Source organism: secondary endosymbiont of Heteropsylla cubana, assembly GCF_000287355.1.
In the GTDB taxonomy this organism is placed as follows: domain Bacteria; phylum Pseudomonadota; class Gammaproteobacteria; order Enterobacterales; family Enterobacteriaceae.
Genome location: NC_018420.1, coordinates 346029 through 403699, shown reverse-complemented (window position 1 = coordinate 403699; position 57671 = coordinate 346029). Strand labels below are relative to the sequence as shown.

The 57671-nt window shown below is 28.9% G+C and carries 37 protein-coding genes (2 of these 37 cut by a window edge); 24 read left to right on the top strand and 13 right to left on the bottom strand.

Features of this window, described 5'->3' with window-relative positions; genetic code table 11:
* The 3 genes in view from sufD to sufE are tightly spaced (at most 27 nt apart) and all read left to right on the top strand, a layout consistent with a single transcriptional unit that may run on beyond the window.
* Window positions 1-437: the final stretch of a Fe-S cluster assembly protein SufD gene (sufD, locus tag A35E_RS01015; RefSeq protein WP_014888818.1), read on the top strand. It extends 850 nt beyond the left edge of the window; only the last 437 of its 1287 coding nucleotides appear in the window; its start codon lies beyond the left edge, outside the window; its stop codon occupies window positions 435-437.
* Window positions 434-1660, top strand: a complete 1227-nt coding sequence (sufS, locus tag A35E_RS01010; RefSeq protein WP_014888817.1) for a cysteine desulfurase SufS — start codon at window positions 434-436, stop codon at window positions 1658-1660. Before sufD ends, sufS begins: the two co-directional genes overlap by 4 nt.
* A 27-nt stretch (window positions 1661-1687) precedes the next feature.
* Window positions 1688-2107 carry a cysteine desulfuration protein SufE gene (gene sufE, locus A35E_RS01005; protein ID WP_014888816.1) on the top strand — a complete coding sequence of 140 codons (420 nt, stop codon included), beginning with the start codon at window positions 1688-1690 and terminating at the stop codon, window positions 2105-2107.
* A gap of 1940 nt (window positions 2108-4047) precedes the next feature.
* On the opposite strand, the gene tmaR is transcribed toward sufE, so the two are convergent.
* Window positions 4048-4389: a PTS system regulator TmaR gene (tmaR, locus tag A35E_RS01000; protein WP_014888815.1), complete on the bottom strand. Its 342-nt coding sequence runs from the start codon at window positions 4387-4389 to the stop codon at window positions 4048-4050.
* 2133 nt (window positions 4390-6522) lie between these two features.
* On the opposite strand from tmaR, the gene A35E_RS03305 reads away from it, so the two are divergent.
* The 6 genes from A35E_RS03305 to A35E_RS03115 all read left to right on the top strand — a co-directional run bounded on the left by A35E_RS03305 (window position 6523) and on the right by A35E_RS03115 (window position 8346).
* On the top strand, window positions 6523-6630 hold the full coding sequence (locus tag A35E_RS03305; RefSeq protein ID WP_014888814.1) for a FeoB small GTPase domain-containing protein: 108 nt from the start codon (window positions 6523-6525) through the stop codon (window positions 6628-6630).
* Window positions 6631-6681: 51 nt separating this feature from the next.
* Window positions 6682-7023: a FeoB small GTPase domain-containing protein gene (locus A35E_RS03125; RefSeq protein ID WP_083835076.1), complete on the top strand. Its 342-nt coding sequence runs from the start codon at window positions 6682-6684 to the stop codon at window positions 7021-7023.
* A 32-nt stretch (window positions 7024-7055) separates the two neighbouring features.
* Window positions 7056-7340, top strand: a complete 285-nt coding sequence (locus A35E_RS03320; RefSeq protein ID WP_160142542.1) for a hypothetical protein — start codon at window positions 7056-7058, stop codon at window positions 7338-7340.
* A gap of 149 nt (window positions 7341-7489) precedes the next feature.
* On the top strand, window positions 7490-7666 hold the full coding sequence (locus tag A35E_RS03185; RefSeq protein ID WP_160142532.1) for a hypothetical protein: 177 nt from the start codon (window positions 7490-7492) through the stop codon (window positions 7664-7666).
* 190 nt (window positions 7667-7856) lie between these two features.
* On the top strand, window positions 7857-8018 hold the full coding sequence (locus tag A35E_RS03315) for a hypothetical protein (RefSeq protein WP_083835075.1): 162 nt from the start codon (window positions 7857-7859) through the stop codon (window positions 8016-8018).
* A gap of 175 nt (window positions 8019-8193) precedes the next feature.
* Window positions 8194-8346, top strand: coding sequence for a nucleoside recognition domain-containing protein (locus tag A35E_RS03115; protein WP_230197096.1), 153 nt, complete (start codon window positions 8194-8196; stop codon window positions 8344-8346).
* Between the two features lie 1837 nt (window positions 8347-10183).
* On the opposite strand, the gene rdgC is transcribed toward A35E_RS03115, so the two are convergent.
* Window positions 10184-11092, bottom strand: coding sequence for a recombination-associated protein RdgC (gene rdgC, locus A35E_RS00990; protein WP_014888813.1), 909 nt, complete (start codon window positions 11090-11092; stop codon window positions 10184-10186).
* Between the two features lie 925 nt (window positions 11093-12017).
* On the bottom strand, window positions 12018-13619 hold the full coding sequence (nadB, locus tag A35E_RS00985; RefSeq protein ID WP_014888812.1) for an L-aspartate oxidase: 1602 nt from the start codon (window positions 13617-13619) through the stop codon (window positions 12018-12020).
* Between the two features lie 861 nt (window positions 13620-14480).
* On the opposite strand from nadB, the gene pdxJ reads away from it, so the two are divergent.
* Together pdxJ and acpS are read left to right on the top strand one after the other, a co-directional pair.
* Entirely contained in the window at window positions 14481-15212 is a 732-nt protein-coding gene (gene pdxJ, locus A35E_RS00975) for a pyridoxine 5'-phosphate synthase (RefSeq protein WP_014888811.1), read from the top strand.
* Window positions 15212-15592, top strand: a complete 381-nt coding sequence (acpS, locus tag A35E_RS00970) for a holo-ACP synthase (protein WP_014888810.1) — start codon at window positions 15212-15214, stop codon at window positions 15590-15592. Before pdxJ ends, acpS begins: the two co-directional genes overlap by 1 nt.
* A gap of 152 nt (window positions 15593-15744) precedes the next feature.
* On the opposite strand, the gene lptB is transcribed toward acpS, so the two are convergent.
* From lptB to kdsC, 4 genes are read right to left on the bottom strand one after another with little or no spacing between them, the layout of a single operon-like run.
* Window positions 15745-16470, bottom strand: coding sequence for an LPS export ABC transporter ATP-binding protein (gene lptB / locus A35E_RS00965; protein ID WP_044105090.1), 726 nt, complete (start codon window positions 16468-16470; stop codon window positions 15745-15747).
* A 46-nt stretch (window positions 16471-16516) separates the two neighbouring features.
* Window positions 16517-17026, bottom strand: a complete 510-nt coding sequence (gene lptA / locus A35E_RS00960; protein WP_014888808.1) for a lipopolysaccharide transport periplasmic protein LptA — start codon at window positions 17024-17026, stop codon at window positions 16517-16519.
* Window positions 17007-17573, bottom strand: coding sequence for an LPS export ABC transporter periplasmic protein LptC (gene lptC, locus A35E_RS00955; protein WP_014888807.1), 567 nt, complete (start codon window positions 17571-17573; stop codon window positions 17007-17009). The genes lptA and lptC overlap by 20 nt, the downstream gene beginning before the upstream one ends.
* The gene (gene kdsC / locus A35E_RS00950; RefSeq protein WP_014888806.1) at window positions 17570-18133 is read right to left on the bottom strand and encodes a 3-deoxy-manno-octulosonate-8-phosphatase KdsC; all 564 of its coding nucleotides are present in this window, start codon (window positions 18131-18133) and stop codon (window positions 17570-17572) included. The genes lptC and kdsC overlap by 4 nt, the downstream gene beginning before the upstream one ends.
* A 294-nt stretch (window positions 18134-18427) precedes the next feature.
* Between kdsC and A35E_RS00945 the strand changes: the two genes are divergently transcribed.
* The 10 genes from A35E_RS00945 (at window position 18428) to tyrS (ending at window position 36728) form a co-directional block, all read left to right on the top strand.
* The gene (locus tag A35E_RS00945) at window positions 18428-18856 is read left to right on the top strand and encodes a DNA polymerase III subunit psi (protein ID WP_014888805.1); all 429 of its coding nucleotides are present in this window, start codon (window positions 18428-18430) and stop codon (window positions 18854-18856) included.
* A gap of 1611 nt (window positions 18857-20467) precedes the next feature.
* Window positions 20468-21598: a glycosyltransferase family 4 protein gene (locus A35E_RS00940; protein ID WP_014888804.1), complete on the top strand. Its 1131-nt coding sequence runs from the start codon at window positions 20468-20470 to the stop codon at window positions 21596-21598.
* A gap of 1128 nt (window positions 21599-22726) precedes the next feature.
* Window positions 22727-23989 (top strand): lipid IV(A) 3-deoxy-D-manno-octulosonic acid transferase, encoded by a 1263-nt coding sequence (waaA, locus tag A35E_RS00935; RefSeq protein WP_195909744.1) that lies wholly within the window; start codon window positions 22727-22729, stop codon window positions 23987-23989.
* A gap of 11 nt (window positions 23990-24000) precedes the next feature.
* Window positions 24001-24771 (top strand): glycosyltransferase family 2 protein, encoded by a 771-nt coding sequence (locus A35E_RS00930; protein WP_014888802.1) that lies wholly within the window; start codon window positions 24001-24003, stop codon window positions 24769-24771.
* A gap of 1883 nt (window positions 24772-26654) precedes the next feature.
* Window positions 26655-27635 carry an undecaprenyl-phosphate 4-deoxy-4-formamido-L-arabinose transferase gene (arnC, locus tag A35E_RS00925; RefSeq protein WP_014888800.1) on the top strand — a complete coding sequence of 327 codons (981 nt, stop codon included), beginning with the start codon at window positions 26655-26657 and terminating at the stop codon, window positions 27633-27635.
* A complete protein-coding gene (gene arnA, locus A35E_RS00920) occupies window positions 27632-29617 on the top strand; it encodes a bifunctional UDP-4-amino-4-deoxy-L-arabinose formyltransferase/UDP-glucuronic acid oxidase ArnA (RefSeq protein WP_014888799.1) in 1986 nt (661 codons plus the stop codon). Before arnC ends, arnA begins: the two co-directional genes overlap by 4 nt.
* Complete coding sequence (gene arnD, locus A35E_RS00915; protein WP_014888798.1) at window positions 29614-30519, top strand: 4-deoxy-4-formamido-L-arabinose-phosphoundecaprenol deformylase; 906 nt, start codon at window positions 29614-29616, stop codon at window positions 30517-30519. The genes arnA and arnD overlap by 4 nt, the downstream gene beginning before the upstream one ends.
* A complete protein-coding gene (arnT, locus tag A35E_RS00910) occupies window positions 30516-32159 on the top strand; it encodes a lipid IV(A) 4-amino-4-deoxy-L-arabinosyltransferase (RefSeq protein ID WP_044105186.1) in 1644 nt (547 codons plus the stop codon). The genes arnD and arnT overlap by 4 nt, the downstream gene beginning before the upstream one ends.
* Window positions 32160-34692: 2533 nt before the next feature.
* Window positions 34693-35343 carry a pyridoxamine 5'-phosphate oxidase gene (gene pdxH, locus A35E_RS00905; protein WP_014888796.1) on the top strand — a complete coding sequence of 217 codons (651 nt, stop codon included), beginning with the start codon at window positions 34693-34695 and terminating at the stop codon, window positions 35341-35343.
* A gap of 101 nt (window positions 35344-35444) precedes the next feature.
* Window positions 35445-36728, top strand: coding sequence for a tyrosine--tRNA ligase (tyrS, locus tag A35E_RS00900; RefSeq protein ID WP_014888795.1), 1284 nt, complete (start codon window positions 35445-35447; stop codon window positions 36726-36728).
* A gap of 599 nt (window positions 36729-37327) precedes the next feature.
* On the opposite strand, the gene bioA is transcribed toward tyrS, so the two are convergent.
* Window positions 37328-38617 (bottom strand): adenosylmethionine--8-amino-7-oxononanoate transaminase, encoded by a 1290-nt coding sequence (gene bioA / locus A35E_RS00895; protein ID WP_044105087.1) that lies wholly within the window; start codon window positions 38615-38617, stop codon window positions 37328-37330.
* Window positions 38618-39955: 1338 nt separating this feature from the next.
* On the opposite strand from bioA, the gene epmB reads away from it, so the two are divergent.
* Complete coding sequence (epmB, locus tag A35E_RS00890; RefSeq protein WP_014888793.1) at window positions 39956-40984, top strand: EF-P beta-lysylation protein EpmB; 1029 nt, start codon at window positions 39956-39958, stop codon at window positions 40982-40984.
* Window positions 40985-42472: 1488 nt separating this feature from the next.
* On the opposite strand, the gene prfC is transcribed toward epmB, so the two are convergent.
* Entirely contained in the window at window positions 42473-44077 is a 1605-nt protein-coding gene (gene prfC / locus A35E_RS00885) for a peptide chain release factor 3 (protein ID WP_014888792.1), read from the bottom strand.
* Between the two features lie 1492 nt (window positions 44078-45569).
* On the opposite strand from prfC, the gene A35E_RS00880 reads away from it, so the two are divergent.
* Both A35E_RS00880 and rluC read left to right on the top strand, forming a co-directional pair.
* Window positions 45570-47291 (top strand): proline--tRNA ligase, encoded by a 1722-nt coding sequence (locus A35E_RS00880; RefSeq protein WP_014888791.1) that lies wholly within the window; start codon window positions 45570-45572, stop codon window positions 47289-47291.
* Between the two features lie 594 nt (window positions 47292-47885).
* Window positions 47886-48836, top strand: a complete 951-nt coding sequence (rluC, locus tag A35E_RS00875; RefSeq protein ID WP_014888790.1) for a 23S rRNA pseudouridine(955/2504/2580) synthase RluC — start codon at window positions 47886-47888, stop codon at window positions 48834-48836.
* Window positions 48837-49170: 334 nt separating this feature from the next.
* On the opposite strand, the gene guaA is transcribed toward rluC, so the two are convergent.
* The 4 genes from guaA to pgi form a co-directional block, all read right to left on the bottom strand.
* Window positions 49171-50751, bottom strand: a complete 1581-nt coding sequence (gene guaA / locus A35E_RS00870) for a glutamine-hydrolyzing GMP synthase (protein ID WP_014888789.1) — start codon at window positions 50749-50751, stop codon at window positions 49171-49173.
* A 1650-nt stretch (window positions 50752-52401) separates the two neighbouring features.
* Window positions 52402-53046, bottom strand: coding sequence for an adenylate kinase (gene adk / locus A35E_RS00865; protein WP_014888788.1), 645 nt, complete (start codon window positions 53044-53046; stop codon window positions 52402-52404).
* Between the two features lie 283 nt (window positions 53047-53329).
* Window positions 53330-55222, bottom strand: a complete 1893-nt coding sequence (gene htpG / locus A35E_RS00860) for a molecular chaperone HtpG (protein ID WP_014888787.1) — start codon at window positions 55220-55222, stop codon at window positions 53330-53332.
* A 1768-nt stretch (window positions 55223-56990) separates the two neighbouring features.
* Window positions 56991-57671, bottom strand: the final stretch of a protein-coding gene (gene pgi, locus A35E_RS00855) for a glucose-6-phosphate isomerase (RefSeq protein WP_014888786.1). It continues 966 nt past the right edge of the window; 681 of the gene's 1647 nt are visible here — the last part of the coding sequence; its start codon lies beyond the right edge, outside the window — the gene reads right to left on this strand; the stop codon is at window positions 56991-56993.

The following is a 57671-nucleotide window of genomic DNA, read 5'->3' as shown; positions in this document are numbered from 1 at the left end:
ATGATATAAGCAACATTCGCACTTATCTTGAACACAATACAGGTTATTCAGTAAGTCGTCAGCTCCATAAAATAATCGCCAGTGATTATGGTAAAGGGATATTTAGTGGTCTAATTAAAGTTGCTCAACATGCCTTAAAAATAAATAGTAAAATGGCTAATCACAACCTTATTCTCGATCCTATGGCTGAAATATACACTAAACCTCAGTTGGAAATTTATGCTGATGACGTACAATGTACTCATGCAGCCACTCTATCACGTATCGAAACAGAGCAGATTTTTTACTTGCGTGCGCGCGGCATCCCTTATAAAGAAGCTAAAAAAATAATAATTTATGCTTTTGTAACTGAAATTACCGAAGCAATCAAATATAAAGAAATACGTGATATAGTATTAGAACATATCGCCAATACTTTTATGGAGATAGGAATATGACTTACCCTATTGAACGTATCCGATCTGATTTCCCTATTTTATCTAGAAGGATAAACGGTAAGCCATTAACTTATTTGGATAGTGCAGCCAGTGCACAAAAATTAAACGCAGTAATAGATCGTGAAAGAGACTTTTATCGACAGGAATATTCTGCAGTGCATCGAGGTATCTATACCTTAAGCAATGAAGCTACTAACAACATGGAAAAAATTCGTCAACAAGTAGCAAATTTTATCCATGCTCAATCAGCTAATGAGATTATTTTTGTCAAAGGAGCTACTGAAGGTATTAATTTAGTAGCAAATAGCTGGGGAAGAACTCAACTCCAGGCTGGAGATAATATTCTTATTACTGCAATGGAGCATCATGCTAATATCGTCCCATGGCAAATGTTGGCGCGGGAAAAAAAACTTTCGTTGCGATATATACCTCCATTGCCTGATGGAACACTAGACGTAGCTAAACTAACAACATTAATTGATGATCGCACACGCCTGTTTTCAATTACACATATTTCCAATCTACTTGGAACTCTTAATCCAATCCAAAGAATTGTAGCCAAAGTACGAAAAACCTGTAACGCAGCAATACTTGTCGATGGTGCACAAGCCATAATGCATCAAAAAGTAGATGTACAAGCGCTAGACTGCGATTTTTATGTTTTTTCAGGACATAAAATTTATGGACCAACAGGAATAGGTGTACTTTATGCTAAAAAATCACTACTTGATATCATGCCACCCTGGGAAGGAGGCGGGTCAATGATTCGCAGCGTTAATTTAATTTCAGGAACTATCTTTAATGATGCGCCATGGCGCTTTGAAGCAGGATCTCCGCATACTGCGGGTATTGTTGGACTGGGCGCTGCAATTACTTATATAGAAAATATAGGATTACATAACATTCAATCCTATGAAAAAAAAATAATGAACTATACGATAACATCGTTAAAAAGAGTAAAAAATCTTATTTTATATGGACCTAATGATCGTGTTGGTATAATTGCATTCAATTTAGGAAAAAATCATGCTTATGATGTTGGTAGTTTCCTCGATCAATATGGTATTGCTATTCGAACTGGCCATCATTGTGCCATGCCCTTGATGGCTTGTTTTAAAGTAGAAAGTATGTGCCGCGCATCAATTGCCATGTACACTAACTATGATGATATTGATCGGCTAGTAGCTGGTCTAATACGGATACAACATTTGCTTGACAATTGATATCTAAAAAAAGGAAAACAGATAATCATGATAAACCTACCTAATAAAGATCAATTTATTCGCTACTTTTCTCGCTGTTATAATTGGGAAGATAAATATCTTTATATAATTGAATTGGGAGAAAAACTTCTTCAGTTTCCGAAAGAGATGCGGACTCCACACAATCTAATAACTGGATGCCAAAACCAAGTATGGATATCACTATCAATCAAAACAGACAATAAAATCCAACTTTATGGCGATAGCGAAGCTGCTATTGTAAAAGGCCTTATTGCTATAACATTTATTATTTATCAAGGATTAACAGCAGAGGACATTATTTCTTATGATGCGATCTCTTTTTTTTCTGCGCTTTCTTTTACGCAACATTTAACACCATCCCGATCACACGGATTAAAAGCGATGATTCAACACATTCGGAGTCAAGCTACCACTTTCTTCCAATAATCTTTCTTTGTTCCATTACTGATAAGACTAGCAAATATTACTTAGTTAATATATTTTTAATTATTTAATGGATATATCTTTTCCTATAGAGTGATAATCTAATTTTTTAAAATTAGAGTAAGTTTTTTTAAAAAATATACTGTTCATTTTATCCACAAAGTAATTAGTTTCGTTTACAGAGGAATAATTTTAATTTGACTTCACTAGAACACACTTACTATTTTACATACATATTATTAATAATATGTTTATTACTTAAAATAATTTTATTATTAGTTAAGTTAAAACCATTTTAATTAAACAATCACCCAACTATTAACAATATAAAGAAAAACCTTGTTTTTAATCTTAATTTTTTTTAATAACTTTACTCTTCAACAAACCCTATCATGATTATAACATTAATCTAATTTAATTCCTTATAGCTCATTACACTAACAAAGATCGTTAATAAATACTGCGTAAACTGGTCATGAAGCTTTATTTTTTTTTAAATGAGTTGCATGGTTATTACAAAAATATAAATTAATATAACACACGATAGACCTTATTTTTTTTGCCTATTCTAATTAAAAATTATCTTTTTTTTTGATCTCTTAATATTCTTTGATTAGATTTTAATTTATCTACATCAAAATTAGTCTTCTTTTTGAGTTTATAAAAACCAAAATTTCTATTAGTAATTTTTACTTAACATTAATTATATATTATATATACCGAATATTTTCTTATCAAAAAAAATTTATAATCTGTATAAAAAAACACAAACTATAATCAAAATGTTGTTTGCAACCCTAACCACTTTTTAAAAAAGTGATTATAAACAAAAAAAATCTGATTATATTAATTAATTATACTTATATGTTTAAACATATTTTTCATAAATATACTAATAATTAGTATAAATGTTTAAAGTCATATTTACATGGAATGTATTTTAGTAAATAAAACAACCAATGTATTTGTACCACAATAGGTGATCAGTATTTATTTTAAATTCAATTTCCATTGAACTCCATTTAATAATACGATTGTTTAATTTTATTACTTTCTATATAAAATAGAAATAAAAATATATTGACGATATAAATTAAATTTCGAGTATTTTAATAAAATTATTATATTTTTAAATTTAAACCTTCTCATAAAGAATTAAAAAAATTAAATTTATTCAAAACTTATTGCTAAAACGTTTATTTTTTATAAATTTAATTTGCTTATTAGTAATATTAAGAATAAAAATTCTTAATTATATTAATTACTTAACTTTATATTATATAAACTATGAGCTTCACTCTTATCGAATGATGGAATATAAAAAATAGTTTTTCTATACTAGAATTTAAGAATCTTTTTTTAGTGCTGCTTTCCTTCACTCTTTTTGTTCTATAAAAAATATTTTTCTTTTCTCGATATAATTTTTCTCATTAACAAATAAGCCCTCATTTCGATAAAACATATATTTAACTATTTAAATAACAGTTGAAATTTATGCAAAATATAAAATCATGTATTGAAAAAAAGTATAGAATGGAAGACTTGTAGGATAAATTACTTATAAGATATAACTTTATTTACACTAAACGATTGGTGAGCAATAAAATGCTCAACAAGATGAGCACCTAATTTAGGATAAACCACATAGCAAAATCAAACGATTTTACTTACATTGATAATTATTATTAATAATTACTCATAAAAAAAACGTTTGAATCTATATTTTATGTTCAATTTTTCTATAATATATATTATAGATTGATATGTGTAATAAAACATTATATAATATACTTATTTAAAGTAAAAATTGTTTCTTTAAAATGACAATCTATTTAAAAAATACGTTAATAACTCTTTCTCGATAATTAAAGAGGCGAAAAAAAGAATACTCAACTAATTTAATTAATCTATCACTGCAAGTTATCTTACCTAAAAATACATTTTTAATTAATCTTATCTGAATCAGTCGGATTTTTAAGTCCTCTATTTAAATTAATCTTTTTTGACAATTCGCGTCTCTCTTTTGAGAGTTCAGCATTTTTAATGATATAATCATCAATTCGATCTTCGTAATCAGTACGCATATTGCTAATAATAGCTTGAATACCTTCAATTGAAGTACCTGCATTAATATAATGAATTAAATTATCTAATAATAATACTCGTTTTTGGTTATCGCGAATTTTTTTTTCATTATCCCCGATTTCACGTTGCAGCTTATTTTTACGTCGAAATATACGAACAAAATCTAAAACATCGTTAAAAGAAGGCTTCATATGATCCACTTAAATATCCTTTTTACTTATACGTTTGATTTTAGTAAGCATGTATCATGATACAATCATAATTGTTATTAGTTATTGTATATTATTTATTTTTAATAATATTGCAATATATAAAATAATTATATAGCTACTACATTATATAATCTTTAAAACTTAAATATTTAGAATACATTACTTATATTTTATAAAATAAATTATACATAATAATTGTATTTTTTTAATAAAACTGAATAATTTATACAGTTTTTATGAAATTTTTATTTTAAGTATCTTTATAATATAAAGAGATAACGTTACTATGATAAAGCATATCGCCTAAATTTACACATGCTATTCATGGAGCTTTAAAACAAAAAAATAACTAGTTTGATACATTAAACACTAATAATAATTAATAACTTTATCTTTTAACTCTTTGTGTCTTATGATAAGGTAAAATTGATTCAAGTTTAATAGAAACTTTATTAAAAATTTATAATTTTTAGATTAAAGTGTATTTTTTATATTTAAATTATTATTAATAAATAATTAACTTTTTAAAAGTATTAAGTTGATAAAACTTCAACTAAAAAATTTAATAGATGTTCATTAAAAATGAACAAATTTTTTATGTTTTTATAAAAAAAAGTGTAATCTAAAGTTTTGGTCTATTCGTCTAAAACCTGGATAATAAATAGAAATTTTTTTAATTCATCTTTTAAAAACTAAAAATAACTTTGTAAAACTTTAGCAATTAAAACTAATGAAACTGAAAAAATATCCAAGACTTTTAAGCAACAATGTTACTTAACTTTCAATTTTTAGTAAAAAAAACAAAACACTATAATCTATAAATTTTCTTTTTAATTAAGAAAAATAGTTCATATAAAAAAAATAACTATATTAAATTGATATTTTAATAATCAATAAATTATCAAAACTTTATTTTTAATTAAGTAAAACATATAAATATTGATTATATTTCTTATAATTAAAATAACAAAAATGTTGTTGATAAAACAGACTATTCACAATTTTAAAAAAAACTACACTGTAGTGTTTTTCTATATTAGCTAATTCCAACCCATGTACGAAAAAATATTATCTTAAATAATCTAAACGTCTTAGCCGATGTGTATTAACGCTGCATTAAAAGGTTAGTATACTTGAATAATTCTCTCTTTGTCTCTATTATAAAATAATATAGATTAAAACAATTAATATAATAAGCACAACTAGATAAATATTCTAATAAGTGCTATTATTTTTACGTTATAAAATCTACAGATGACTTAATAACAATTAAGATCACAATGCTAGATTTTTTTATATAAAGAGAAAATGATTTATTGTGATTTCAATAATTATATATTGACTACACTATAATCTTAATGTTTTTTACTTCTTTTTAATTTAGATTGGATTGTCTATCTTTAAACTTATATTGTTTGATATAACTAGATTTTTAATATTACGAAATCAAAATTCTTTTTTTTGATTTAAATTTTATTTCTTTTTTTTTGCTAAAAGATTGTTTTTAATTTTATATTTCTACTGCGCCAGTAAGATTATGGATTTGAAAAAAATAATAACATAATAGTTATATAATTTAACAATTTTAAAACCATTAAGATAGTGGTTTGTATAAAAAATATATCTAATTTATCATTTTTTTCAAATATTCTTTAATATCACATGTCATTTAATTTAAAAGATCAAATACTTAAACTATATTTTATATAAAAATTATTTTCAATACTTAGACATCTAAATATTTCTAGATTCATTTGAACGATTTTAATACTATACACATAACAAATGTAGTAATTGTTAAGTTTTTAAAGTAAATATAATTACTGCCAAGAAGGATTTTATGCAATTTCAATTAAAGAGTAATGATAAAAATCATAGGATATACTAAGAATATATGTTCTACGTTTCGATAAAAAAATATTTTCGCTTGGCATATTACCTACTAGATCATTTCAAGTAATTCGTCTTGCACTATCTTATACATATCGAAATTAAAGAGTTACAGTTGATGTTGAGAAAAAAAGATTTATCGCTCCCCTTGTTCATCAGGAATACTTCAATATAACCCTCTACTTTATGGAACTGCCCGTTTACATTTTTAATCATTGACAGGTTTGAGTAATGACTATTACAGGTACTGTCGCCTTGCTTGGTAATCCAAGCGCTGGTAAAACCACGATTTTTGATCAGTTAGCTGAAGAAAATCAAACAAGTTGGCAATTGGGCTGAAGTCACAGCAGAGAAAAAAAAGAAGGTTCCTTTAACACACCAACACAATACATAAAACTTATTGGTCTCCCAGGTATTTATTCCCTCACAAGACTATCAATTCAAATCTCACTTGATGAGCAACTTACTTGTCGCTATATACTTGAACAACATGCTAATCTACTTATTAGCGTAGTAGACGCAACAACCTTGGAACAAAAACTTTACCTGACTCTACGATTATTAGAACCAGATATTCCATACATTATTGCATTAAACGTGATAGATTTTGCTAGAAAAATGGAATTAAAAAAAATCAATATTAAAACACTTATGCGTCGCTTTGATTGCCCAGTAATTCTTATCGCATTTAATCGACCCGAAGGCCTTACAGCCTTAAAAAATCGAACTTGATACCCCCCATTGGCGCCTTCGCTTGTAATTAAATATCCAGATATTATCCACCACTCTATAGATTAATACAACCATTAATTCCTAAGCACTACATTCCACCACAGCGTCGTTGGTCAGCGCTATATATACTCGAGGGAGATATTTATAGCCGAGATTTATTAAAATTTTCCGGAAAACTACAACATTTAATTGAGAATATAAAGAAAGATATAGCGTTAATAATTTCTGATACTCGCCATACTTCTATCGTAGAACTCTCACGTACGGTAATAAATAATGCAGATTTACAACGACCTAACAATCTTCTAACAAAATAACTTGATACGCTCTTACTCAACCGTTGGCTTAGTATTCCCCTATTTTTTATAATTATGTATTTAACTTTCGTATTTTCCATGAACTTTGATGGAGCTTTTCAACCGATATTTAAGAATATATCTGCCTTGCTTTTTATTAATGGTATACAATGTTTAGCTACCAGCTAAATATACTGTCATTGGTTCCACGCTTATTAGCTCACAGAGCGGGGAATCAACACTATTATTCCACTCATTCCTCAGATTGGTGTTATGCATTTATCTTTACTATTTCTAAGAAAATTCCGGCTATGCAGCTCGTACTACTTTTATTATTAATCGCTTAACGCAATCTCTTGGGCTTCTGAGAAAATCATTGATTCGACTTATCATTGGTTTTGAATATAATGTACTATCAATTATTGGTTCTCGTATCCTTTTTTTTATCTCAACAAAGACCAATAACTATTATGATAGCTCCATTTATTGCGTACGACGCAAGGATTGCAGTTTTTTGATCTTTGCAGTAGCTTTTTTATGCAATATTCTGCAACATTCATATCCTCATTATATATTCTTAGTATTGTGGTAGAAATAATCACCGGATTAATTCTAAAACACCCGTTCATGCATGATGAATTTATTCATTGTATTATGAAGCTTCCATTGTATCAAAGACCTCGTATAAAAAAATTCTAATTCAAACTTACAGAAGACTTAAAAGTTTCGTACTTCAATCCAGCAAGTTTATTATACTTATGAGTATAGTAATTACCACATTAATCGGTTTTATTTTATACGGTAAAAAATAGATAAAATTAACGATTCAAAACTGCCATCAGTAAGTAAAATAGTAACTCCACTGCTTAAACAAATGGGTATTTATGAAAATAATTGGCAGACAACCACTAGTATTATTAGTGGTATGATAACAAAAGAAATGGTGGTAGGGACACTAAATACCTTATATGCAACTGAAAAATGGTTAAACTACCATCTAATTTTCGAAATTTCCAATCGCGTTTAAAGAGTGTTTTTAGTAATAATCAAATCTCATAGTCATCTGAATAATATATTCGGTGTTTACTCATTTAATAATGCGGTCGAAAACCGAATAGACAAACCTCAGATCTGTCTAGAAGACATAAGCGTAATGAAAGGTGAATTTGATTGCATTACTTCCGCTTACAGCTATTTAATCTTTGTTTTATTATATTTACCTTATATTTTTTTGTATTAGGAGCAATTAATAATGAAATCAATAGAATCTGAATGTTTATTTTTGTTTTTTTTTTGGAGCACTTATGTAACTTACTCACTTGCAATTCTATTTTATTAAATCGCTACTTTTATGCGACATCCGATAAACAATATGATATTAATATGTATTGTTATTATCATTAACAATTTTGGAATTGCTTCTCTTTATTAGTATGGAGACTTTTTCAAAAAAAAACTAAACATGATAGAATACACCCCTACTCTTACATCTACAGTGAAAAAAAGTTGTTAATAAAATAGTACGACCTTCAATCTAATGTTGTCTTTTGTAATAATTTTAATTATTAATTTATTATAAAAAAACTTATTTCAATATTATCTAAATAATTTTTTGTTAGTAAATTTTTATTTACTTTTTTATAAAATCAATAACCTTCTGTAAAAAAAAGTAAAACATCACAAATCTTCCAAATAACTCAATCTAATTTCTTTCTTTAAACACTATCCGTATTTTTATGAATTCTGATCTTTAAGGGCTCAATTATACTTAATAAGTTATTTTAACTGATATTATAAAACATCTTATCGAGAATAAAAAAACAAATATTTATTCTGAAAAAAAACGATCATGGAGAAAACTTGCTTTATGATATACGTTATTGTTTTTTTTAAGTCAATAAAAATAATTATAAATAAAAAAAATAAATTTTAATTTAATGCAAAAATTATCTTACTTTAACATCAATTAATACATTTAATCTAAAAAAAATATTTTAATATTATTGGTTACGTAGATTACATTTAAATATAAATATATTAATATAATTTATTTTTTTTATTAATTACTATATTAAATAGTAAAATTAACATTAATTATTCTGATTATTAAAAATACTATATATTCTTATCTCAGAATGAAAATAAAGATGATTGCTGTCACATTTTTTTTACAAAACTCTGCAAAAGAATATCTTGCTTGTTTGATAAGAAGATAAAAAGAAAATCAATTCTTATTAGTCCTTATTATTAAAATCAGCATACTCAATTTGAAATCGTTAAAAATTTTAGTTTTGTAACTTCAATATTTAAAGCGATAAGCATTATCTCTATAAGAAAAATAGCTCCACTTAAAAGTAAAAGATAATAAGTTCAGAAACTTATGATGAATCATTTAATTAAAAATTAACTTCTCATTCTATGAGAAAGAAACATAAAATGAATAAATTGAAATGTCGCTTTTAATGAATTTGATTAGTAGAGCGATTGCTTAATATCTTTGTTTAAAACAATATTTTTTTATCATAAATCACACATTATTTGATGATCTCTGATTTTTTTTCATTTTTTTTTTAAAAAAATGTAATTTTCTTTTTAAGATAGCACTCTAAATATTTTATATATGAAGTTAAAAGTGACATAACTGCATACTTTTTTCTAAATCAACAAAAAATTATATAATATTCTAATTGTTAATATTTCAATATCTTAAACATGGAACCATGTTGACACATTAAGATATATGATAGCACTAATAATGCTTTATTCTCTTAATTCAAAGCGATGTAATTTATAGTTATTAAATATTTTTATTAACTTTAATGAATGATTGTTATACTGATTCCATTAATTAAAGACATATTTTTTTATAATATTACTCCGCCAAAACTTTTAATTAAATCAGCAATAAAAGGTGTCAGTTCGCTAGTTATTAGCGTAAAATCAGAATAAAAATGAGAGTGAGAATCTTCATATTGAATAATATTATCGTATTCTTTTTCTTGATCAGATAATTTCAAGCGCTTGATTAAGCAATTCTTATCAATAAGAAATTGAATTCGATTTTTCCACTCTAACGCTAACCGTGTCACCATTTTTCCCGCTTTAATATGCACTATAATTTCACTGCTAGATAAATCTTGTTTTTTACATCGGCAAGTTCCACCTTCTGTAGCCAGCATTTTTAATTCTACTTCATCTTGAATAATAAAATTAGGAGCAGGCTCACCGGTACGCACCCATTGGGTTAAAATTATTTCAATCGGATTTTTCACCCTTAATGGTACTATTGGTAATGAGCCAATTGATTTTCTTAATATACTAAGACAATTTTCAGCTTTTTTAAAATTACTAACGTTAATAATAACCATATTATCAACAAGATTTATCCATAAAAAGGTTTCTGTAAAACGACTAAAAGCTCTAGGAATCAATTCATAAAAAATTTCCTCTCGCAAAATTTTCTCTTCATTTTTATATAATTTACGATTTTTATTACTTTTTAGCTTTCTATTTTTATCTTCAAGCGACTTTTTAATCACTGAAGGTGGAATAACTTTTTCTTCCGTGCGTAAACAAAGAAAAAGATGACCTGATGTCGCATGAATTAATGGTGAGTATGCATCTCCCATAGGGGAAATCCATCCAGATTTGGCTATATCCTGACCACTACAGGACGTAAATATAAAATCAGATAACTTTTTTTCGATTTCCGCAACAGACAATTCGATTCGCTTAGTTAATCGATAAATTACTATATTTTTAAACCATAACATAATAAGAAATTTCTATTCAAAATATCACAATAAGCATATTTTACACCAAAAAAACTATATCGTATAAATATATTATTTGCTGTGTTTTGAAACGCATTTAAATCTAAAATCTATCTTATTTTAAAGTTTTCAATAAAACTACTTATAATTACTTTCTACTATTATGTAATGTTTTTTAAACTAATCAGCATTTCAATTTTATCTTTGTCAAGTACTTAAATAGTAATATAGTTTCTTTAACTATTAATGTATATAACTATGATTTATAAAATAATGCTTTTTATTATATGAATCTATATTGTCCTCGTAATGTGTGAAGATAAAAAATTACTATTAACTACACTTTATAATAAATTTGCGTAGATTTAATAACTACACTTTTTAAGAAGTATTTACTTTTTTACTTCAAAAAAAACGAAATATTAGTTTCTATCAATATATTTTTTTTATCGTTATAAGCACCATTCTCTAGTGTTTTATTTATATAAAATCTATATTTGTACAACCCTTAATTATAGATAGTAGATTATAAATCTCATCAAAAATCTTATGTATAATTGAAAAAGTTTAAATAAAACTATATCTTGCTGGTTAAACTATAATGCATTTAATATAAACCAACCTTATGTAATAGTAATGAATTATATTGTATATAAAAACTAATTTTAAATTTTAAATTTAAATAATCTAATTTTTAAAAAAGAGGTAATCGCATAAATATAATTACCTAAAAATATCAAATTCTGAAACGAAATAACTTAAATAAAAAAACACATTTATTTATAATAAATGCATATATAAATTAATAACAATACAGTTTTTTTATAAAATATTTTATATCCTCAAAAAAAATACTAGTGCAGATAACACCAGCTATTAGCTTTTACATGCACAGTCTAATATGCTTGTTAATGTATTATCACAGTTAAGGACACAAAATAGTAGCATGCGGTTCAAGTTGCTTTTCTGGATAATCGACAATAAAATGTAATCCTCGGCTTTCTTTGCGCCGTAATGCACTTTTAACCACTAATTCAGCAACTTGAACTAGATTTCTAACTTCGAGAAAATCGTTAGATATCGAATAATTCGAATAATATTCGTTAATTTCAGTTTTGATAAGATTTATATAATTTAAAGCAAATTTCAACTGTTTACTGGATCGAATAATTCCTACATTTTCCCACATCAGCACTCTTAAATTATGCAATTTATATTGCAGTTGCATTACATCATAAGTAGTTAAAGAATTATTTTTATTCCAAGAGGGTAGTTTGGATACATGAATAATGTCTGGCAAGCGGTATTGAATATCTTGCGCAGCCGACCAAGCGCACACAACACACTCTAAAAGAGAATTTGATGCTAAACGGTTAGCACCATGTAAACCAGTATAACTAACTTCTCCTACAGCATACAGACCTTCTAAATCTGTACGCCCTTTTTGATCAACTACAACACCTCCACAAGTATAATGTGCGGCTGGAACGATAGGAATAGGCTGCTTAGTTAAATCAATGTCTAACTTTATTAAGTAATCATAAATAGTAGGAAAATTCTGACGAATAAACGTTTCTGATCGATGGCTAATATTTAGATACATACAATCAACGTTCAGACGCTTCATTTCATGATTAATAGCCCTAGAAACAATATCACGTGGCGCTAAATCAGCACGCATATCAAAATCTTCCATAAAACGACTACCATCTTGACGACACAGATAAGCTCCTTCACCTCGTAGCGCTTCAGTTAATAAGAAGTTTCTAGCTTTCGGATGGAAGAGGCAAGTGGGATGAAATTGATTAAACTCTAAATTAGCGACTCGACAACCAGCACGCCAAGCCATTGCAATCCCATCACCAGAAGCAATTGCGGGATTAGTACTGTATTGATACACCCTAGATGCACCACCGGTAGCAAGAACAACTACTTTTGCGCGACATAGCTCAACTTCTTTTTTTTCTAAATTCCAAAAATAAACACCTACAACCCGGCGTACACCGGACAACCCTAAGTGAAAAGATGTGATAATTTCTACAGCACGACAACATTCTATCACCCGAATCCGTGAATGTGCTTTCACTCGAACAACTAACGCTCTTTCTATGGTATCTCCTGTTGCATCTGAAGAATGCAAAATACGTCGACAGCTATGTCCACCCTCTTGAGCAAGTTTATAGCAGAAACCACCATTCATTAATTTTTTTGAATCAAACACAACCCCTTGGTTAATAAGCCATTCCAAACAATGTCGAGCATTACTAATAATAAATTCTACCGACTTAAAGTCGCAAATGCCAGCACCTGCTATAAGAGTATCACTAATATGGGAATCAACACTATCAGTGACGTCAAACACTGCTGCAACACCACCTTGAGCATACGTTGTAGAACTTTCATGCACTAAATCTTTAGTTAAAATAATAACATTATAAATTTTCCCCAAACGTAATGCTAAAGATAACCCTGAAGCACCGCTACCAATTATTAAAACATCTGTTGTATATTGAATTGATGATTGCATATCAGATAGTATCTAGTTGAAATGTTCAGTAACATGTCGGAAATAATATCACCAAATATAGATTTTCATAATGCATGTAACTCAAGTTCTCTTGACCTATTTATTATAAATTCTAATTAAATTTAAAGTAATGTATATACTTAATAAATATTTTATTTTTTTTGTGAGAAAAGTAATTCCACTTAATTTTATATTTTCATAACCCAAAATCATCACACTTTTACTTTTTATTCCTTTTAAATTATTCTGTTGTTTTAAAAAAAAATATTTATAGAATAATTCAAACACTATCGTCGTGTAAAATACGCAAGATATTATCCTGTAATAAGGTTTTTCAAAACCTTGTTTTAAACAATTATACTATTGTGAGAATTCATACTCAGCATAGTCTCCAAAAAAAAGTAAAGAGACATCGAAATCTGAAAATTTCATATTGTCTAAAAAAATCATTCAAACATATGCTAAACTATATATTTTTACTATAAAACCTACTAAAAATTGTTACCATATTTTATATACAAAATATGGTTTAGATTAACTTGGGTGTAATTATAAAATGATAAACATGTTTATTTAAAACAAACTTAAGGAAATACACATCATTATCACTAATTTAATAAATTCATTATTATTAACATCTATATTGTATGCTAGATACTTATATCGAACGTTATATTACTAATTTTATCACCTTCTTATACAGAACCATTTTTAAAAAAACGCAATAAATACAAACTTAAATTTATAAACGAAAATACAAAAACAAACACTCAAAAATACTTAATAAAATTAAGAACCATCTGGTCTAGATCAAAGAGGTAGTTTACACTAAAAAATCCTTAATTATTTTAGGAAAACAATATGTCAGAATTATTACTGGGTGTAAATATAGATCATGTTGGAACATTACGTAACATGCGAAACACAACTTGGCCTGATCCCATTCAAGCTGCTTTTATTGCTGAAGAGGCCGGAGCAGACGGAATCACAGTACATCTTCGAGAAGATCGCCGACACATTACTGATCGTGATATCCAACTTTTAAAAAAAACGCTCCATACTCGGATGAACTTAGAGATGGCTGTTACGAAAGAGATGATCTCTATCGCATGCGATGTAATCCCAGATTGTTGTTGTTTAGTTCCAGAAAAACGAGAAGAAATCACCACTGAAGGAGGGCTCGATATTCTTAATCGACAAGATGAGATACAAGAAGCCATTATGCATTTAAGAAATAATGGAATTAAAGTATCGCTATTTATCGATCCTGATCAGCAACAAATCATAGCTGCAGAAAAGGTAGGCGCATCTTGTATTGAGATTCATACTGGTACATTTGCTAATGCAAAAACCGAAATCTGCCGCGCTTCAGCACTTTTAAATATTCGTCAAAATATTGATTTCGCTGTACAATTAGGTTTACAAGTTAATGCCGGACACGGACTTCATTATTACAATGTAAAACCTATAGCTGCATTGATGAAATTACAAGAATTAAACATAGGACATGCTATTATTAGCCGAGCACTCATTAGCGGGCTAGGAAATGCAGTAAAAGAAATGAAACTTCTTATGCGTGAAGCGCGTAATTAATGACAATTTTCGGTATTGGTACCGACATTATAGAAATAAAACGTATTGCCGGAATCCTTTACCGAACCGGCGATCGACTCCCGCGGAGAATTTTAAGTCCAGATGAATGGCAGGAATATAAAAATCATAATCATCCAGAACGGTTTCTCTCTAAGCGTTTTGCAGTAAAAGAAGCAGCTTCTAAAGCCCTAGGAACAGGTTTTCGCAATGGAGTTGCTTTTTATCAGTTTGAAGTATATAAAGATGTATTGGGAAAACCATCATTACGCTTGTTTGATCAAGCGGCTATATTGTTTAATTGGTTACGTATCACTAGCACGCATATTACCTTGTCTGATGAAAAAAAATATGCTTACGCAACAGTAGTTTTTGAGCGATAAAAAATAATTATAGTATTTCAATTACTTAGAACAACTAAAAGTCTAATTTTATTAAAAATTTTAATCAAATTAATTTATTTAATTAAAATACCACAATCAACAGATTCTGAATAATGTTCAGTTAAAAATCCACTTATTATATTTAGAAGATCTTAAAGATAAAAACCTTCACCTAGGTAAACCTGTTTAACGTGCGCATCAAGCATAACATCAACTGGAGAACCATATGCAATAAGCTCTCCCCTATTAACAATACAGGCTCGATTGCATACATTTAGCGTTTCACGTACATTATGATCAGTAATTAAAATACCGATCCCGCGATCGCATAAATGTTTAATAATTTTTCTTATATCCATAACAGAAATAGGATCCACCCCAGCGAAAGGTTCATCCAACAATATAAATTTAGGGTTAGCAGCCAGCGCACGAGCAATCTCAACCCGACGTCTTTCGCCTCCGGATAAAGACAAACCAAGGTTATATCGCAAATGAGTAATCTGGAACTCTTCCATCAAATCATTTGCACGACTTTTGCGTTCCTTGCGGGATAATTCTCGACGAACTTGCAAAACAGCCATTAAATTCTCAAATACATTCAAGCGACGAAAAATTGAAGCTTCCTGAGGAAGGTAACCGATACCTCGTTGAGCACGCATATGCAGTGGAAAAAGACTAATATCATCTCTGTCGATAAGAACCCGACCATTATCACTAGGAATAATTCCTAAAACTATATAAAATATAGTTGTTTTTCCGGCTCCGTTAGGTCCCAACAAACCAACAATTTCACCAGAACTTAATTTAAGACTCACATTGTCTACTACAAGCCGTTTTTTGTAGGATTTAGATAAGTTTTCCACTATTAATGTAGCCATAGTTCCCATGTTTATTTATGATGCTGTATTTTACATTGCCCGACTTTTATTGTCCCGGAATTAACACACTAGTAACCTGTTTTCCTTTACTACCCACCGCTTTAATCTGTTTTTTATTAAGTAAACAAGTAATTTGGTCACCTTGAATATTACTAGATAAGTGTTCAAGATAAGCGTTTCCTATGAAAATTACTCTACACGTAGCACTCTCATAACGCACTTTTTGCGCACGACCGTGTAGAAGCTTACCATGATCTTGTAATTGATGAAAACTCACAGGATTACCATATCCTTCTATAATTATATTTCTTAGCTTATCATTGTAATGAGTAACCATCACCTTATCAGCATAAATATTCATAGACCCCTGTCTTATTATAACTTCTCCTCTCAGAGTTGCTGTATTAGCTAGCATATTTATCTCTTGTTTTTTAGAGTCGATATAAATAGGTTCCTGATTGTCGCTAGTTAATGCCTGGACTGGAGGACTAAATACAACAATAAATAAGATAAACAGGAGTAGTGTAGCACCTTCCTTATGAATTCTGGATTTCATAAGATGTGTGTACCTTCTCAATTAAAGTAGCAGTCTTATTGCGAAAATTAGCATACATTTGCATTCCAGTAGATTCAAACCCAGGACCATATAAAGTCACTTTATTACTAGAAAAAAAATCTTGAGTAACAAGATTAATCACTGCTTCATCCGTTAATATACGTTTAATCTGAAAATCATTTATCTTGCTATCTAATTGAACATTGCCACACAAATAAAGGATTCTATTTTTATCGAGATTACCTTTATCTGCTTTTATAATCCACGAGGATATTTGTTCCTCATTGAGGATTCTAATAAACAGTAACGTGAATAAAGTGTTTCTTTCTTTAAAAGAATAATCTATTTTATTAGCCACTATTTCATAATTAAGCAACCCATTTGAATTATAGATAGCTGTTTTTGTTTGTTGGCATTGATAAATCGGTTCATTTTTTTTTTCTGACGCCTGATTCACTGATATTTTAATTTTATCTAAATTTAAAGTAACGGTTACCAATAGAACTAATATTAGCAAAGCTGTTGTCCAATAAGCTTTTTTGCTCATGTCGACTTCTCTCTAATATCATCCCACTTTCCCTGCGCTAACAAAACCAAGTCACACACTTCTCGCACGGCACCTCGACCTCCAGTGAGACTTGTAATATAATGAGAACTTAATTTTAATAGTGGGTGAGCATTAGCTACTGCTATACTCAAACCTACTTGCTTCATAACAGGAATATCGATCAAGTCATCTCCTATATAAGCTACTTTTTCAGCTATCAACTCCAATTTTTCTAAAAGAATGCGAAATGCGAAGGTTTTATCTGATTGCCCCTGATAAAGATGTATATGACCTAAAGTAGAACAAAAATTTTCTAAAATCCTTCCAGAACGACCGCTAATAATAGCAACCTCAATATCTGACATCAAAAGACAGCGAATGCCATATCTATCCTTAACGTTAAATGCTTTTAATTCTTCACCCTCATTTCCTAAATAAATCGAACCATCAGACATAACACCGTCTACATCACAAATTAATAGGCGAATACCCTTAGCTCGTTCTAGCACTTTAGAGTCTACCGGGCCGTAGCATGTTTTAATCATGGACTTTTCTTGCATAATGTTCTTCCTAATTTTATCTCTTATAAAATGCTGTATATTCTCTATATCTATAAAATTATAAAATTAAGTTTGATATTTTTAAAAAAAATATTTAAATTCCGATAATCTGATAAAGTTTATTCTATAGATAAAAGTTGATAATAATTTTTCTTTAAAATCATCTTTATTACTTTTATAAAAATAATTTAACAATTACTGCTTATTAAATTAACTAAAAAAATACAGAACATTATAATTTATATATTTAATCTTTTAACTAAATTCACTGAGTGGTAGAATAAAAAAATCAAGATGAGAACAAAAAGCATCACAAGACGTAACTGGCAATTAAAACAACTCGGCATTACTCAATGGAATCTCCGAAATCCATTGATATTTCAGAAACCAACTGTCGTTGATTTCTTTAATCATAATACTCCTTTTCTATTAATATCTAATTCTTCCATACAAAAATATTATCCTTTTATATGCGATGTAGCGCGTAGTATGAACTTAAACCCTTCGCAATTATTTGAAGTAATACCAAATCAAGTAATACTATTTCCGAGCAAATTAAATTGCTATTGTTGGTGGATCGGGATTAAAGCCACTAAAAATTTTTTAGGAATATCTTTTCAGACTGACCCATTAGAAATGATTACACAAGACAGTAACGCAAAACGAGAATTATGGAAGGTAATAACTCGCCATAAACGACTCATTGCTAATATATCCGACTAATTTTTTTAATTTCGCTTTATTTTTTAGAAAAAACTATTGTTTAATAATTCATGGTTTTATATTTTTTTTTAAAAATTAATATTTATACTAACAATATATGATCTCTTTAAAAACCTTACTCAAAAAAAAAATAAAACAGTAACACTAAAAGACAAAAAAACACATAAAGATAGTCTTTAATAATTGATTTATGAAAAAGAGAGTTATTGATATATCCATATCAAATTCAAGGAACAACTATCTTTTCATTATTAAATTTATTGTCTATTTAAGATTCAAATCTCGATTCTCATTTCCAAGGCAATCTTATTGGTTGATTATTTATGACTGTTAAATCAATCCAGTTTATTTAATTTGTATAATTACCTTAAATTAATATAATTACTTATTTATATAGGTTTTAATGTAAAATATATTTAAGTTTGATTAATGATTAGGATTATTATAATGATTTATACATCCGTTAATCTGTAAATATATTTTTTTCGTACCTTCATTTTTTTTCAAAAAAATATCTTAACTAAATTTCATGTTAAGAAACAGATAATCTTGTTTATTTTTTTAAACCACAAAGATGCGGAGTTATTCAAGTCTATTAATTAATAATATAAATAAATTTTATCTATTTAAAGATGATTATAATCTTAGAGTTATCTTTGATGTTAAAATATAAAATAAATAAAGACTATAATATCAAAAATTTTATTTATTTTTAATATTAGCTAACTATAAATTATTTATTTAATTAGAACGATGTAATCGCATTATTATTTAATTTTATAAAAATAATATCTATTTCTTTTAATGAAATGCAGAATATATTTTCATCATTGAATAGATGTTTTTATTTCAAGATCTATATCTTATTTTATAAAAAAACAATATAGATACAATTAATTCATATTTTATTTTACCACACTAAAACACTAGATTTATGGATAACTTTTAAACACTTATAATACAAAACACAGATTCTGTACCTAATATTTAAATTTTTCGTCTATATATAAAGTAATCAAACTAATCAAATATTAAACTAACAATTTTTCTAAAACTTTTTAACAAAAATATAATTTTTATTATTTTGTTTTTTTTTGCGAAACGTAAGATCCCATTAATTATATTTATGTAATAAATATGATTAACTAATCACTTTTAATGTATAAAAAACATAATATAATTATAAACTAATATCGTGTTTTACTATAATATTAAAATCCCCTATTACCTTTAAATATATCACAATACTTTTAATAAAAAAAATTTAACTTACATTATTTAGTTAGAGGTTTGACGGGAATCATAATATTTGTATATATCGTGTTCTCAATAATGATTTGATTTTCAAGTTATATTGAACTGCAAAGAATTGGGATAGGTGATAGAGATCATATTAATAAATATCATTTATAGAATAAAAAACTATAGTGATAATAAAATATGAAAATATTTACGCTATAAAGTAAAAAAATAATCTCTATATAAAAAAACAATGATTTTCTTTCATGTCAAACAGTTATTTCATCTATTGAAAATATATCCATAAGTTATTAATTAAGCGCTATATAATTTTATATAACCTAAATAATATAAGAAAAATAAATTTTGACTATGACCATTATTCGCTTAGCAATAGTACGAAAAAAGTACCGTCTTGACGGCGGCGCAGAACGCTTTATCTCCAACACCTTAGCAGCACTTAAAAATAGCGACATAGAAATACATCTTATTACGCAGCAGTGGGAAAAAACAAAATCTATACCCCACCGGCATGTACATATCTGTGCTACAAATGGATATCACCGGATAACACGTGAAAAAAAATTTTCTAACGAAGCTAAAAAATACTGGACACAACATGATTTTAACTTGGTACAAAGCCATGAACGTATTACTGGTTGCGATATTTTTCGAGCGGGTGATGGAGTTCATAAAATATGGCTAAAACATCGTTCACGCGTTGTCCCTTTTTACAAAAAGAAATTAACTGACATCAGTCCTTATCACCAGTATATACTGTCCGAAGAAAGTAAAATGTTTCGCTCTCCAAAACTAAAAAAAATCATATGTAACTCAATTATGGTAAAAAATGATATTATGCGATGCTATGGGTTAGAAGAGAACAAATTCGCCTTAATATATAATTGTGTTGATCAAACAATATTTATACCTCCAACTAAAAAAAAACGCCGAGAACTTCGTCAAGCCCTAAAAATTCCAGAACAAGCGTTCGCGTTAATTTTTGTTGGTTCCGGTTTTTTACGAAAGGGACTCCGACAAGTGATTGAAGCGATATCGGGAACCAATCACTACTTAATCGTTGTTGGATATGACAAACATCATATCCGTTATAAACGATTAGCACAAAGTTTAGGCCATCTATCCCGAATACGTTTTATTGGAATTTATCACGATATACTACCCTATTACCAAGCTGCCGATGCTCTAATCTTACCCTCCTTATACGATCCGTTTCCTAACGTAATTCTTGAAGCAATGTCATGCGGATTGCCAATTATCACTAGCAAAAGTTGTGGAGGTGCAGAATTAATCGAACAAGGGCGGGAAGGATTTGTATGCGATGCTTTAGATGTTGCAAGTCTTAAAATGTTTGTTTCTGAAATAAGTTCTAAAAATCAAGATTCTACTATGGGCGATGCTGCACGTAAACGTGTAAGTTACTACACACCTTTTCTTCTATCTCATCAACTTAAAACTTTATATAAAGATCTATTATTATAAATCTATTTTTTAACTATATAATTATTAATAAGTTTTAATTATTGACACTAAACAACAAAGTTGTTTTTTAAAAGCAAATAAGAATAAAACCGATTTTAAGTATGTTTTTATAAAATATGCAACTATTTAATATCCGTTTAACTGAATCATTTGTTTTCTATGCCGTGGAGTAAGTTTTATACATAAAAAACCTTAAATGTACTATATTCTATATGATATACTACATGTAGTATAAAATACTTTATAAAACTAATATTTTAAATAACAAAATAATTTTGTAAAATATAATTTTTAGATTAAAAAATCGATAAACAAAACTCTGTAATCCTTATATTTTCTAAAATAAATATCTCAAAACAATCCCAACAAAATCGTTTATTATTTCTATATTCTTCACAAGAAACTATAATTAATTACCCAGGATTCCTACTTGGAGTTTATAAGATTTTATTAACTAATTTATTGTTAATAAAATTTTTAAAAAAAAAGAATTTTTCATTACTTTCTAATGAAATATCTAAAAAAAATATTTTAAACCAACATAAAACTCACACTGCATCAAAGCTGATTGAAAACTATCATTAACAAACAAATAAACAATGTTTGAATAGAAAAAAAACAAATAATATTATAGTAAATATCTTCCGGTTAGTAAAACTACATCACTAAATATTTAATCTAGTTGACTATATGTCATGAGATGACATAATCTCTAAACTAGATCTTTTCAACTATTTTTTTTTAATTATTTTATCTCCAATTAACATAATGAATCTAAACAAATCAAATTTTATTAAATAAAGAAAGATTATTAACATATAATCAAAAAAATAATAAAATTTAAAATATATTTATCTGCTATGTGATAGTAATAAAAATTACATCTATTTAAACGTTCTTTATTGCACGGAAACAAAAAAAAATTATTATGTCAATATTAAAAATCTATCCCACCTCTCAAAGAGACTATATCAGAGAGGATAAAAATTTATAAAAAATACTTTAGTTTAAATCATTTGTTAGATTATACACCTATCCTTCAAAAAAATATATCATTCTAAATAAAACTGGAAGTGATCTGATAAAAAACCAACTTAGCTCAATTAAACAAATAATTAAATTTAAAAAATTATAATGTTATACAATATTTTTATATTGCTAATTCAACCCCTGGTGTGGATCCGATTATTGTGGCGCAGCAAAAAGGTGCCCGCTTACCGACAGCGCTGGAAGGAACGGTATGGCTTTTGCCGAGGAAAAATAAAACCTGGCGGAATTATGATTCATTCCGTATCAGTTGGCGAAACACTTGCGGCAATTCCTTTAATTAAAGCATTAGTAAAACTCTATCCATCATTACCTCTTATCGTTACAACAATGACCCCTACTGGATCGGATCAAGTAAAATCAGTATTTGAAAAAAATATCTACCATGTCTACTTACCCTATGATCTCCCTATTATAATGAGTCGTTTTTTACGGAAAGTAAACCCAAAGCTGGTAATCCTCATGGAGACTGAGCTTTGGCCTAATCTAATTAAAAAAACTTACCAACGCGGTATTCCACTAGTTGTAGCCAATGCACGCTTATCTACTCGTACTAGTTTAATTTATAAAAAATTTAACTTTTTTATTAGTCAAATTCTGAGTTGTATTACACTTATCGCAGCGCAAAGTAAAGAAGATGCTGCCAGGTTCTTAGAACTTGGGTTAAAGAAAAATCAATTAGCTATTACTGGTAACCTAAAATTTGAAATCTCCATTACTCCAGAATTAGCACTTCAAGCCATTACTCTTCGTCGCCAATGGGCACCTCATCGACCAATATGGATAGCTGCCAGTACACATAAGGGAGAAGAACTCCTTTTATTAAAAGTACATCGCAAACTTTTATCTAGATTTTCTAATCTCTTGTTAATCCTTGTTCCTCGGCATCCAGAGCGATTTTTAGAAGTATCCAAAATCACAATGAAAGCCGGATTTAATTATATTATGCGTAGCAGCAACAAAATTCCAACTTCTAAAACACAGGTAGTTATTGGTGATACTATGGGCGAGTTAATGCTACTATATGGTATCGTCGATTTAGCGTTTATCGGTGGCAGCCTAGTCAATCACGGAGGACATAACCCTTTAGAAGCGGCAGCTAATGCCATCCCTATATTAATGGGACCAAATATTTTAAATTTTGTTGATATTTGCAAAAAATTAGAAAAATCTAATGGATTGATTCCTGTAATAAATGCAACAACATTAGTCAGTTCAATTTCTGCTCTCTTAATTGATAAAAAACACCGTCTATACTCAGGATCTCAAGCACTTAAAGTTCTTCAGCAAAATCAAGGCGCTCTTCAACGATTATTAATTTTATTAAAGCCTTACCTTTCATAACGAGCTAACAAATGTTTCATAAAAATCTCCTATCCGTTATAATCATTACGAAAAATGAAGCTGAACTTCTACCAGCTTGTTTATTGTCAGTAAATTGGGTAGACGAGATCATAGTATTAGATAATGGAAGCACTGATCAAACTCGTAATATTGCTATAAAGGCAGGCGCACGTGTATTTCATACTGATGAATGGATAGGTTTTGGTGTACAACGTCAACTAGCACAAACATATGCTAGCAGCGATTATATTCTGATGCTAGACGCTGATGAGCGTGTTACCCCATCTTTACGAGAAGCTATTCAAAACGTCCTGAAAAATCCTAAATCCAATACAGTTTATAGCTGTACACGACGTAATCTTTTTCTTGATCGTTTCATGCGATACGGAAGTTGGTATCCAGATCGCGTAGTGCGACTCTATGAACGTGAACATTATGGTTATAATGCACTTCCTGTTCATGAATCCCTAACGATAGGACATGCTGATGTTGTTTCTTTGGGAGGAGATTTAGAACATCTAACCTGCCGAGATTTAATAACTTTTCAACGCAAACAATTATGGTATGCAGAAATATGGGCGAAATCAAGTTTTAAAAAAACCAACAAATATGGAATTATAAAAATCATTATTCATACTATTAGTTCTTTTCTAAGAAGTTGGTTACTGCGAGCAGGTTTCCTGGACGGAAAACATGGGTGGATACTCGCTATGATAAACGCGCAATATACTTTTAATAAATATACTACACTCTGGGCTTTAAATAAACAAAATAAACTATAAAACCACCATTTATTGATATCTTTAATAAATGAAAGAAATAATTATTTTACTGATTAATTAAGCATTGCTTTCTTTAAATTTCTTATAGATTTTATCTACACAATAAAATTCGCATCATTCATAATATGCTTATTAGGCAATATCACCTTATAAAGATTGATCATTCCAAATAGAGCATATACATACTCTTGTCTCATAAATTTATTGTAGATATATATCTATTTCAATAAAATTATTAACATAGATGCATTTTTTTATTCTTACAATAATACGTAAACAATTAAGTGAACTGAACGTTTTAATCTAATATTTCCATTTTATTGCACATCATTATTAAACATAATATAAATAATTTAATAACATATTGATGTTTGTTCAACAAATAGCAATATTATTAAAATACTTAATTTTTATTAAAAAAATATTTTATACTACTTTAAAACGATTTCCACTCATCAATATATAAAAAAAATTATAATAATATATACTACATTCAATAAATAAAATCAATATAAAAACCTTTTTTAAAATTAAAAATTTAATTTTTTTTGATTAATAATTCAAAAAAAACTGACGTATCTTTTTCTATTATATATGCAAGCTTCCTATAGATCAAAATTATCTTTATTTTTAAATGCAGATACTTGTATAGATTTGTTGCTAAATTAGAGATTTTTTTAAAAGATAGTCTTTACGGTATTCACATTTCATTGAAGTAAAAACAATGCTATTAGTGTTATTAAGAATAACTAAGAATAAAAATCTATTCTTTTAAAAATATTTAAAAAATTATTACACTAAAAATATAATTGAATTATTGCTCTTTAAAAGTCGAATAGTTATTTTAAAATACTATTAACAAAAGAAATTTAATCATGTATAAATTTTTTATCTTTTTGGAGATTTTCTAAATGATATAAAACGACTCATAATTAAAGATTTTTTCTACTTTATGTATAACACTACTAAGAACAACTTATCGAAATAACATAGAAGTGTTGTCTGTTAATTATAAACGCGCATGTTTTTTTATTTTAGATATATTCCAATTTAAATACGCAAATAAGAATTAATCGTTTCAGCGAAAACGCAATAAACAAAAATCCAAAAAAGTCTACCATCTAAGTTGGATTTTTTATCCATCATTAATCGTCATTAATATCGTAAACATTAAGCAAATACTACAATATTATCGCTAATGAAATAGAAGATTTCCACTCTGCTAGTTTCCTGCACTTCTAAAAAAACACTACGTTATTAATATATTAAACATAGTATAAAATAGATATAATAACATGATCGATAAAAAAATCAAGAAGAGTGAATCTGCACCCACCAGGGAAACTGAAAATGACAATTCTTATTATCGACATTAAAAAGAATGCCCTTTGTTAGTCGGTATTTTGTTAAAAACTAATATAATTTACAAAAAAAAGGAGAAAACAGCGCTAATAGATAAAAAATAAACTTACTAACTACCTCATATAGTAGTTACAGGTGCACTAATTAGAATTAGCTAAATCTAATGTGAATCATGCAAAAACAAACTAAAAGCTAAAAAATGATAGCAACTCACCAGTAATTATTAATACATCAACTTCTCTTAAATATTAATATCATTATTAACTTAATGCAGTGCATACAAACTAATATAAAACCACGTAGATAATACAATGATTTTTCTACTCACTTTCTAAAGACAAAAAAGGATTGACATACCGTTATTAAAAATATTGTTATAGGACTTTCTTAAACCAGTCTGCACGCTTATTTCTTGGAACTCTGCATATATATATTGTTCACTAGCATTTTCTTGGTTTGTAACAAATAACACTATCACGATCATGATTGAACACATTTCATCTCATTGTTTAGGTTTAAATATGAAGACACCAATAAAAATTGAGAAAGTTTCAGTTGTAATTCCAATTTATAACGAACAGGAAAGCCTGCCAGAACTAATGCGCCGTACAATAGCAGCTTGTACAAAACTTAATGCTAGATATGAAATCGTTCTGGTGGATGATGGAAGCAATGATAATTGTGCTAACATTCTGACCACAGCAGCAGAAATTCCAGATAGTCATATTATTGCTATATTATTAAACCGTAATTATGGCCAACATCCTGCCATTCTAGCTGGATTTAGCTATGTGACTGGCGACTTAATAATAACGCTGGACGCAGACTTGCAAAATCCACCTGAAGAGATTCCAAGATTAGTTAAAGTTGCAGAAGAAGGTTACGATGTGGTTGGAACAGTAAGAAAGAATCGTCAAGACAATTGGTTCCGAAAACGTACTTCACGCATAATTAATGCTCTAATTCAAAGAACAACTGGTAAAATTATGGGTGATTACGGCTGTATGTTGCGGGCCTATCGCCGGGGCATTATCGATGCTATCTTACACTGCAACGAACGTAGTATATTTATTCCGATTCTTGCTAATACTTTCGCGAGAAAAATTATTGAAATACCTGTAATGCATTCAGAAAGGGGGTTTGGAAAAACTAAATACAATTTCATAAAACTTATAAACCTAATGTACGATCTAATCACCTGCCTCACAACCACACCGCTTCGCATATTGAGTATTATTGGCGCTATCATTGGTCTTCTTGGATTTATATTTTTCTTTATTCTCGTCATGTTACGTTTGTTTCTTATCACCAATTGGTCAATTGAAGGCGTATTTATGCTTTTTTCTATATTGTTTATTTTTATCGGTGCACAATTTGTTGGACTTGGTCTATTAGGGGAATATATTGGCCGCATTTATACTGATGTACGTGCACGTCCACGTTATTTTATCCAACGAGTGGTTAGTGAAAAACCACTGTCTTCTCAACAGGAAATACGATGAAAGCTATTATTTTTGCTTACCATGATATAGGCTGTATAGGAATCACAGCACTTATTAATGCAGGCTACACTATAGTAACTATAATTACACACCCTAACGCACAATCAGAAAAAATATTTTTCGGCTCAGTATCGCATATCGCTGCAGAACATAATATTCCAATTTTTGCTCCAGATAATCTTAATCACCCAATATGGATTTCTCGACTTAAAGCACTGGAACCAGATGTAATATTCTCATTCTATTATCGTAATCTAATTTGCCAGGATATATTGAATCTCCCAAAACGTGGCGCATTTAATCTACATGGTTCTCTTTTACCTCGCTACCGAGGTCGATCTCCTTTAAATTGGGTTCTACTCAATGGTGAAACAGAAACTGGAATTACCCTCCACCGCATGATAAAACGTGCTGATTCAGGTAATATTCTTGCTCAATATACAGTCCCTATTACATCGCAAGATGATGCAATGACGCTTCATAAAAAATTATGTAAAGAAGCAAAAAAACTTCTAGAGCAGATATTACCTAAAATTCGAAAACAACAATACATTGAAAAACAACAAGATGAAAGTATAGCTACCTACGTAAGAAGACGAAAACCAGAAGATGGAGAGATCGACTGGACAAAACCAGCCAATACTCTAATTAATTTAATACGCAGTGTAACCGAACCCTGGCCAGGTGCTTTTAGCTACGCGGGTGGGAAGAAATTTATTATTTGGAAGGCAAGCGTAGATTTTACCAACACTCTACATCAACCAGGAAAAATTTTATCTATCGATCCACTTATTATCTCTTGTGGAGAAAATATACTTAAAATTCAGACTGGAGAGGTTCAGCCAGGTGTTTATATGCATGGCTATCAAATAGCGCAAGAGCTCAATTTAGAAAAAGGTGCCATACTTAATAGACCTCCTCCGCTTATCAACAATAATCGACGTACCCGTATACTTATCCTTGGGATAAATGGTTTTATCGGAAATCATTTAACTGAACGCCTTTTACGTGAAGGTAATTACGAAATTTATGGACTAGACATTGGTACCGATGCTATCAAAAGATTTATGTTAAACTCATTATTTCATTTTATAGAGGGTGATATTAGCATTTATGCGGAATGGATTGAATATCACATAAAAAAATGTGATATTATTCTTCCTCTTGTAGCAATTGCAACCCCGATTGAGTACATTCGTAACCCATTACGAGTATTTGAGCTAAATTTTGAAGAAAATCTTAAAATTGTTCGTCATTGTGTTAGATATAAAAAACGAATTGTTTTCCCTTCAACTTCAGAAGTTTATGGGATGTGTACTGATCCATTTTTCGATGAATATAATTCTCGCTTAATCGTAGGACCCATAAATAAGCAAAGGTGGATTTACTCAGTTTCAAAACAATTGCTAGATCGAATCTTGTGGGCTTACGGTGAAAAAGAAGGACTACGTTTTACGTTATTCCGTCCTTTTAATTGGATAGGGCCTCGTCTGGATAATTTAGATGCAGCGCGTATTGGCAGCTCTCGTGCTATTACGCAATTAATTTCAAATCTCATAGAAGGTAAACCTATTAAATTAATAGATGGAGGTGAGCAAAAACGCTGTTTTACAGATATTAACGACGGAATCGAAGCACTATTTCGCATTATTCAAAATAAAGAAAATAATTGCGATGGTCAGATAATTAATATTGGTAACCCACGTAATGAAGTTAGCATTCGACAGTTAGCGGAACTACTACTAGAAAGCTTTGAACGACATCCATTACGCCCTCGTTTTTCTCCATTTGCTGGATTTCAAAATGTAAACAGTAGTAGTTACTACGGGAAGGGATATCAAGATGTAAAGCATCGAAAACCAAGTATTCGAAATGCTCAACGCTTATTAGCCTGGACTCCTTCTATTCCAATAAGACAAACTATTGACCAAACTTTAGATTTTTTTCTTAAAACGATCGATCTAACAAAAGAAACACGATGAAAAATATCGGTCTACGTATCGATGTTGATACTTGGCGCGGCACTAAAGAAGGTGTCCCTCGACTTCTTGAATTGCTATCCGAACAAAATATTCAGGCAACATTTTTTTTTACTGTTGGACCGGATAACATGGGACGCCATTTATGGCGTTTAGTAAAACCACAATTTCTTTTAAAGATGTTTCGCTCCTCCGCTCCGACGCTTTATGGTTGGAATATTCTACTTGCGGGAACTGCTTGGCCTGGCAGAGAAATAGGAAAAGAGCTTGCAAAGCAAATTCAAGATACTGCAAAAACACATGAAGTAGGTATACATGCTTGGGATCATTTTGCGTGGCAGACATGGTCTGGCATTTGGAGTAAAAAAAAGTTAACAGAACAAATCCGCATAGCCCAAAATCTACTAACTACAATTATTAAGCGCCCAGTAACCTGCTCAGCTGCTGCAGGTTGGCGTGCAGATAATCGCATAATAGAGATTAAGCAACAATTTAACTTTCAATATAACAGCGACTGTCGTGGTATAGAGCCGTTTCAAGTGATATTAGAAAACGGAAATCTTAGCACGGTCCAAATTCCAGTAACACAACCTACCTTTGACGAAGTCATTAACCAATCTACTACTCGTAAAAACTATAATCGCTTTATTATTAATAATATGAATGCTGACAAAGGAACCCCAGTTTACACTATTCACGCAGAAATAGAGGGAATGTCGCTACATACAATGTTTCAAGAATTGTTATCAATAGCTAAATCAGAAGGCATCCAATTTTGTCCCTTGAGAGAACTACTCTTTAAAAAAAACATAAAATTTCCAATCAGTAAAGTCATACGCAGAAAAATTCCAGGACGAGAAGGATGGGTAGGATGTCAACAATTATTAACGCCAATAAAAGAATGAAATCTTTTAAATTAGGAATTGGTATAATCTTTATTATTGCGATTTCTTATATTTTATCTATATCTTTTAACAATCTTTGGCAACCAGATGAAACCCGTTACGCTGAAATTAGTCGAGAAATGTTAGTAAGTCGTGATTGGATTAATCCAAAATTTTTAGGTCTGCGTTATTTTGAAAAACCATCTATTGGATATTGGATAAATAATCTTAGCCAGTGGTTATTTGGCCATACTAATTTTGCGGTACATTTTGGCTCTACAATCTCTATTAGTCTAATAACACTTACATTATATTGGTTAACTGTTCTATTATGGAACGATAAATCTCTCGCTCTCACTACAGCAATAATATATAGCTCCTGCTTATTGGTGTATAGTATTGGAACATATGCGGTACTTGATCCAATGTTTTCGTTATGGATCACAATTGCTATGTATGTTTTTTGGAAAGCAGCACATTTACCTAAAGGTTGGAGCAAAGGACTAGGTTATATAATCTTAGGTATTATATGTGGGTTGGGATTTATGACAAAAGGCTTTTTAGCGCTAGCTATACCATTTCTGAGCATTTTACCATGGACCATTTTACAAAAACGCTGTCAAGAAATATTTCTTTATGGATTTCTTTCCATATTCGGTGCTATAATAATAAGCTTACCCTGGATTATTGCAATAGCAAACCGCGAACCAGACTTCTGGTACTATTTTATCTGGACTGAGCATTTTCATCGATTCGCAAGCAATACAGCGCAACATAAAGCCCCTTTTTGGTATTACTTTCCTTTATTAATTGCAGGCACCTTACCCTGGACAGGACTCTTACCAGCAAGTCTCTATCATCCTTGGTTGCAACGTAAAAAACAAAATGAAGGGTTTTATCTACTTAGCTGGGTTAGCATGCCACTACTACTTTTCAGTTTGTCAAAAGGAAAATTACCGACTTATATTCTTCCATGCTTTAGCCCATTAGCTCTACTAATAGCGCATTACACTACGATAGCTAACAAAGTTGTATTAAAAATTAATGGTTTTATCAATTTACTATTTGGGCTATCTTGCATTCTTGTACTAGCTACCATGTTAACTCCCTGGAATTTGTTCCAAAATATAATATTCTCTCCAAATGAAAAGTATAAACTTCTATTAGGAATCTCTGGTTTTGTTATCTGGGCAGTTTTAGGATCGTTAACTGTATGGAAAACATCTACGTGGTGGTATTTAGCAGCGTTATGTCCACTAGGAATTGAGATACTAATAGGTCAATCTATACCGGATAAAATAATCCATGCAAAGCAGCCGCAATCTTTTATCCGTACAGTCCAACCTTATCTAGAAAAATGTCAATTTATCTTTTCTAATAACGTAGGAATAGCAGCAACCCTTGCCTGGGAGTTAAAACGTAGCGATATTTCTTTATTTGAACATCGGGGAGAACTAGCTTATGGTTTAAGTTATGCTGATTCTTATAACCGTTTTATTTGCAAAGAAAATTTTTCACAATGGCTACATGCTCATTCTAAGAAAAACTGTTCAACAGCATTAGTCCTCCTTCTAGAGGAAGAAAATGAAAGTATTAGTTTTGTATTACACCCAGATCAAATCTACCAAAGCGGACGTCTTGTTCTTTTAATCTATCATTAATATCAATACAATTAATTATCTATTTGTTTTCCTAAATCACCTCACTCTTTTTAGTACCTATATTAATAAAACAACTCATAAATTATTCGAAAATAAACATGGGGGTTCACCAATCTATTGTTATAGATGGACAGTATTAATTATATTTTTGTAATTACAGTAGAATGTTAATGATAACTAGATCTAGTATTATTAAATAATGCTTATTTTTTTCACTTTATATTGAATCCAGAAAAATATAAATCACAATAAATTTACAACGAAATATTTCTTGTGAACATCATTTGATTCAGGAAACGATTCTTGATAAAGATATAGCATAGATTTTGTTAAAATATACGGTTATATATTAACAAGCGATCTAAAAATTGTTTTTTTTAGTCAAACAAATTCTAATCTATAAGTTTTTATAAAAACTTTTTTAAAAACATCATATTGTTTCTATAAAAAAAACTTATTCACTTCTTATTGTAAATTATGTTTTAGTGGCTATAGAAAAATAAATAGTCTCCGTTTTGAACAGAGCTTGAATTCTATTCTTTAAGTAAATATCTTGTTAATGTATATAAACTTTTTATTAATGTAATGCAAAAAAACATTGTTTAATGTTATTAAGATAACTAATATCAACAGTAAAGTACCTTCGAACTATCTTCTTCCTGAAATCTAAACGACCTTCGACTACATGACTTTTATTTTAACTATTAGAGGTTAGCTTTTTCTATAAAAAATATTTTATTTATATACAATCAATGTTGTACTATAAATAATGGAAGGATGTTATTATAATCATTTTTGAGTTGATAAAATTCATAACTAAACACTTACTTTTTATTTTGCTAAATTTATATTTTTTAGATTTAAATAGCATTCGTTACCATAAAAATAATTTTATTTATATTTTAGCATTACCAATATTTGTGTATTATGTGAATATTTAGCTAATAAAGATATAAAATATTTTATTATTATTGTTTTAAGTGCTAGATCATTACATTCTGATAGGTTTGATGGTCTAACCCTAATGAATGTTAAAAATTCTTATTAAAATGGTACACTTTAACGAGAAAAATTATATTTTAGATATCAATATAAAGAATTTTTCTTAAATTTTTATAAAAAAATAGTTTATATTTAAACGTCATCAAATAATCAGAACACTGGATATCATCTAGCAATGTCTTCAGCATCAAATATCATCATTATTTTTCTACAACGAAATATTTTTTATAAAAAATTATTATTACAATAATGACGCTTATTTCTTTGTATTTACTTTTTTTCGAAAGACAAACATGTAATTTAATCACCTTATTAGTTAAATCAATTGTTTAACATTTTAACTATTGTTAATATTTTGATCAAACGAGAATGTCTGTATCATAATTTATGATATCCATCAAACTTAATATAACTAAATAAAATTTTACAAATCTCAACAAGAAAAGATCTAATTTATGGTTTATACGAAGGTATATTATTTAAATTTTACAACCATAGTTTATATTATATAAATTTTTTACTAACGATAACAAACACCCACATTATCTAATTATATATTAATTATCTCTTCTAATTTAAAATGGTTTTTTGGATATAATAATTCATTGTGATTAAACTCTCATATATTCGTGATATATAGATATTAAAGTAAAAATTAGTTTTTGTAAACCAACTTATATTATAAGGCATTTTTTATTTAAACTTTATTGAAAACAATTAAATTATTGATTCATTATAAAGCAAACAAAACAATATAAATTAGAAAATACTCTCTCTTAAGTAAAATTATACCGCAAGAGGTATATTAAAAAAACTAAATATATTGACATCAATAAAATCAAAAATTTTTATAAATTTAATATAAATCAATTTTAAATACACCTGCACAATTACTTTAATTAATAAAACTATTTATTCAGATTTTAATCTCACGCTTATAAAACCATGATTCATCATCTTTATTGGTTTACATAAACTTCAATATTAATAAAAGTTAGAAAAATCTTAAGCGAGGGTGATATTTTTATATATAAATTTTTTGATAAACTTATATACGAATTAATAAAAAATTATTTTTATTTTAATAAAAAAAATATAAAATTCTTTTCTTAAAAAGAAATTATATAAACATGAAAAAAAACAAAAAAAATAATGACTAACTAAAAATAACAATATTTTGTCACAAAAATTTTATCTGAGATGTTATTACCAATAATAACTATGCTTCATTTATGAAACTTTAAATCAAATCCAAGTTGAGAAAACCATGATTAACAAAAATAGTTGGGATCAAGATCAACAGAAAATACCTACACAACTATATGATTCGACATAATAAAAATCTATTTTTATAAAAAATCTACTGAATAAACAACTCTAATAAGATTTTTTTATTTAAACACTATGCTAAAATTAGAAAATCTTCTTCGATAAATAAATTATTATTGGAATTACTATACGTTAAATAATTGAGATTTTTGTTGGCACAGCGCAGAATAAGAGTTTTCATCCTACCCTATATCAGCACATTATGACTGAAAAATTAACCGATATTGCTAACTTACACAAGGAATACACTCGTAGTGGATTACGACGCAGTGATTTAACCACAGAACCTATGGATTTGTTTGAAAAGTGGCTTAAACAAGCGCGTACCGCGGAGATTCCTGACGCCACTGCTATGAATGTTAGTACAGTAGATAAAAATGGACAACCTTATCAACGTTTAGTATTACTTAAATATTTCGATCAAAATGAAATGGTATTTTTTACTAACCTCAACAGCCGAAAAGCCACACATTTACAGAATAATCCTCGGATTAGCCTACATTTTTCCTGGAATTCACTAGAACGACAAATTTTAGTTTTAGGGCAAGTGAAACCATTATCGTTTTTTAAAGTAATGAAATATTTTCATAGCCGCCCCCGAGAGAGTCAAATAGGCGCCTGGGTTTCGCAACAATCTAGCCGCATTCCTACTCGAAATGTACTAGAAAACAAATTTCTAGAATTAAAACAAAAATTTAAAAATGGATACATACCCCTACCTAGTTTCTGGGGAGGTTATCGAGTAAAAGTCGAAGCAATGGAATTTTGGCAAGGGCGCGCATATAGATTACATGATCGATTTCTATACCAACGAACAATCGATAGTTGGCAACTTGATCGATTAGCACCATAATTTTTTTATTTTTTTCTAAAAAATATAAAAATGAAGCAGAAGAATAATCATAGATATGGCCCTTAACTACTTTATTTTCTGTTCTTTTTAAAGGGATTTATATGGCCACCAACAATTTAATAGAAAATCTTCAAAATCGTAATCTAATTGCCCAAATTACGGATGAAAGAACATTAGCAGCATTATTATCGACTGAATCGATTTCGGTATATTGCGGTTTTGATCCAAGTGCTGATAGCTTGCATTTTGGGCATTTAGTTCCTTTACTATGTCTGAAGCGTTTTCAACTAGCCGGACATAAACCTATTATTTTAATCGGAGGAGCGACGGGTCTTCTTGGAGACCCTAGTTTTCAAGCCACTGAACGTAAGCTACACTCGGTAGAAACTGTTCAAGAATGGGTAAAACATATAACATGTCAAGTTTCGCGGTTTTTAGATTTTGATTGTGGAAATAACAGCGCCTTAGTCGTAAATAACTATACTTGGTTTAGTGTTATTGACATATTAACTTTTTTGCGTGATGTTGGTAAACACTTCTCCATTAACACAATGATCAATAAAGATCTCATCAAGCAGAGATTAACGCAAGCTAATCGTGGTATTTCATTTACTGAATTTTCATACAATTTATTACAGGGATACGATTTTGCTTACCTACATAAAGAATACGGTGCAACTTTACAAATAGGAGGCTCTGATCAATGGGGCAACATTATTTCTGGAATCGACTTAACACGTCGCTTATACCGGAATACAGTTTATGCAATAACAGTCCCGCTCATCACTAGAATAGATGGTAGCAAACTCAGTAAAAGTAGCGGCAATACGATTTGGTTGGATCCAAAAAAAACTAGTCCTTACAAATTTTATCAATTTTTAATTAACACTGCGGACAAAGATGTATATCGTTTTTTAAAATTTTTTACTTTTCTTGATCTAAAGATCATCAATGAACTCGAACAAGAAGATCTGAGTAGCAATAAAAGTCCAAAGGCTCAATATGTATTAGCAGAAGAAGTGACTCGTATAGTGCACGGTGAGCAAGGATTAGCTACAGCAAAACGTATCACCACCAGTTTATTTACAGGGGTGTTATCGAATTTAACTAAAGATGATTTCCTTCAACTCGAACTAGATGGCATGCCAACTTCCTATATCACATTAGGAAATAATTTACAACAAGTTCTGGTCGTGACTAAACTTGCACCCTCACTTGCTCAAGCTAAAAATTTAATAATCTCAAATGCCGTATCAATTAATGATAAAAAAGAGTCATCTGTAAACTACCTTTTTAATGATACTGACAGGATTTACAATCAATTTACTCTACTAAAGCGGGGAAAAAAACACTACCATTTAATTAAATGGAACTTAAAAAAATAATTAATATATTCTTAAAAGGGGCTTGTAGCCCTTTGGTTATTCAAAGTTTATAAAAATTTATGATAGATTGTTGTAATGAGAATATTTATAATCTTTTGTAGCAATTGATTCTCATGTATTTATAATATTGCAAGAATTGTTAGCAACACTTTTTTTTAACTATTTTTACATCTTAAGTATAAGTAACATATAAAAATAATAATTATAAAAATCTTACTATAATTTAATGTATTTTTTTCTCATTACCTTCATAGTCTATATATTAATATAAAATGCATTTTATTATCAATAGATAAGTAAGATTAAAAAAAATATTAAGGATAAAAAGATTTTTTATAATAAGAATTGCGACAAATATACATGCATAGTAAAATAATCAATTAAACTAGTTATACGTTTCTTGTAACTATAAACATGGTCAATAACTCTTCAATTATGTTGTCAAAGAATCAATTTTTTTCATTCTGATTAAAAGAATTTAGTTTTAATAAAAACAGGTTGATACAATATCCAAAAACCTTAAATCTATCTATTAAAAACATGCTAACACAATAAGAACCAACATTCTCTAACAAAGCAGAGACTAAAATAATTCACAATCACAATAAAAAGTGTACAGGTACATCTAGAGAATCAACAATGGCTTCAATGATCTGTCTAAGTGCTTTCATTGATATAATATAAGGAGGCATCAAGTAAATTAGCTTTCCAAAAGGACGAATCCATACACCATGATCTACAAACCATTTCTGTAATGTCGCTATATTAACTGAATCTTTGGTTTCAACAACCCCTATAGCACCTAATACTCGTACATCGTATACTCTAGGATGTTCAATTAAGGGTAACAATCCAGCACGAAGTTCCGAAGAAATAGCCGCCACACGAGGACGCCAGCTCTCGTCTTCTAATAAAGAAAGACTAGCGTTAGCAGCAGCGCAAGCTAAGGGATTACCCATAAATGTCGGGCCATGCATAAAACAACCTGCATCACTATCGCTAATGGTGTTTGCCACATGGCGACCCGTCAAGGTCGCAGATAAAGTTAAAGCCCCTCCAGTTAAAGCTTTACCTATGCATAAAATATCGGGCGAAATCCCAGCGTGGTTACAGGCAAACCATTCACCAGTTCGTCCAAAACCTGTAGCAATTTCATCTGCAATTAATAATAAATCATAATGATCACAGAGAATACGCGCCTGGCGTAAGTATTCCGGATGATAAAAACGCATCCCACCAGCACCTTGAACAATCGGTTCTAAAATCATCCCTGCTAATCTATGGTGGTGCAGCGCTAAAAAATCAACTAATTCCTTATCGTCACCTTCACACCAGGAATCATTAAACCTTCTTCCTGGAGGTTGAATAAAAAAATGCTTAGGCAAATAACCTTTATATAGACTATGCATTGAATTATCTGGATCACATACCGACATTGCACCAAACGTATCCCCATGGTATCCATGTCGAAGAGCAAGTAATTTATAGCGTGGTTCACCTCGAGCTTGCCAATACTGAAATGCCATTTTTATGGCTACCTCTACAGCTACCGACCCAGAATCTGCAAGAAAGACGCAATCTAAACCAGGAGGAGTCATGCTTACAAGGCGACGACATAAAGATACTGCTGGAAGGTGAGTAATACCACCAAACATGACATGAGACATACGACTAATTTGATCCTGCATAGCCTGATTGATCACTGGATGATTGTAACCATGAATAACTGCCCACCAAGAGGACATACCGTCTACTAGTGAACGACCATCGCTAAGAGTAAGCTTATAACCATCCGCAGAAATAACGGAGTAAGAAGGTAAAAATCGAGTCATAGAACTATAAGGATGCCAGATATGGCGTCGATCAAAGGCAAGATCATCGGCTTTCATAAAATTATCCTGATGAACTAAATTTTGAGTATATTTTAAGATAGTACCTGTAAACTCTAAAAAAAGTACCATCTATTAGTGTACGCTGGAATATATTAAAAAATATATAATTTTTTGGATTGTATCATATAGTTTAAATTACAACTATATATTCAAATTATTTTTTAATTTTTTAAGAAACTCAACAAATACTTAAGTAACAAATTCTACATACAGTTTTTGACCAAAAAAAACATCTTTACTGAAATTCTTAATGCTTTCGTAGTTAATAATAACTTAATAAAACAACTTTAAAACATAAGCATTGTAGTGAGTAGACTATCTTCTAATAAAACCTATACTTTATTTTTTTATGTTTTAAATCTGATAAACTCTCCGTAAGCAACATCTAGAATTTTTACTAAATTAATAAATTAACAATTTTCTTTCTTATAAAAACATAGATGATTTGATTTAACTATAATATATTATTGTTGTATAATATTATTATAATTATACTTGCTATACTTTAATCTATCCTAATTGAGGGTGTATTTATTATATATTTGAAAACAATGCGTAATAGATAAAAAAAATTATTATTACAAATAATAACTTTTACAACATATACATAAAGCACTACTTTATGCATTTTGGTTTCGTACTATAATATTGTAGACATCATAAAGATAATCGACAAAAAAACGATTAATTCTAAATTACTTTAATAAATAGATTTACAATGTTTATATAAAAACAGCACTTACAAACAAGTGGACGCTTTATTTTAATCGTATCATGTTTTTGTTAATGTCTAACCAAAAAAACTTAATCAAATTTAAAATATAATACAAAACTTTTAAAAATCAAAAAAAACAACTAACTATATAGATATATCCAATTATTGTAATAATTGCATATATTGTTTAAATATTTAAAAAGATTATATTACAATCATTCATTCTCTTATCGACTAAAACATTCACTATTCGTATCACTAAAAAACATTTTCATTAAACTACGTTATAATTATAATTATAGAAAAAAATGCTTTTTCTTTAAAAAAAGATACGAATATTTATTTATGTTTATTTAAAACATATTTAATTCGATCAATATAAAAATTTAAACCATTTGAAAATACAAACTCCCTAATTAATACTTAAAACTTTTTTCTAAATAAAAAATAGACAATCAATGATTTAAAAAGAAATCAAAATATTAAATATGTTCTTTATGTGATTAAGAAATCATAAGAATAACTCTACTTAATATAGACTGATAAATATCGTTGTAAGTTATACTGTTTGTTAGCCATGATTAAAAATAGATTAATAGAACTAAAAGGTAATAATTAAGATGAAATCCATTATTATGAAAAATCACAAAACTAAAGAAGACTGGCTACATCAACTAGCCGACAGCATTACTGATCCAATGAATCTTCTTCAACTACTTAATCTTGAAAATCATCCCGAACTACGAAAAGGTGCAGAAGCACGACGACTATTCCCGTTTCGCGTACCTCGAGCTTTTGCAGCGCGAATGATAAAAGAAGACCCAGAAGATCCATTGCTACGCCAAGTAATTACAACGCTCGAAGAATTTAACTTAAAGGTAGATTACCATAATAACCCACTTGATGAACAAGACAATACAGTACTCGGATTAATTAAAAAGTATAAAAATCGCGCACTAATATTAGTTAAAGGAAACTGTGCAGTTAATTGCCGATATTGCTTTAGACGACATTTTCCTTATCATGAAAATCAAGCTAACAAAAAAAATTGGCCTCATATTGCGAACTATATCCGAAACCATCATGAATTAAATGAAATCATTCTTTCTGGTGGAGACCCGTTAATGGCCAAAGATAATGAATTAGATGAAATTATATGCTTACTTGAAGACATCCCTCATATTAATACCTTACGGATTCATACTCGCCTACCAGTTGTAATTCCAGCACGAATTACTGTAAGTCTATGTCAACGATTAGCTAACTGCCGCTTCAAAGTTGTATTAGTAACACATATCAATCATCCACATGAAATTGATATCGAATTATCCAATAGTATTAATTTGTTAAACAACGCAAACGTAACTTTACTTAATCAAAGTGTCTTACTTCGGGGAATAAATGACAATGCGGATACACTAGCTTCATTAAGCCAAGCGTTGTTTTCTGTGGGGATTTTACCATATTACTTGCATGTTTTGGATAAAGTTCAAGGAGCAGCACATTTTATTGTGGAAGATATTCAAGCACGGCAAATTATAAAAAAACTACTAGAAAAAATTTCCGGATATCTAGTGCCACGACTAGTACGGGAAATTGCTGGTGAGGCCAGTAAGACCTTATTAGATCTTGAGCTACGACAAAATTAATAGGTTTATATTTAAAATTTTACTTTTATAGTAAAATATCTTAAAATTTATCTTATCTAGAATTTTTGATAAATTTCCCTCAAAATAGTATTTTCTTATAATCAAAGTAAAATTTAATATTTTTTACTTAATATATATTTAAGAAAAATTAAAATAAATATTTACATGTTAGATCTACCTTAAACAATCTAGGTGCATTTTTAAATATTTACTAACAAGTCCGCGTGAACATATAAATAAGTTTGTTTATTCTTTAATGATTAATACTGATTATAAATGTTATTTATGTAATTTATATTTAAATGACAATTAATTAAATCATTATCATTAAACTAAAATGCTAAAATAGTGATAAGGATCACTGTCGCATAGATTATATAGTTCATATCTCATTTTAAACCTTTTTAAGAAAAAATTTTATAAATTAAAAAACTTAGTTGAATATCAGTTGCGCAAAAAAAACAGTTTTATTTAAAATAAAAATAAGTTTACTTTTAAATAAAAAACATCGATAAAATATTCTATTAAATACAATCATAAACGATAATTAAATCTTAAACTTAAGAATTGATGCAAAAGATTTTTTTCTGAAAACAAATTTATTTTTTATAAAGCCAAGGGTAATATCCCATAAAGTATCGTAAACTCACAATTTACATAGTTAAAAATAGTCCAATAAAATTTCGTTATTTAATGTTGTTTTATCTTACGATAAAAAAATCGTAAATATAGTATGTCCAAAAACTAAAATATAACAGTCATGTAGATACAATAATTATTAAACGAATAATTCGAATATATCTAAATCTATCAAAGTACTAGTTGTCAATAATAATATAAAGTTATTTATTTTTCTAAAATTTAAGATAAAAGTTTTACTATCTTAAAATCTAGGATTAATTAAACCATCAACATTATCTGTTCATGAAAAAATAATCACAAGAAAATATCTATTAACTATTCTTGTAAATAGCTAACATGTTAATGAAAATTTTTATAAAGACTTTAATTGGGTGTTATTAATACATTAATTACAATAAAAACAAAATCATTCAAAAAAAAATAAAAAAACATAGTTATTTATTGTACCGCGATTAATTTTTATTCTTATGAAAGAAACGAATCTACCTAGAAAACATTAGCACCTTATTACTAATACCATAGTAGTAGACAGTTAACAACTGTATAGAAACTAATCATCTAAATAAAATTTTTATCTAAAATGTAATATACCAATCATAAATAACTAAAAAATTAGACATCCTGAAACTATATTGTATATACGCCATCCTTTGATATCAACTTTTTCAAGAAAACATGGTTATTTCAAAAAAAATCAATTTAGATTAGCATATCTAAAAAAATAATTGAGAAAATAGTTTAAAAAACAAAACATATCGACATTATATAGAATTAATCTCGCAGACAATATAAGTAATGATTAAATACATTGTAAAGATGCTTGCATCTTAGTTTAAATAAAAAAAATCACAGACAAGCTTGGCATTCACGAGTTTTATAAAATTCAACATCTGGATTCCGATCTTGAATTAAGTTTAGATTTGCCATACTAGGCGCAATATAAGATAAATTATTATCTCTATCAAGAGCTAAATTAGCTTCATTTTTTCGTATAAATTCTTCTAAAATTTTTACGTCTTTACATTTAATCCAACGAGCAGTAAAAATATTAATTTCTTCATAAATAGCTTCTACACTATACTCATTTTGTAATCTTGATATAACTACATCAAATTGTAAAACACCAATTACACCCACTATAAGATTATTATTAGCTAGTGGCCGAAATATTTGTACTGCACCCTCTTCTGATAATTGTATTAACCCCTTTAGTAATTGTTTTTGTTTAAGAGGGTCAGATAATCGAATTCGACGAAACAATTCTGGTGCAAAGCGGGGAATACCAATAAAGTCTAAATGTTCTCCTTCTGTAAAAGTATCACCAATATGAATGGTACCATGATTATATAATCCAATAATATCACCAGCGTAAGCTTCTTGTATGTGAGAGCGATCCCCCGCCATAAAAGTTAAAACATCTGTTATTATCATGTCTTTACCGGTTCTTACGTGATGTAATTTCATGTTCTTCTTATAACGACCTGATACGATTCTTAAAAAAGCTATTCGATCTCGATGACGAGGATCCATATTAGCCTGTATCTTAAATACAAAACCAGTAAATTTGTTTTCTAAAGCACTTACAATACGCACGTTACTCTGTCGCGATGTTGGAGGCGGAGCCCATTCAAGCAAAGAATTGAGAATATGATCTATACCAAAATTACCAAGTGCAGTACCAAAAAAAACTGGAGTTAAGATCCCAGCCAAGAAATCTTTCTTATCAAATGAATGAGCAGCCCCCCTCAATAATGCAATATCTTCGCGCAATTGGCATGCTACATCACTACCTAATATAAAATCTAAAATTGGATTTGCTAACCCTCTTACTAATTGCATTTCCTGAATAGTATTTCCACGACCGCTCTGATAAAGATAGGTTTCATCTTTTAATATATGATATATCCCCTTAAATAATTTTCCACAACCAATAGGCCAAGTAATGGGAGCACATGCAATCTTTAATTCATTTTCAGCTTCATCTAACAGTTCTATTGGATTGAGAATATCGCGATCTATTTTATTCATAAAAGTCAAGATTGGTGTTTTACGTAAATAAGTAACTTGCATCAATTTACGGGTTCTCTCTTCCACGCCTTTAGCTGAATCAATCACCATCAGACAACAATCTACTGCCGTCAAAGTGCGATAGGTGTCTTCACAAAAATCTTCATGACCAGGAGTATCTAGAAGATTGATTAGCATTTTTTTATAAGGAAATTGCATTACTGACGTAGTAATAGAAATACCTCTCTGCTTTTCAATTTCCATCCAATCAGATTTAGTGTGTTGGATAAAACCTCGACTCTTAACCATAGCAGCGGTTTTAATTACACGACCATATAAAAGCACCTTCTCAGTGATCGTAGTTTTACCAGCATCTGGATGAGAAATAATTGCAAAGGTACGTCGTTCCGCAATCTTGTCGGCGGGATATACATCGTTCTTCATGGTCACTTCCTTTGGCAGGGTCCACGATTAACTAAACTAATAGACGCAATAAATTAGATTTTAATAAATTTTTATTTAGATATTTTATATCTTATAAAACTTAAGGTTCATAAGATATAAAATAATACCAACTTCAGTGAGTGAAAAACTAAAATCTCTTTTATTTTTTCTTAAACTTAAAAATAAAATGTTTAATTATCAAGTGATAATGGTGTGAAAGATAAACAAAAATAATTATAACTGTATTTTTTTATACAAAACATTTTGCATTCAACATACAAGTATCATTTTAAGAAAATAGGTTTATCTATTAAAAAACGAAAGCATTTATAAAATTTTCCTCATAAATAAAATTAAATAATTTACCATGTTTTCAACAAAAATTAACTTATATTTCGTAATAGTTAACTTATCATTAACATATAACATTTATTAAATAAAATCATACCGGAAACACTGTTCTACTTATTATTTTTATCTTTTTTCCTAAAAAATCTTAATGGTTGTATTTATTTTTGTGTTAAAAAGATCAATATCTCTATTGGATTTGTATAGATTATTGAATACTCTTGTAAAGTATTCTTAGAGCAGATACTCTAATATAGAGTAAAATTAGGGATTAAATATTTGTTTCAGCTCAAACAAATGATTATTATTACAATAATATCATACAATTTAATTACATAATTAATTATAGAAAACACATAATTTAAAGACTATAATTCTCTATAATCTTAATTTTTTAAAACTTCTCAACTTTCTCTAGAAAAATATTTCTGATATTAATTGCAAATATTTTAAGATTGATTACTATAAATAACTACTTTTTTTGAAAAAAAGTATTTTAATAATTTTAATCAATCTGTTTATTAGATTAATAAGTCACATTTCTAAAAAAATTTTTTTTTAAGTCAAACATTTTATAATGTAAGTCTTACATAACACAAATATTGTTCAATGTTTTAACTATTAATAATTACTAAAAAACTAATCAATAATTAAATGATAATTTATTAGTTTAATAGAATCAAATTAAAAATTTATTAAAATCGCACAATTAAAAATAATTCCCATTTTAACAACATTATATTAATAATAAAATATTTTATTTTGAACATAAATTCAAATTATTAACAATAGGTTTATCATCTAAGAATTACCTTGATATAGAAAAAGTTATTCACTATTTTAATCATAAAAATAAAATCCAATTATTGTTTTTTTATAAAAATCTATCTCTAACTTAAAAAGTAATTGTATAAAAGATACATATTATCTTTAAGATCCTAAATACATAAAAACTTGCAGATGAGACAAATTCAAAGAAAAACAAGATTCGCATTATAGACTACGTTAGTAAAATCTTTTAAATTTATAGATAAAATGCTTTGCCCCTCATAGTCATCGTGAGATTTGATTAGCTATACCAATTATTATATTTTCATATAAACCATGCAGAAACAATAAATGGTTTTTAATAAAAGGTAAAAATATGCGTACTAGCCAATACCTTCTCTTTACCATTAAGGAAGCACCAACTGATGCAGAACTGATTAGTCATCAACTGATGCTACGTGCTGGCATGATTCGTAAATTAGCCTCTGGTCTTTATACATGGCTTCCTACCGGTTTACGTGTACTACGTAAAGCAGAAAATATTATACGAGAAGAAGTAAATAATGTTGGGGCAATTGAAATATCTATGCCTATGGTACAACCAGCCAATCTTTGGCAAGAAAGTAAGCGATTATTACAATATGGATCAGAACTACTTCGGTTTTCAGATCGAAATAAACGACTCTTTGTTTTGGGTCCAACACACGAAGAAGTTATTACTAATATTGTTCGTAATGAAGTTCGCTCTTATAAACAACTACCACTAAATTTTTATCAAATCCAAACTAAATTTCGTGACGAATTACGCCCGCGTTACGGAGTAATGCGAGCACGAGAATTCTTAATGAAAGATGGTTATTCTTTTCATACTACTGAGGCTTCTCTGCAAAAAACATATGACCTTATGTGTCAAGTTTATAAAACTATTTTTACTCGTATGGAGTTGGAATTTCTTGTGGTAAAAGCGGATACTGGTACGATTGGAGGAATAGTATCACATGAATTTCAGGTATTAAGCGATAGTGGTGAAGAAGAGATCGTCTATTCCACAGAATCAAATTACACCTCCAATATTACACTTGCATCCCCGTTAATATCTAGAACTAAAATTCCCTCACCTACTGAACAAATTAGATTAGTCGAGGTTTCCCCAAACTGCACTATTGAAGAATTAATAGTTCAATTTTCTATTCCAATTGAAAAAACCATTAAGATAATACTTGTTCATGCATCAAAAGAAGCAAATCATCCATTAGTAGCACTGGTAATTCGGGGTGACCATAAACTCAATCACCTTAAAGCAGAAAAGCTGCCCCACATCGCTGTTCCGATAATTATTGCCACCGACGAAGAAATACGTAAAATAGTGGGCGTAGGATCAAACGCTATTGGACCAATTAACTTGTCATTGCCTATAGTTATTGATCACAGCGTTGCTGTTATAAACGATTTTGTTACGGGTGCTAACATCGAAGGTAAATATTTTTTTGGAGTTAATTGGGTTCGAGATGTACCGTTGCCTCAAAGAGCTGACATACGAAAGGTTACTGATGGTGATATTAGTCCTGATGGTAAAGGTATATTAAAAATTAAACACGGCATTGAAGTTGCCCATATTTTTCAATTGGGTACAAAATATTCAAAGTCGATGAAAACAAATATTCAAGGGAAAGAAGGTTATAACCAAATACTAACCATGGGATGTTACGGAATTGGAATCACCCGGCTAATAGCCGCAACTATTGAACAAAAACATGATAAAAGAGGCATTTTATGGCCAAATGCTTTAGCACCTTTCAATGTCGTACTTTTACCCATCAATATGCATAAATCCTTACATGTTCAAACAGTCACAGAAACACTGTATCGAAACTTGAAATTACGCGGCATTGATGTTCTATTAGATGATAGAAAAGAACGCCCTGGTGTTATGTTTTCTGATATGGAACTTATTGGTATACCTTACCAACTAATAATTAGTGAACGTAATTTACATGTTAAAAATATAGAATATAGAAACTGGAGAACAGGTGAACAACTTATCATTAAACTAAATGTTATAATTGATTTTTTAACAAATGAATTAACTTTACCTTAATAAGATATTATTAAACATATTACCATATAAGATAAAAACTTTTATCTATTTTAGATAACTTTTTCTATACCATATAAAATAATTTATTTTCTTAAAAAATCATATTTATCGAAATATATAAACATTATTTTTAATATTGTAAAAATAATTTTCTGATAGTTCTATAAGATATGGGTTAAAAAACCCTTTTGATGTGACAACTACTGTATAAAATAAAGTTACCTATTGATCAAAATATCTTCACTGTAGTAAAATTATTAAAAGTTTAAAGAAAAATATTTCTTACATAAATAATTGTATAAAATTTATTATTAGACGATAAATCCTCCTAAAACAAACCGTTTTTTTTAAAATATTAACTATTATAAATATATACTTAGAAAGTAAATTATCTTTTAACTGGCACTATTAATAAAATAACGCGGAGCTAATCTAGCCCTATTTAAAAACTTTCATTAACACGATATACATCGTATACATGTTAATAGCTATTGCAAAAAGATATAAAAATTAAATATAATGCTATTATTTAATACGTAAAACAAATACATATAATAATTAATTTGTTTACATAAAACATGCTAACATTTATTTATGCAGCCTGGTAAATTTAATATACAATTTATAAATATATCTAAAGATGAATCTGGTCAACGAATTGATAATTTTTTATGTAGAAAGTTTAAAGGTGTACCAAAAAGCATGATTTATCGCATCTTGCGTACAGGTGAAATTCGGGTTAATAAAAAACGAGTAAAAGCGGAATATAAAATTCAAACATTTGATAAAGTACGTATTCCTCCACTCAGGTATTCTCATGAAAAAAAAATACCGTTTTCTGTCAAACTGAACAAAATTTCTGCATTAAATAATTCAGTAATTTACGAAGACGACTATATTCTCATTTTAAACAAATTAACAGGAATTGCTGTTCATGGAGGGAGTGGTCTTCATTTTGGAGTCATTGAAGGATTACGCACATTACGACCTCACACTAATTTTTTAGAATTGGTTCACCGCCTAGACAAAGACACCTCGGGAGTATTATTGATAGCTAAAAAAAGATCTGCACTACATTTATTACATAAACAGCTACGTGACAAGGAAATGAAAAAAGATTATGTTGCATTAGTGCGGGGTCAATGGCCCAACACGCTCCGCTCCATTTCAGCACCTTTGTTAAAGAAAAAACTTTACAATGGAAAGCACATCGTTCAGGTACATAACGAAGGAAAGCAAGCAAAAACTTACTTTCAAATCAAAGAACGATTTACATCGGCAACATTGCTAAGCGTGCATCCAATAACCGGACGTACCCATCAGATTCGTCTTCATACGCAATATAGTGGACATCCAATTGCATTTGATAATCTCTATGGAGATGACACATTTAATAAAACATTAAAAAACTGTGGTTTAAACCGAATTTTTTTACATGCAGCTGCAATTAGTTTTTTTCATCCTGCTAACGGAGAAATATTCCGAATAGAAGCCCCTTTAGACTCATCATTACATCAATGTCTCATCTATTTACGAAAAAACTAAATTATACATGTTAATATAAAAAAACAATGATTTACTAGTGTCTATTTAATTTTTGTAAAAATAAAAATTATCGAAATTAAATCCATATTTAAAGAATGCATTTAATACAAATATACTTCAACATATTCATCTATATAAAATTTCATCATTTAAAAGAAAAACCTCTCATTGTAGAAAAAAACATTTTATTGGATAAATTTATATTTTTTGAAGATTATCGATTAAATAATGGTAATATTAGCGATATTTGTTTTAATTCTATTCATTAAAAAAAACAAAGAAACGTTGACAGAATTAATTTTTATATTAATTAAGTATTTTTTTTGTAGAGCCATTATTCCCACTCTATAGTAGCAGGAGGTTTATTGGAAATATCATATACAACTCTAGAAACTCCATTTATTTCATTAATAATACGAGTAGAAACCTGCCTTAAAAACTTATCAGGTAAACACGCCCAATGAGCCGTCATAAAATCAATAGTTTGAATAGCACGCAATGAAATAACCCATTCATATTTTCGGGTGTCTCCCATTATACCTACAGTACGAACAGGTAAGAACACAGCAAAAGCTTGGCTAAGCTTGTTATATAAATTTGCCTTATGTAATTCTTCAATAAAAATTGCATCAGCATAGCGAAGCAATTCACAGTACTCTTTCTTTACCTCTCCTAATATTCGCACCCCTAACCCCGAACCAGGAAAAGGATGACGATTAAGAATTTCGTAAGGCAAACCTAATGCTAGACCAATCTTATACACTTCATCTTTAAATAAAGATTTTAATGGTTCCACTAATCCTAATTTCATTTTTTTTGGTAGACCACCAACATTATGGTAAGACTTTATTACATGGGATGCACCTATACCGGTTTTAGCAGACTCAATAATATCTGTGTAAATAGTGCCTTGTGCTAACCACTTTACATTGGAAAATTTAAGAACTTGTTTGTTAAACACGTCGACGAACACTCGACCAATTGTTTTCCGTTTTTTCTCTGGATCTTTAATACCAGATAGTGCAGAAAGAAATTGATCTTCTGCTAGCACATAGACAATGTTTAATTTGAAAAAACTCTTAAACATGTCCATGATTTGTCTTCCTTCGTTTAAACGTAACAACCCATTATCAACAAATACACAGATTAATCTTGAACCAATAGCTCGCTGTAAAAGAACGGCAGAAACTAAAGAATCCACACCTCCTGACAAACCAAGAATCACGTGATCATTTTTAATTGTTTCTTGGATAGAATCCATAGCATTTTTAATGATATTAGTTGGAGTCCATATTGAAACACATTCGCAAATATGAAAGACAAAACGCTCTAGTATACGCTGTCCTTGGCGGGTATGAGTAACTTCTGGATGAAATTGAACTCCATAAAAGCGTTTTTCTTCATTTTCTATAACTGTGAAAGGACAACTTTCCGTCTTAGCAATATTAATGAAACCTAAAGGAATACTAGTAATGTTATCTCCATGGCTCATCCATACATCTAATACTGGCATTCCATCACTACTATACTCATCTTGAATGTCGTGTAACAACAAGCTACTATTCTGAAGTACTTCTACTTTAGCGTAACCAAACTCTCTCTTAGTTGAAACTTGAACTTCTCCGCCCAGTTGTATTGCCATTGTTTGCATGCCGTAGCAAATACCCAGAACAGGAACACCTGCTTGAAAAACACAATCTGGAGCACGTGGACTATCTTTTCGAGTAGTGCTTTCTGGTCCTCCAGAAAGAATAATTCCGCTTGGATTAAATTTGAGTATATGAGTTTCAATAACATCCCATCTCCAAAGTTCACAATAGACGCCTAATTCGCGGATACGACGAGCTACTAATTGAGTATATTGCGAACCGAAATCTAAAATAAGAATACGATCTTTAGGGAGCTTGCCCGTCATTGATTACACTTATTCCTCATATTTTTTTTAAATTTATAAAACATAATTATAAAAAAAATAATTTTATTGTTATTCTTTGAATAAATTATCGTAACTAGTTTTATTGAAAATAATATTTAATAAGTACCTAACATACATGTCTATTTGCTAAAAATCAAAAAACCGTAAATTTTTGAAAAATATTATTATATTAATTTCTTCACCACTAATTAAAACTTTGTTGCTGTATAGCATGGTTATGCAAAATTTTAATCTCCACCTAATAAAAAATAAATAAAAAAACAACGATCTATAACTGAGGAATATTAATAAAAAAATTTTTTTATGAAAATTATTAACTCTACTGATTGTAATTTTATTGATAAAATTATTTCAAATATTACTAATAATTTACATAAGAGATTTTGTAAATTTAAGATTAGGGGCAAAATTAAACCCTATCTAAAACATGCTTATGACTTTATAATAATGATTATGTTTTCTTATTACATTTAGTGTTACTTTTTTTCATTTAATATTATTTAAATTTAAATGAGTTATTAATCTCTAGTTTTAATTGTAAAAAAATAATAACATTTTTTATTAAAAAAGTTAATGACCCGATCATGTGAAAATAAAATTACTCTCTGCACCATTGAACAGAATGTGATATTAAAAACATCATTAACTATGTAACAAAGTTATAGAATTTATTACAATCAAAATGTGTATAAAAAATCAATTTTACTATTTACTCTAAACAAATACATTAATATACTGTTTTTATTTTTATATTAAAGATATCGAATATAATAAATATTATTGATAATAAAAATACGCAAGACAAATATTTTAAAAAAAATAAAGAAATATTTTAAGAAAAAAAATAATAAAAAATATATTTAGGTAAAATAATAATATAAGTTGAAAACTTTTTTTATTCTTTTTAAGAAATCTTATTTTTTAAATAGATAATTATCATCATGAATATTTTTTTAACATTCAAAATCTAGACAATTATTGCTCTTTTCCAAAAAGATCAGAAAACGAGCGCTGTATTAAAATAAATATCTTTTTTATTATCCAACTAAAATTTAGTTAGGGAGATTTTATAAACAAATTAGATAATAATTAAATATATTAGTTTTATATAATTAACACAAATATACAACATTCTGCCGTAGGTCTTATTTATTTTAATTCTGAATAAAAGATTTTTTTGTTTACAATTTCATTCATAAAAAAGAATATCTAAGTAAAAATAGCAATAAAAAAAACACTGACTTTTCATAAAAAAAGCATTTAGTTCGTATTTTTCCAAAAAGAAATAATTAATTATTTTATAAATATCGCTCATCATGTAAAGATGCAATAATAATTTTTTACCAACGATTTTTGCTAACAAGTTTTATTTAAAATTATTCGAATACTTCTTACTTTAAAAGATTTAAGTAATATCGCAACAATGCTTTATCTATAATCAAGAAAATCTGCTTATTTAGTTTCTTGTTAAAAATAACTTATCATAGAATTATACAAATAAATTAATGATTACCAAACAAACTATAAATATAATAGAATAAGATTCTAGAAAAGAAGTATATTTAACTTAAATTAAATTCAAGATCAAAAAAAAATAAAACGTTCAATATAATTTTAAAACTCACCAAATCAATTAAAGATTTGAGATAATTCAGTACTAATATCTTTGACAGATTGAGTACCATCAATTTTGATATATTGAAGATGACCAGCATAGCCTTCTTTACGGTAATATTCTATAACTGGTATCGTCTGTTGACGATACTCTAACAAGCGATTCTTTATCGTATCTTCCCGATCATCTCTTCGCATACTTAAGGGTTTCCCCGTGATATCATCTTTCCCTTCTTTCTTAGGCGGGTGAAACTGAGCGTGATAAACTCGTCCTGAAAGATTATCAATTTGTCGACCAACAATACGCTGAATAATTAAATCGTCAGGTATAGCTAACTCCAGAACATAATCTACCATAATTCCCTCTTCTTTCATTGCATTAACTTGACGCAAAGTTCTAGGGAAACCATCTAATAAAAAACTATTCCGACAGTCGTTTTGTTTAATGCGATTATTCACTAACGCAATAACAAGATCATCATTTATTAATGTACCATTATCAATTAATTTTTTAATCTGCTGATCAATTTTAGACTGTCCGTATACCGCTAGACGAAGCATGTCTCCAGTAGAAATATGTGAAATATTATATTTCTTCATGATAAATTGCGCTTGAGTGCCTTTTCCAGCTCCAGGAGGACCTAGTAACATAATACGCATTGCATTAACCTACATATATTAATATTTTATTATCTAAAAAAAATCAAAGCTATGACCAAATTTAATGCTCTAAGCTACCTTGACTACACTTTATTAAATATCAAATAAACAATATAACACTAGTTATTATAACTTCTTTCTAAAAAGAAATCTATACAAACGTATAATAGTGTTTTGATCTGATTGAGCAAATATCTTCTCTCCTGCGTCCAGGAGGACGATATAGTATTATGAAGACAAAATAAAATAAAAAATTTTCTTTAATGAAATATCAAATAAAATTTTAACTTAATCTGTTTAGTAGATGATTAACACGTCGAATAAATTGATGAGGGTTGTTGAGAGATCCCCGTTCCGCTAATAATGCCTGATCTAATAACAACTCCACCCAATCATTAAAATCGTGATTATCAATAATGTTCATAACACGCTTAATTATCGGATGTTCCGGATTAAGTTCAAAAACATATTTAATATCTGGAGCAGCCTGACCAGCAGCAGTAAATATTTTAGCCATTTGAGTCGTCATATCATCAGATCCAGTCGTAACAACAACGGGTGCCTCTATAAGACGATGCGTCACTCTTACTTCTTTAACTCTATCTCCAAGATAATGTTTTACTCGATTAACAAAAGGTTCAAAAGTTTTCCATGTCTCTTTCTGTTTATCACTATTTGCATCAATCAGTTTATCTAAAAAAGAATCTGATTTACTGACTGATTGTAGTAATTTACCATTAAACTCTGTTAGATAGCTAATCATCCATTCATCTATACGATCAGAAAGCAGTAGTACTTCTATACCCTTCTTATTAAAAAGCTCTAAGTGTGGACTGCTTTTAGCAGCAGCATAACTATCAGCACTAATAAAATAAATTTTTTCTTGTTCTATACTCATTCGACCAATATATTCTTCTAGCGAAACGGTTTGTTCTGAAGTATCGTTGTAAGTTGAAGCAAACCGGATTAGTTTAGCTATCGTTGTAACGTTCGTTGGATCTTCTCCAAGACCTTCTTTTAATACTAGACCAAACTCTACCCAAAAAGATTGATACTTCTGAGCGTCATCTTTAGCTAACCTTTCCAACATTAAAAGTACACGCTTAGTTAAATAACCCTTGAGATTCCTCGTGATTCGACTATCTTGTAACATTTCTCGTGATACATTCAGAGGAATATCATTAGAATCAATAATACCCTTTACAAACCTTAGATAATTTGGCATAAATTGTGTAGCATCATCCATAACCGAAACACGATGGACATAAAGTTTTAAACCGTATTTACGTTCACGATTCCACATGTCCCAAGGCGCTTTCTTAGGAATATAAAGTAGGCTCGTATATTCTTGTTTTCCTTCAACGCGATTATGACTCCAAATAAGGGGATCAGTAATATCATGAGAAAAATGCTTATAGAATTCTTTGTATTCATCATCACTAATTTGAGTTTTACTTCGCGTCCATAACGCTTGCGCTTTATTGATTTTTTCCCAAGTTATAATCTGCTCATCGTGATTATCTTCTAATTGTTTACCCCGAATTTCCATTTCAACTGGTAAATCAATATAATCAGAATATTTTTCAATAAAACTCTTAAGACGACAGCTGTCTAAAAAAACATCTTCACCTTCTCGCAAGTGTAAAACAATATCGGTACCACGATTCTGTTTAGTGATATCTGCTAATGTGTAATCTCCTTCACCAGTAGATTGCCAGAATACTCCTTCTTCCGCTTTCATGCCTGCATAACGAGTGCAAACAGTCACCTGATCCGCAACAACAAAAGCTGAATAGAAACCCACACCAAACTGCCCTATAAACTGATTATCTTTCAACTGTTCAGACTGTAAAGATTGTAAAAATGTCTTTGTCCCAGACTTAGCAATTGTACCTAAATTATCAATAACTTCTTCACGACGCATACCAATACCATTATCACTAAAAGTGATAGTACGTTTTTCTTGATCACAAGAAATTCTTATATGTAATTCAATGTCTTCTTCATATAAATCGGGTTGAGATAAAGCACAGAACCGTAACTTGTCTGCTGCATCTGATGCATTAGAAATCAGCTCACGAAGAAAAATGTCTTTTTTGGAGTAGAGCGAATGAATCATTAAATGAAGTATTTCCTTCACTTCTGACTGAAATCCTCGAGTTTCTTGTCTTTTCATACTAATTTTATACCTAAACTTAATGATTGGATATAAACAATTTTAACCATAAATGAAAAATTCGAATAACGGATATTTTAAGCGAAAATTTAAAAAAAGTATATAGAAACTGAACTAATCTATAAAGTAGAATGAAACATATGAGCATTATTCAAGCTTTAAGTAGACAAATGCTCACTTCTATAGAAAGAAAGAATATCAATATTTTTTATTAAAAATTATAATTGAAACATCCATTAAATAACAAGATCAAAATATTTAAAAAAAAACGTAAAAATCTTTATAGACACTTTACCATTAAACTGACAAATAACACTAAAAATATCTTGATATTAGCTGAATTAATCATCATTAAAAAATCTAAATATATTTTTTTATAATTTAAATCAAAACTAAACTATCAATTAAATAGTTTTATTAATATGAACTAATTTTTCATAATCATCTCTTAAATAAATAATATTTATCTTTTATTAAAATGTAGTGATTGTAGTGGACAATTAAGGGTTTTTTAATTTTTAAGATATACTACTTTTAACTAATACGAATTTAGTTTATACACCTAATTCTCTAATTAATATTTATTCCAAAAATTAAAGTAAATTACTAAAACAAATACTATTAGAAACAACTCTTATATACACTCAAATAACGATGAAACTGCACGTTTGAATTTACTGGTTATTATACTTTGACGCATTTATTAAATTTTAAAGTTTTTACTTTAATAAGCTAATTTCATCAAGATTTCAGTAGATTTTGAAAAGAATTATGGACATCTATGTTGTATGTTTAAATAGACAATATTTTTTTAAAAAATGATATTAATATCACCAAGAAACTCTAGATAAACTTTTGAATCAACCTCATGCGCTAAATACGGATTAAAAAAATAACGTTAGTCGTAAATATTAATTACAGATCGGCATTAAAATAAGTATTTTATAAATTGCAATCTCTAATGAGATTATCTAGCTGACGCTAAGAATTGATTTATTCCGTAGTAAAATACTATTCCACATTAACTTCGAATCAAGAAAACTTTAAAATAAGCTATTATTCTATATAAATAATATTATAAAATTTTAAATAATAATTTAGAGATATTTTTTTAAAATATTTCCATCTTTTAATTAAACATTAATCTAACTATCGTTTCTAATAAAGACATTTTCTTAGATTAATCTTATCCTTAATAAGAATTTTACAATCTAGATAATTATGAAAAACTTTACCTATTTTAAGGATTCGCATATTTCCGCCTGTAATTAACTATAAAACTATTGCTCTATATAAACTAAAAATTTGAAACATCAAATTGCTATTCTGATAAAATCAACTCTATGTTTGCGAACACTCTTAATAATATTACTTTACAATATAGATTATTATAGAATAAAAACCCGAAAAGATCAGACTAAATCCAAATATATTAATTAATAATCTAATTAAGCTTCTAGCTTGGTAACCTAACTTTCATTGATCTTTAAAATATTTTTTTTGATTTTTACAGCATCACAGCAAATTCATCACGACACTTATATCGACTGCTTATTAAAATTAAGAAAAGATACAAAGCTCATTCATAAAATAATAACATTAAATAATTTTATTAAAATTTTTATATCATTCACATGACCGAAAGGTACCTCAAAATCTTCAAGAAAAAATATTTAATCTTTATTTATTAAAATCTTTATACTTTTTTTGATTAATTGAACAATAATTTCATTAAAATCAAATAATTAAAATTTTTTAAAAAAAATCACTAACGCCAGGATTTATAACAATTGATAAGACCATTTGTCGAACTATCATGAGCATCAGTTAAATATTCACTCTTTAGTTCAGGAAGGATTTGATTTGCAAGTTTTTTGCCTAACTCAACCCCCCACTGATCGAAGGTGTAAATGTTAAGTATTACACCCTGAACAAAAATTTTGTGTTCATATAATGCAACAAGTGCACCTAGAGTGTACGGAGTAAGCTTTCGTATTAAAATTGAATTAGTAGGACGATTTCCCTGGAAAACTTTAAAAGGCACAACATGCTGCACTAAATCTTTATTTTTTTCATTTAAGCTACATTGCTGATTCATGCTTTGATGTAGATTACCGAATGCTAATGCTTTTGTCTGAGCGAAAAAATTGGAAAGTAATTTAAGGTGATGATCTCCAATAGAATTATGACTAATAGCAGACGCAATAAAATCACAGGGAACAATTTTGGTACCTTGATGAAGTAATTGAAAAAAAGCATGCTGACTATTAGTTCCTGGTTCCCCCCAAACAATGGGTCCAGTTTGATACATTACTGAGTTCCCCGAACGATTTATAGATTTTCCATTTGATTCCATATTACCTTGTTGAAAATATGCAGAAAAACGATGCATAGATTGATCATAAGGTATAATTGCTTCAGTTTCCATACCAAAAAAATTATTATACCA

Coding starts and splice junctions, on each gene's coding strand:
- sufS (WP_014888817.1), top strand. CDS start 434: ATGACTTACCCTATTGAACGTATCCGATCTGATTTCCCTATTTTATCT.
- sufE (WP_014888816.1), top strand. CDS start 1,688: ATGATAAACCTACCTAATAAAGATCAATTTATTCGCTACTTTTCTCGC.
- A35E_RS03305 (WP_014888814.1), top strand. CDS start 6,523: ATGACTATTACAGGTACTGTCGCCTTGCTTGGTAATCCAAGCGCTGGT.
- A35E_RS03185 (WP_160142532.1), top strand. CDS start 7,490: ATGTTTAGCTACCAGCTAAATATACTGTCATTGGTTCCACGCTTATTA.
- A35E_RS03315 (WP_083835075.1), top strand. CDS start 7,857: ATGCAATATTCTGCAACATTCATATCCTCATTATATATTCTTAGTATT.
- A35E_RS03115 (WP_230197096.1), top strand. CDS start 8,194: ATGGGTATTTATGAAAATAATTGGCAGACAACCACTAGTATTATTAGT.
- rdgC (WP_014888813.1), bottom strand. CDS start 11,092: ATGTTATGGTTTAAAAATATAGTAATTTATCGATTAACTAAGCGAATC.
- nadB (WP_014888812.1), bottom strand. CDS start 13,619: ATGCAATCATCAATTCAATATACAACAGATGTTTTAATAATTGGTAGC.
- pdxJ (WP_014888811.1), top strand. CDS start 14,481: ATGTCAGAATTATTACTGGGTGTAAATATAGATCATGTTGGAACATTA.
- acpS (WP_014888810.1), top strand. CDS start 15,212: ATGACAATTTTCGGTATTGGTACCGACATTATAGAAATAAAACGTATT.
- lptB (WP_044105090.1), bottom strand. CDS start 16,470: ATGGCTACATTAATAGTGGAAAACTTATCTAAATCCTACAAAAAACGG.
- lptA (WP_014888808.1), bottom strand. CDS start 17,026: ATGAAATCCAGAATTCATAAGGAAGGTGCTACACTACTCCTGTTTATC.
- lptC (WP_014888807.1), bottom strand. CDS start 17,573: ATGAGCAAAAAAGCTTATTGGACAACAGCTTTGCTAATATTAGTTCTA.
- kdsC (WP_014888806.1), bottom strand. CDS start 18,133: ATGCAAGAAAAGTCCATGATTAAAACATGCTACGGCCCGGTAGACTCT.
- A35E_RS00945 (WP_014888805.1), top strand. CDS start 18,428: ATGAGAACAAAAAGCATCACAAGACGTAACTGGCAATTAAAACAACTC.
- A35E_RS00940 (WP_014888804.1), top strand. CDS start 20,468: ATGACCATTATTCGCTTAGCAATAGTACGAAAAAAGTACCGTCTTGAC.
- A35E_RS00930 (WP_014888802.1), top strand. CDS start 24,001: ATGTTTCATAAAAATCTCCTATCCGTTATAATCATTACGAAAAATGAA.
- arnC (WP_014888800.1), top strand. CDS start 26,655: ATGAAGACACCAATAAAAATTGAGAAAGTTTCAGTTGTAATTCCAATT.
- arnA (WP_014888799.1), top strand. CDS start 27,632: ATGAAAGCTATTATTTTTGCTTACCATGATATAGGCTGTATAGGAATC.
- arnD (WP_014888798.1), top strand. CDS start 29,614: ATGAAAAATATCGGTCTACGTATCGATGTTGATACTTGGCGCGGCACT.
- arnT (WP_044105186.1), top strand. CDS start 30,516: ATGAAATCTTTTAAATTAGGAATTGGTATAATCTTTATTATTGCGATT.
- pdxH (WP_014888796.1), top strand. CDS start 34,693: ATGACTGAAAAATTAACCGATATTGCTAACTTACACAAGGAATACACT.
- tyrS (WP_014888795.1), top strand. CDS start 35,445: ATGGCCACCAACAATTTAATAGAAAATCTTCAAAATCGTAATCTAATT.
- bioA (WP_044105087.1), bottom strand. CDS start 38,617: ATGAAAGCCGATGATCTTGCCTTTGATCGACGCCATATCTGGCATCCT.
- epmB (WP_014888793.1), top strand. CDS start 39,956: ATGAAATCCATTATTATGAAAAATCACAAAACTAAAGAAGACTGGCTA.
- prfC (WP_014888792.1), bottom strand. CDS start 44,077: ATGAAGAACGATGTATATCCCGCCGACAAGATTGCGGAACGACGTACC.
- A35E_RS00880 (WP_014888791.1), top strand. CDS start 45,570: ATGCGTACTAGCCAATACCTTCTCTTTACCATTAAGGAAGCACCAACT.
- rluC (WP_014888790.1), top strand. CDS start 47,886: ATGCAGCCTGGTAAATTTAATATACAATTTATAAATATATCTAAAGAT.
- guaA (WP_014888789.1), bottom strand. CDS start 50,751: ATGACGGGCAAGCTCCCTAAAGATCGTATTCTTATTTTAGATTTCGGT.
- adk (WP_014888788.1), bottom strand. CDS start 53,046: ATGCGTATTATGTTACTAGGTCCTCCTGGAGCTGGAAAAGGCACTCAA.
- htpG (WP_014888787.1), bottom strand. CDS start 55,222: ATGAAAAGACAAGAAACTCGAGGATTTCAGTCAGAAGTGAAGGAAATA.